The sequence below is a fragment of the Campylobacter sp. BCW_6873 genome (assembly GCF_001762365.1).
GTDB lineage: Bacteria > Campylobacterota > Campylobacteria > Campylobacterales > Campylobacteraceae > Campylobacter_D > Campylobacter_D jejuni.
On sequence record NZ_MJWS01000077.1, the window covers coordinates 57672 to 109556 of the forward strand.

The following is a 51885-nucleotide window of genomic DNA, read 5'->3' on the forward strand; positions in this document are numbered from 1 at the left end:
AGCTCTGCAGTTTTAATGGAAAATGTACAATTTAGAGATGGAAGTTATCACTTGCCTTTAAGTGTAGCTCAAACAGGCACTTTAGTAGATACTCTAAGGGCTGAAGTTGCCGCGGTAGCAAATGGTCGTATCAAGCCTTTTATACTTTGCGTTGAACCGCAGCTTAGAAAATTCATTGCTGATATTTGTTATAATTTTAGCATTAATATAGTAGTGTTAAGTTTTGCAGAAATTGCAGAAAATACAAATTTTAATACCGAGGGTATTATTAGGATAGAACTTTAAGGAATATAATGAAAATTTATCATCTTTCACATACAGATCTTGATGGTTATGCTTGTCAATTTGTAGTAAATTTTTATTTTAAAAATGTGAAATTTTATAATTCTAATTATGGTAAAGAAATTAATGAAAATTTTAACTCTATTATAGGCGATATAGAAAAAGATGAAAATTTCGGAAAAGCTATTATTCTAATAACAGATTTAAATTTAAATTTAAATCAATGCGAAGAATTTGAAAAAATTTGTAAAGAGAAAAATATTAAAATTTTTCTTCTTGATCATCATCAGAGTGGTGAAGAATGCGCTCAAAAATATTCTTGGTATTTACTTGATTCTAAAAGATGTGCAACTAAAATCGTTTATGATTTTTTCTCTAAAATCTGCACCCCAGTTTTAAAACTTTCAAAATTTGTTGATGTAGTTAATGCTGTTGATATTTGGCTAAGCGAGGATGAAAATTTTGAACTTGGAAAGGTTTTTTTAGGCTTGATTGCCAATGCAAAAGAAATAAATCGCGTGATGTTTAAAGAATCGCAAATTGATTATATGTTTTTCTTGCTTGATAAGGCTTGGAAATTTATAGGAAAAGAAAATGCGAATATTTTACTCGATAATGCTACTCATTTTATAAAAAAGGATTATTTTGCCAGAAAAAATGATGATACTCTTTCTAATTTAATTTCTTATTTTGTAGTTGAAAAACTAAGTGAGCTAAAAGAAAATTTCAGTATAGAATATGAAGGCCATAAAGGCATCTTAACTTCAAATATAGGCAATACTTCTGTTATTGGAAATGATTTTTTAGTAAAAAATCCTGATTATGACTTTTTTATTGATGTTAGTTCTAGAAAAACCTTAAGTTTTCGTGCAAATGGAAAAATAGATGTAAGTTTAATGGCTAAAAATTTAGTAGGTGGTGGTGGACATAAAAATGCTAGTGGTGGACTTTTTGCGACATTTAAAGATGGAGCAAATTATAATCATATTAAGGCTCAAATTATTGATTTAATTAAAAGCAAAGAACTTAAAAAGGAAAACAATGAATCAAAACAATAATAAAACCTTAAAAAATGAACTAGAAGATTTACAATATGAGCTTAGCATAGTTTTAGAAGCTATGCTTTTATACGCTGGAGTTAAAAGAGAAAAATTAGAAAATGCAATAGAAGCTTATATCGATAATATAGATAATGTGCTCGAAAATTCGAACAAAGAAGGGGTTGATGAAATTTTAGAAGTCGTGGAATTTCTAAAAAATAAATACAAAGATTTTTTTCAATGAAAAAGTGTATTTTATTTTTTTTTAGTTTATATTCTTTAAGTTTTGCTAATATTTACGAAAAATTAAATGATTTTGCTTATGAAAAAAAACCGAACAAAGATTTTAAGATTCAAGAAGTTAAATTAGTACAATTTTCACAAGAAAATAAAGATTGCCTTGAGCTTTTAATAGAAGCTGGTCAAGTTAGAATTTTAAATAGCTATAACTCTTGTCAAAAATTATCTAAAGATAAAAGTTTTCAAAAATTTCTTAATGAAGATTTTTTAAAACTTTATAAAAATAATGGATACTTGATTAATGAAAATTTACAAAATTTGAAAAATACCATGCAGGATATTATGATATATTATAAACTCCGATATTCTTTTAGTAAAGATGTAAAAGATATGAGTAAAGATAGGAATTTGGATGTTTTAAATATAGATGAAAAAGATGGTGGTACTTTGCTTTATAAAATCAACAATCAAGCTTGCGTTGGAATAGAACTTACAAGACATGACTCAAGAATGGCTATGAAAATATACGGAATAGAAAATTTGGATAAAGAGTGCAAACTATTTATCCAATCGCCTTCTTTTAAAGATCTTTCTTACACAAAAAAAGATTTTAAGTGGTATTATTTAGAATAAATAAATGCTTTAATTTTTAAATAAAAATTTTTAAAAATCGCACTTAAAGTAAAAGTATCTTGCCTTCCAAGATTTTGAAAAACGCAGTTATCTAAGTCTTTTTTTTCTTGAATGCTTAAATTTTTCATTAAACCAACCTTTAAAAATATTGCAAACTTCAATTTTATCAAAAAAAACTTTATTTTTATTTTAAAGTTTTAATTATAAGGCAAATAAATATTGTTTTAAGAATTTGAAGTTTTTTATTGAAATATTATTAACTTTTATTGACTTTTTTGAAGCAAAGTTATATACTGAATTCGAATTAGACAAATTTAAGGAGGAAAAATGATGAATAAATTTTCTATAGTTTTAACTTTGTTGTTATGTGGAAGTTGTGCTTTAGCCTTAGATCCAAATTTGGAAAAAACTAAGAGTGCAACAGGTATTGATCTACCTACTGCCAAATGGAATTTACCTAAGGCTTTAAATGAAGATGGTACCATAGATGAAACTAAAATGCCAAAAAATTCAGAATATAGCAAAATGGTTATTTTGGGAAATAAAATTCTTAATGAAACAAGTAAATATGTAGGTCCACAGGCCAAAGATCCTAAAAAAAGATTTGCGGGAAATAATCTTTCTTGTTCAAGTTGCCATGCTAATGGTGGAAGTGTACAAAATCAATCAGGTTTTGTAGGAATTTGGGCAAGATTTCCACAATATAATGCCAGAGGAGATAAAGTAATTACCTTAGCAGATAGGATCAATGGCTGTTTTGAACGCTCTATGAATGGCAAAAGAATGCCTAGTGATGCGCCTGAAATGAAAGCCATGCTAACTTATATGCAATGGTTATCTCAAGGAGTTCCAGTAGGAGCTAAGATAGAAGGGCAGGGGCTTAAGAAGATAGATTTCATCTCGAGAGCAGCTGATCCTAAAAAAGGTAAGGCAATTTATATGGATAAATGTGCCGTTTGTCATCAAGAAAATGGATTAGGACTTAAAAATGAGGATAGTGCAGGGGCGTATTATCTTTATCCACCACTTTGGGGCAATGATAGTTATAATACAGGAGCTGGAATGTATCGTCTTATCAAAGCTGCTTCTTATATTAAAGAAAATATGCCTCAAGGTGCGCCTGACTTAAGTCTTGAAGATGCTTATGATGTAGCAGCTTACATGAATTCACAAGCTCGTCCTATTAAAGCAAATAGAGATAAAGACTTTCCAGATAGAAAGGTTAAGCCTTTAGATATGGATGTAGGACCTTATGATGATAGCTTTTCTACAACCCAACATCGCTATGGACCTTATACAAATATGATCAAAAAATAATTTTAAGGCAATTTTTATTGCCTTAAAAAATTTATTATTTCATATTGCTTAATTTTTTAACTAGATCTTCTAAATCTTGCATCGAATTGATTGCACTTGGGTTAATTTGATATTTTCCATTAACAACAAAAGCAGGGGTGCCATAGGTTTTAGCTATATCATTAGCTCTTTGAAACTCGCTTAAAATTTCTTTAGCTTTTGGGGTATTTAAAAAATTTAATACTTCATTTTTATTTACATTCATAGCCTTTAAACCTATGTCGTAAAATTCATCTAAATTCGAAAAATTTCTTTGCTTGTTTAAAAAATAAGAAACAAAATAAACATCAGCAAGTTTATGAGATAAACTATCAGAATAACTCGCGTCTTTACCATTTTGCTCATCTTTGTATTGAGCAAAGGCAAAAAGCTCATTCATTTCTTTGGAAAAATCTCCATTCATTAAACTTACAGGATAGAGTTTAAAATGTAAATTTGGAAAAGCTTCTCTTAGTTTTTCAAGGGTTCCAAATTTATGATGATTATAACAATGTATACATTTATAAGAAAATGCTTCTATTACACTATTTTCGGAGTTGGGTAAATTTGGATTAAGAGTAATAAAACTATTATTTGCTAACGCAAAACTTGAGCAAAATACAAGCGCTAAAACAAATTTGCAAAAAAAATTACGCATACTATATCCTTGATTAAATAAAATTTTCAAAGATAATTTTATTTAAAAAAAATAAATAAGCCCAAATTTATTTTTGGGCTTATTTATTTTTTAGGATTGAATGCTTGATCAACACTAAAAGGCATTGCTTGATAACCCGTGCCTGAACCGCTAAATTGAATTTGAACCGAAGGCTCCTTAGCACCCCAGTTAAATTCATCAATTTCAGGTTTTGGTTCCCCAAGACTTACACCTTTGCTAAGATCAAAAGCCATTCCAGCTGTTGCGCTATAAACCATAATAGAATCTTTATCTGGTTCATATTGAGTTAGAGAAGTTACAGGAGAAAACCATTCATTTCCACGATTTTTACCATATTCCCAAATTTGTTCCACAGTTTTATTTTGCTGATCGATTTTATAAATTACAGCACGAGAATATTTTTGACTTGCAAACGCAGGTTGTTCAGCTCCTCTTGCATCACCATTATCAAAAACACTTATATAAATATAACGCTTGTTTGATTTACTATCAATTCTCCAGCCTGTATGTTGCGTCCAAGTGAAATCAAATCCACCATTGTCATTTTCATAACCTGGGCATTTGCTATAATCATCATCACAAACAATTTTTTTGCCATTTTTATCTACAGGTTGCAATAAATATTTTTGAAATTCTTTATTCCACCCTTTATGTGCCCCTAAAATCCATTTTATTTTTTTATCACGACCAATTTTAACAACAGCACTTTGATGGCGACTAGAAATAATAATACTATCATCACTTGGATCATAATCAACGCTATTTACATGAGCCCAATTCCTACCTATACCTGTACCTGCTATATCTCCAAATTTGTCGCTTTCATCCATTTTGGCAAGTTCTTCATCACTTAAAGTTTTACCCGCTTTGCTTGCATCTATATTTAAACACACTGCACCTTGATCTAAAGCTTTGATAATAGTACTTCTATAAGGATCTAAAATCTCATACAATCTCCAATCATCAACAACATTACCATTCTCATCTACTTCTATAATAGTATCACGCACTGTGCGTACATGCTTACCATCTGGACGCAAAGTATTTGCTGAAGCTACTCTTAATAAATAATGCCCATTTTGCATATTGTCCATAGCATGAGAAAAATCTATATAGGTAGCAGGTAATTTGCGATTGAAAATTTCTCTTCCTAAGATATCGTATTTTACATATCTTTGACCAAATCCCCAAGTTAAAGCTCCATCTTTGTTTTGATGAAAACCCATCATAATTCCACGATTGTAAATATTATCCCAGTTCATTAGTTTATCGTTATCAAAATACCATCTGATTTCACCCTTAGTATCTATGATAAAGACATTTGAATTTTCATCCCATTCCATAGCACCACCTACAGGATTATTCCATACAGATTGTGAGCCTTTGCCAGATTGTTTTCCAGGAGCATTATTTACTAAATATAGCCTATCTGAAAATTTTGGATCCATTTTTAATACTTTCACATTTTCAAAAGGAGTTCCTCTTTGATCAGTACTTCCACTTGGTTCTATGCTAACCCCTGGAGTTGTAATTTTATAAATCTCATCAATGACTTTTTGACTTTTACCATTTGCAGTTTTAGTATAACTTACCTTTACTGTATTTAAATAAGAAGGATAAAGTCCAAAAATAGGAATTCCACCATAAGTCTTAGCCATTTTAGAATTCACATTATAAGAAATAGTTTGACCATTTGGTTTAGGAACAATGGTTACTTTTATATCACTTAAGACATAACCATTATCCATAATAATAGCGGTCAAAGGAGACAATCCATAAGGATTCATTTTAATCACACCTATTTGTCCTTGAATTTGCCAATCTATTTTCGCTCCACTAGGACCACCCATGGCCATTAAAGCATTAGGTGCAAGTAGGGTAGAACCCGCCAAAAGTGCCATACAAAGAGTTTTGCTAAGTCTCATGATCAATCCTTTAAAATTATTTAAGCCATCCTAAGATAGCTTAATAAAATTTTAATAATACACAACAAAAATAATTTGTTGTGTATTTTAAGAGTATCTTTAAATGACTTGATTTAAATGATTTAAACTAGCTATATTTTGATTTGGATTTTTTGGTTCGCCTATAAATTTAAGCACCAAAACCAAAATAACAATCACCAATGCAAAAATTTTAGCATTAGGTTTATTTTTATCTAAAACATAGGCTATAAACATTGCAAAAAGCACAATAAAACAACATAAAAATGCTATAAGACAGCAAATTGCCATATTCATAAACTTTAAACTAGGAATCAAATACCAACCATTGCTATAAAGCCCATTTTCAAAATTAGGTGGAGTTCCTATAAAAAATTTTTGAAAAGCATTAAGATGATTATAAGCATTTTCTGGAACTACAGGGGTATCCATCCCACATTCTCCTGTTGGCAAAAACCAACTAGGAGCCCACTCATGCAAAGGTAAATTAAATGGATAAATAGGAATTTCACGACATCCATCTACACCTGCAAAAGGATTTTCAGAATGAACCACTTCATGAATATGATTTAAAGTTATACAATGCTCCAAGCCAAGCCAAATTCCATAAAAAGCTAAGCCATAAGAAAAAATTTTTATAATATTATTTTTAGGGTTGATTAATGCAATCATACCACCTATAGCCATAACAAGCATATCAAATCTTATATACACACATTGTTCGCAAGGTTCCATAAAAAGATATTCTTGAAATAAAAAATGCGCTATACAAGTAAGCCCTATAGTAACTATAATCAAAATTAACCAAGGTTTGCGCGTATCTTGCCATTTAGAAATTGAAAAATTTCTGCAATTATCTTTCATTTTTATACAACTCATTTTTGCTTGCTAAGTTCTTTAGTAATTTCAATCAAAGCCTCTGGAGAGTTGATTGCACTTGGAATGATTTGATATTTTCCATTAACAACAAAAGCAGGGGTGCCATAATTTTGCGAAATGGGATTGGCAATTTCATAACTTTTTAAAAACTCTGCAGCCTCTGGAGTTTTTAAGAAATTTTCCAAATCAGCTTTACTTACATTCATTGCCTTTAAACCGACACTATAAAAAGCTTCAGGATTTTTACCATTTTCCCATCTTTGTTTTTTCTTAAAATATGCATTAAAATAAGCTTCAGCAACTTTATGAGTTAAACTGTTTTTATCCGTAGGATCAATTTTATTTACACCATCCTTAAATGCCGCAAAAGCAAAAATTTCATTAGCTTGCTTTCCATAATCTCCCATAGAACTTACAGGATAAAATTTATAAGTTAAATTAGGTAATTTTTCTTTAATTTTACCCATGGTGTTAAATTTGTGATGATCATAGCAATGAGTACAGCGATAAGAAAAAATTTCAATCAATGAATTATCAGCGTTAGTAATAGGATTTTTAAGAATTACATATTCTTTACCTTCACTTAATGCACTAGCACTTATACCTGCTAAAAAAGCACATACGACAATAGATCTTGCTAATTTTACTGGAAATTTCATTACCTTCTCCTTGAAATTTGGTTTTGATAAAACTTTTTATTAAGTTTTTGTGTAATAAATATTATAAAACTATTAAAATAAAAATATTCTTAAAAATTTTATAACTAAGAATATTTACTTTAACTAAAAATCAAGAATAGGGGATTAAAAAATTGAATGCACAAGTTATCATTTTTATATATATTTTGATAATAATATAAAATAATTTAATTTTTAAATATTCTTTATAGTTTTCAAGAAAAGTAAAATATAATTTTAATTTACAAAATAAAATTATCAATTTTTTACATTATATTTTATGGATAAGTTTATTTCACTCAAAAGGTAAAATCATAAAAGTATGTAAAAATAGTAGCTTAATCTATATCAAAGTAGAATAATCTAGGTGTATATAAAAAAGTTTGAAAATTACAGTTTTCAATACAAAATTATAAATTTTACATATTTTTACCTTTTATCATATCTTTTTATGATTGATATAAGATTTATTTAAAAAAATATTTCAATCTTTTTGGCTTGCATATAAAAACAAACTTTTTCCTAAAAAAGCTTTTTTTTACTAAGTTAATACTAAAATACCTTTTCTAGTTAAAAAGCTAAAATTTTAGATTTAGGAAAAGTTTTTATGAAATACCCTTTAGATTGTGAAGAAAATTTTGAAAAATCATTCTTATTTTGGCTAGCAAAATATGTAAAATTTAAACTCAACTCGCTATCTAACAAAGAATTAAAAAATCCACAAGCTTTAGCAGAAGTTAATTTTGCTCTTGCAAAAGGTGTAAAAAACATTGAAGAACTTGACGCTCTAGCAAAAAAAGCAAGAAATGCTGGTTTAAGTGGAATTAATACTTATTTTAATCCTTTAAAAAAAGTATTTGAATATTTAAATTTTTACAAGCTTTACTCTTTAAAACAGATTGATGAAGAACTCATTGTAGAAGTTTTAGCAAGTATAACAGGTGCTTTATCAGATGCAAGTAAAAAAAATTACCGTATTGCTGTGATTAATTTTTTTGATTTTTTAGACAAGCAAAATGAAGAAGATGAAAAAGCGCATATTTTCAATATCAATCTTAAAAACTGGGCAGGTATAGCGGGTTCTAAAGGGGTAAAATTACCTGAATTTATGAGTGAAGAAGAACTTAAAAAATTTCTTGATGCTATTGAAAATGCAGATTTTAAAAACAATACCATACGCAATAAACTTATTATTAAAATCATCATTTTTACAGGCATACGGGTAAGCGAAGCTATCAATATCAAAATGGGTGATATTAGCGAAGAAAACGATCTTTATATCATAAGAATAAGAGCTAAAGGCAATAAATATCGTGTTGTAATGATAAAAAAAGAACTTATTTACGATTTGCTTAAAAATGTAAGTATTAATTATATGAGCAAAGACGCCCTGCTTTTTGTCAATAAAAAAGGCACTCCACTGACCCAATCTTATGTCAGTCGCATAGTAGAACAGCTTTTATTTCGTGCAGGAATTCGCAAACAAAAAAATGGTGCTCACATGTTGCGTCATACTTTTGCCACCCTACTTTATAAAAAGCAAAAAGATTTAATTTTAGTTCAAGAAGCTTTAGGACATGCGAGTTTAAATACTTCAAGAATTTATACTCATTTTGATAATGATAAATTAAAACTTGCCGCACAGGTTGCAAAGGAATTAAGTGACTCTTGAAAACTATGCTGTTTTTGGTGGATATTTTTACTATGATTTAAAACACACTTTAAAAGCCTTTAACCACAAAGAAAGTAAAAAGTGCTTTAAATTTATAGAAAAATATAAAAATGATTTTTATATTTTAATGCTTGCTGATTATGAGCTATATAGATATTTTCAAGATAAAAATTTCACAAGTAAAAAAGCTTATTTGTCTATATTTGCTTTTAAAAAAAGAAAAAAATTTCAAAAAGAAGATATTGATGAAGAAAAATTTATTCCTGAATTTATAAATTTTTTAGATCAAGATAATTACAAAGAAAATTTCATCAAGGTTAAAGAGGCAATCTCCAAAGGAAGAGTTTATCAAATCAACCTCACTCAAAATTTTAAATTTCATAGCAAAATGGATTCTTTTGAACTTTTTAAACTTTTGCTTTCTAGACAAAATACTGAATTTAAAGCTTTTATAAAAGATGAAACAAGAGAAATTTTGTCCTTCTCACCTGAACTTTTCTTCAAGACCAAAAAAAGAAAAATATTTACAAAACCTATGAAAGGCACAATTAAGCGTGATAAAGATCCTATAAAAGATGAAGAAAATAAAACCTTCTTGCAAAATGATACAAAAAATCTAAGTGAAAATGTTATGATTTGCGATCTTTTACGCAACGATCTTTCAAAAATCATCACAAAAAAAAGCTTAAAAACCAAACTTTTTGAAATTCAAAGTCATCCTACTTTACATCAAATGACTTCAAGCGTACAAGGAAAACTTAAAAAAAATATTTCTTTATATCAAATTTTTAAAGCTCTCTTTCCTTGCGGTTCTATTACAGGTGCTCCAAAGCTTGAAAGTATCAAATTTATTAAAGAATTAGAACAAAGAGAGCGTGGTATTTACTGCGGAACCATAGGTTTAATACACAAAAATAAAAATAAATTTAGCGTAGCCATACGCACCTTAGAAAAACAAGATGAAATTTATACTTATAGCACGGGTAGTGGCTTGGTTTGGGACTCAAATTTCAAAGATGAATTTGAAGAATTAAAACTTAAAAGCGCGATCTTAAATCCTTGTGATTTTCATCTTTTTGAAACCATGTATTTTAAAAATTCTCAAATTTTATTTTTAAAAGAACATTTATTAAGGCTTATAAATTCAGCTCTTAAATTTAATTTTAATACTCACAACATCTTTAAAGATTTTTATAATATTTTAAATCAAAAAAATTCTTATAAAGAATATCAAAATTTTACACTTTTTAAACTCGATGAAAAAATTTTCCATAAAAAACACTCTTTATTTTATAATTTTCCCCTACCCTTTAAAAATCCACACAAAGAAGGAATTTTAAAGCTTATTTTATACAAAGACGGAAGATACGAATTTCAACAAAGTGCCTTAAAACAAAATTCAAACGATATTTTGCTTTTAAGTGATGATAAAATTAACTCAAAAAGTGACAATCTCTATCACAAAAGCTCTTTGCGTACTTTTTATAATCAACACTCATACAAATGGCATCAAAACTTGTGTTATGACATAGCTTTTTTTAACGAAAAAGATGAACTTTGCGAAGGTTCAAGAACCAATCTCATCTTAGAAAAAAACTCTCAATTTTATACTCCACAAATTCAAAGCGGTATGTTAAATGGCGTATATAGAAATTTCTTAATCAATCTTGGTTTGATAAAAGAAAAAGCATTATTTAAACAAGATTTATTTGAAGCAGAAAATATTTATTGTATTAATTCCGTGCGTGGTTTAAAAAAGGTAAAATTACAATGAAGAAAATTTTATTTATAGATAATTATGATTCTTTTAGTTATACCATCATCTATTATCTTAAAGAACTTGGTTTTGAATGTAAAGTGATAAAAAATGATACCTTTAAAAAAGCTAAAGAATTAGAAAAATTTGATTTCACTCATCTTATCATCTCTCCTGGCCCTCATTCTCCCAAGGAATCTAAATTAAGCTTAAAAGCAATCAAATATTTTAAAAAAAATAAAAAAATTTTAGGTATATGTTTAGGACATCAGTGTATAGCTGAAGTTTTTGGCGGCAGGGTTTCTAAAATACAAAATCCCATGCATGGTAAAATTTCTAAACTTTATTTTAAAAAAGATCCTATTTTTAAGGGTATTAAAAAAGAAATTGAAATTTGCTTATATCATTCTTTGTATATTAGTTCTATGCCTAAAAAATGCAAAATTTTAGCTCATAATTCAGAAAATATTATTATGGCAATTAAACATAAAAAATATCCTATTTATGGATTGCAATTTCACCCCGAAGCGGTTTTAACTCAAAAAGGTAAAAAAATACTTAAAAACTTTATGAAGCTTTAGTCTTTTTTGCATTTAAAATATAAATATGAAAATCTAAAATAAAATATCCTTAAAATAATTATCATTAATATAAATTTATAAATAAAAAAACCGATAACAATATAAATTAATTTAAAAAGATTTAAGATGAAAATAGATACTTTGACAAAAAATTTTAGCAATTATCAAACACAAATAAACAAAGACAATGATTTGGTAAGTAATGTTCATAGTGACAATGTGGTTAAAATTCAAATTTCAGATGAAGCAAGAAGTTTAAGTCAAACAAATTCAAAAAATGAAAAAGAATATGAAATCAAAGTAAGTCAAGAAAAAATAGAAAACCACAAAGACCAAAATTCCATCCAAAGTAGCAAAGGTGGCGTAAATCCCGCATTAGAGGCTTTAATAGCAAAATTAGCTGAAATTTTAGCTAAAATTGCAGAACTTACTCAAAAAATGACAAACGCTAACGAACAAATGAAAACGACATTTCAAAAACAAATTGATGTGCTAAAATCTCAAGCAGATGTAATTCAAGCTCAAATTCAAGAACTCCAAAGCCAACAAGCTTGATTATATTTTTTCAAAAGTTTAAGAATGCTATAATGATGCATTTTTAAACTTTTTCAAGGAAAAATATGACTTATCTAGAAATCGAAGGCACAAATCATCTAAGCGGAAATGTTACAATAAGCGGAGCAAAAAATGCCGCCCTACCCTTGATCGTTTCAAGCATACTTGCCAAAAACGAAGTAAAAATCAACAATGTTCCTAATGTTGCTGATATAAAAACTCTTATATCTTTACTAGAAAATTTAGGAGCTAAGGTCAATTTTGAAAACAATAGTGCTTTATTAAACACAATCACTCTTAATCAAACTATAGCCAAATATGACATTGTGCGTAAAATGCGTGCTTCCATACTTACTCTAGGGCCTTTACTTGCTCGTTTTGGACATTGTGAAGTATCTTTACCTGGAGGATGCGCTATAGGACAAAGACCTATTGATTTACATCTTTTAGCCTTGGAAAAAATGGGGGCAAATATACAAATCAAACAAGGTTATGTCGTAGCTAGTGGAAATTTAAAAGGCAATGAAATTCTTTTTGATAAAATCACGGTTACAGGTAGCGAAAACATCATCATGGCAGCAGCTTTAGCTAAAGGTAAAACTAAACTCTTAAATGTTGCAAAAGAACCCGAAGTAGTTCAACTTTGCGAAGTTTTAAAAGACGCAGGACTTGAAATCAAAGGCATAGGTGCAGATGAGCTTGAAATTTATGGTAGTGATGGGGAACTTTTAGAATTTAAAGAATTTAGCGTTATACCTGATAGAATTGAAGCAGGAACTTATCTTTGTGCAGGGGCTATTACAAATTCTAAAATTACTTTAGATAAAGTTAACGCCACTCATCTTAGTGCAGTTTTAGCAAAACTTCATCAAATGGGTTTTGAAACTCTGATTGCAGAAGATGGTATCACCCTACTTCCTGCTAAAGAAATTAAACCTGTAGAAATCATGACAAGTGAATATCCAGGCTTTCCAACCGATATGCAAGCGCAGTTTATGGCATTAGCCTTAAAAGCTAATGGAACTAGTATTATCGATGAAAGACTATTTGAAAATCGTTTCATGCATGTAAGTGAACTTTTAAGAATGGGTGCGGATATTAAACTCAATGGTCATATTGCTACTATAGTAGGCGGAAAAGAACTTAACGCTGCTGATGTCATGGCTACAGATTTGCGTGCTTCCTCAGCCCTTATCTTAGCAGCTCTTGCAGCTAAAGGTACAAGCAAAGTCCATAGAATTTACCATCTTGATAGGGGGTATGAAAATTTAGAAGAAAAATTTAAAGGTTTAGGTGTAAAAATCACAAGGCTTGAAGAATGAAAAATATCTTTGAAACCTTAAAAGACTTAGAAAATCAAATTTCATGCTTAGATGAAAGTGAACTTATTAGCCTTGAAAAAGCAAAAGATAGAATTTTAGCTAAAGATTTATATGCTAGAAAAAATCTACCCAGTTTTGACAATGCTGCTCTTGATGGCTATGCTTTTAATTATGCTGATATCAATGAGGCTTTGGAAATTAAAGGAACTATTTTTGCAGGAGATAAAAATTTTTATACAGTTGCTAAAAATGAATGCTATAAAATCATGACAGGGGCTAAAATGCCCAAAAATGCTGATACTATCTTAATGCTAGAAGATGAGTATATAGAAGAAAATAAACTCATCATTAAAAAAGCTCCTAAACAATACAATGCCTATCGTTATAAAGGCGAAGAATTAAAAAAAGGTGAACTTTTACTTCAAAAAGGCACTAAACTTAATGATAAACATATCGCCCTACTTGCTTCTCAAGGGCTTTATAAAATAGAAGTCATAAGAAAAATTCGCATAGGTATTTTTTCAAGTGGAAATGAGCTAAAAGAACCTTGGCAAGAATGTGATGAAGAAAGTATTTATAATGCCAATGCTTTGCCTTTACTAACCATGCTTCAAAATGCTTCTTATTTAGGTATTATCAAAGATAATTTTAAAAGCACTAAAGAGGCTTTAAAAAATACAAATTTTGATCTTTTAATCACTTCAGGAGGTGCAAGCGTTGGCGAGGCTGATTTTATGGAAAAAGCTTTAGATGAATTAGGCTTTACTCCGCTTTTTAAAGGTTTAAAAGCACGCCCTGCAAGGCCTACTAAGCTTTATCAAAAGGGTAAAAATTTCGTATTGATTTTACCAGGAAATCCTATGGCAGCTTATCTTTCTTGTTTTATTTTTACTAAAAAAATCATTGATTTATTAAGTGGAAACCTAGATAATCCTTTAACATTTTACGCCAAAATGGGTATGGATTTAAAGCTTAAAAGTGGAAGAAATAATCTCATCTTAGGAAATTTAGAAAAAGATATTTTTACACCATTTAATGAAAATAAATTTGGATCTGGTATGATACTTCCACTTATTAAAAGTGAGTTTTTACTTATAAGCGAAGAAAATACAAGTGAATTAAAAAAAGGTGATGAAATCACGCTTTTAAAAATATAATGTTTGTGTTTTTCACAAACATTAGCTTAATTTATCCTCATCATCATGATCATGGATATATTGTTCATCATTTTCCAAGGTGTCAACAAAACGCCCTATCCTTTCCCAGCGAACATTTTTATCTTTATCCCAAGAGAAATATACAAACCAAGGTTTACCTACTATCAACTTATAAGGAACAGAACCCCAAAAACGACTATCATAAGAATAATCGCGATTATCACCCATCATGAAATACTCATTTTCAGGTACATCAAAAACATAAGCATTTCCGCCGCTAAAACCTATATGATTTCCAAGTTCTTTAATATAAGTTGGAGACATAGCAAAATCACCTATGCTAAGAAAGCGCAAGATATCACTTTCTATATCTTTTTTTGGATCATAATGAATGCCTTTTTGTTTATAAGGTTCTTTTACATAAATTTGCCCTCCAAGAGTAACAAGATCATTTGGATAATGTTCTTTCATAAAATCATCACCTTCATGCATTCTTACATAAAGTGTTTTATTTGCATAAACTATCCTATCTCCTCCTGTACCTACACAACGCTTTACAAAGTGTTCTTTTTCATTTCTAGGGTTTCTAAAAACAACTATATCTCCTCTTTGTGGCCCTTGTGCTTTTATCAAATGTCCATTTTTATTAAAATCTGGCAAAACAGGAATTTCCAACCAAGGAATATGAGGAGTTGGGATACCATAGCTAAATTTTTTAACAAATAAAAAATCCCCCACTAATAAGGTGTTTTTCATAGAACCAGAAGGAATAACAAAAGCTTGTATAAAGAAAAAAATCACCAAAAGAACAATAACTACAGTTCCAGTCCAAGACTGCGAAAATTTATATAATCTCTTTAAAAATTCCATAGATTTTTCCTAATTAAGTCTATTTTTAGCAGATTTAACTGTATTTTCTAAAAGCATGGCTATAGTCATAGGACCTACTCCACCTGGAACAGGAGTTATATAACTAGATTTTTTAGATACTTCTTCAAAATCTACATCTCCAACTATCTTTCCACTTTCAAGACGATTGATTCCAACATCAATAACAATCACTCCTTCTTTTACCATATCTGATCGAAGTAAATTCACACAACCTGCTGCTACTATAATCAAATCAGCCTGTCTAGTATAAAAGCTCAAATCTTTGGTTTTGATATGACAAACGCTTACTGTAGCTCCAGCATTTAAAAGCATAGTAGCCATAGGACGACCTACTATATTTGAAGCACCTATAATAACAGCGTCTTTTCCTTCTAAATCAATTTCATAAGCCCGTAAAAGCTTCATAACTCCAAGTGGAGTACAAGGCAAAAACCCAGTTTCTAAGCCTAAATTTAAATATCCTACATTAATAGGATGAAAACCATCAACATCTTTACTGCTTATAATGCTTTCAAGTATTAAATCTTTACAAATATGATCAGGCAAAGGAAGCTGAACCAAAATTCCATGAACACTATCATCGTGATTTAAGGTATTAATCAATGCCAAAAGTTCATTTTGCGTAGTATTTTCATTAAGATGATAAACTAAAGATTTAATTCCACATTCTTCGCAGGCTTTAGCCTTAGATTTTACATAAGTTTGACTTGCAGGATTATCTCCAACCAAGATAACAGCTAAACAGCTTTCAATCCCTTTGCTTTTTAAAAATTGATTTTTTTCTTTTAATTCTTCTTTAATTTTTGCGCTCAAAGCTTTACCATCAAGCAAAGTCATTATTTTCCTTCTATAAATTTAATCACTTTTTTAAAGTAAAAATTGTATCATATTAAAACTTCATTAACAAGGTGAAACTTTGAAAATTGTTTTAATGTTTTTTTTATTTAATATTAGTCTTTTTGGTGCTGATTTTATCACTCTTAAAGAATACTCTAAAATGCTTTATGAAAATCCAAGGGGTATTAGTTGTAAAGAATGTCATGGAGCAGATGGAAGCGAACAAATTTTAGGATATTATATGAAAAATGGTATTAAAACAGCTTATAAAGTTCCAAGTATACAAAATCTTAGTTTTGAGAATTTTAAAAATTCTCTTAATCAGAGTAAAGACGCAAAATCAATCATGCCAAATTACTCTTTAACAAATGATGAAATTGTAACTTTATATAATTACATCAAGCAATTTAGCAAGGAAGAAAAATGACAAACAAAAAAGCTTTTAAAGAAGCGTGTAAATTCATCGCAGGTGGTGTAAATTCTCCAGTTCGTGCTTTTGCAAATGTTCAAAGTGAGCCAAAATTTATTTCCCATGGAAAAGGTGCTTATATTTTCGATATAGATGGAAATTCTTATATAGACTATGTTCAAAGCTGGGGGCCTTTACTTTTTGGACATTGCGATAAAGATATACAAAAAGCTTGTCAAAAAGCACTTCATAAAGGTTCAAGTTTTGGAGCTCCGACTTTATTAGAAACTGAACTTGCCAAACTTGTTTTATCTGATTTTCCTCATTTAGAAAAAATCCGCTTTGTAAGTAGTGGAACAGAAGCAACCATGAGTGCTATTCGTCTTGCCCGTGGCTTTACTAAAAAAGATAAAATTTTAAAATTTGAAGGATGTTATCACGGGCATTCTGATTCATTATTGGTGAGTGCAGGAAGTGGTGCTGCTACTTTTAACTCTCCTAGCTCCTTGGGTGTTTTAGAAGATGTAGCTAAACACACTTTAGTAGCAAAATATAATGATATAAATAGCGTTAAAGAGCTTTTTGAAAAAAATAAAGATATTGCATGTGTTATCATTGAGCCTATTGCTGGAAATATGGGGTTAGTTCCAGCTAAACAAGATTTTTTAGAAGAACTTGCTAAGATCTGTAAAAACAATCAAACTCTGCTGATTTTTGATGAAGTAATGAGTGGATATAGAGCATCTTACCTTGGTTCCTATGGAATCAATCATATCCAAGCAGATATAATTACTTTTGGCAAAGTAATAGGAGGCGGTCTACCTGCAGCAGCATTTGCTTCTAGAGCTCAAATTATGGATATTTTAAGTCCTTTGGGTGGAGTCTATCAAGCAGGAACTTTAAGTGGAAATCCTTTGGCAATGGCTGCAGGTATAGCAAGTCTTACAAAAGCCAAAAAGAAAATCAAGCTTTATGACAAGCTTGGAAAATTAGCAAAAAAACTTACCCAAGGAATGAAAAAATTAGCAGATGAAAAAGGACTTCCGCTACAAGTTTGTCATGTAGGTTCTATGTTTGGATACTTTTTCACCAAAAATCCTGTATCAAACTACCAAGATGCATTAAAATCTGATCTAGCATTATTTTCAAAATTTCACAAAAATATGCTTGAAAATGGAGTTTATTTAGCGCCTTCTCAATTTGAAACAGGCTTTATATGTTCAAAAATGGATGATAAAATTATAGATACAACATTAGAGGCTGTTAGGGAAAGCTTTAAAAGAATATGAGCAATATTTTAAAAGAAGAAAAAAATCACTTAGAAAATTCCAACAGCAAAAGACAAAAAATCATTCGCAAAACTCTTGAAGCTGCGGATGGTTTAAGTCTTGGTATCTCTATGGTTATTGCTGTATTTATAGGTGTGGGAATAGGATATTTGCTTAAAAAATTTACTCCTTATCCTTGGCTTTTTTGGCTTGGAGTTTTTTGGGGGATCAGTGCTGCTATACTTAATGTTTATAAAGCTTATAAAGTTCAAGTAAAAAGCTATGAAGAATTTAAAGAAAGAGATGAGTTGATCAAAGAAAAAATTCAAAAAGAAAAGAACAAATAATGGAACATAAAAAAGCTCTATTTTGTATTTTTGCCATTATTCATTTATTTTTTTGGATCATATTTTTATCGTTAAATCATTTTAAATTAGACACATTTTTAAGCTATGAAATAGCTTTTTTTAGTGTTTTATTGATTATTTTTGCTTCTTATTTAAATTATAAAAAAGTCATTATAAAAAAATCAAAAAATTATGAAAAAGATTTTAATTTCATTTCATCGCTTTTTATCAAAAAAAAACAAAATTTATCAAAAATTATTCATTTTAAAGTTCTAAAAGACGATTTAAAGCCAAATATTAAAGAGAAAATCCATTTTTTTACTATGTTTTTTACTCTCTTTAAATTGATGGCTTATGTAATATTGGTTGCTGGATTTTTATTTTTACATCGCCAAGATAAATTAGATATCTTTGCTTATATTTGTGGAATTTCATCCTTGCTAGTTTGTGTGTTTATTTTTATTTTATATATAAAAAAGTATGAGTCCAAAAAAAATTATTAAATCAATGACAGCACTTTTTGCTGGTATGGCATTTTTATTTGCAGGTAATGCCTTGATAGTAAGCTCTATAGGTGTTATATTAAAAGAAAACGGAGAAAGTTCTTTAGCTGTTGGAGTAGTAAGTTCTTGTTTTTTTATAGGCGCTCTTGTTGGAACCATCAGTGCTCATAAAATTATTTCTCGTATAGGTCATATACGCTCTTTTGGGCTATTTGGGGCTATTTTTGGAATTTCAGCTATGCTTCATACAGTAAGCGAAAATCTTATTTTTTGGGCTGTTTTAAGATTTTTCATAGGAATTTGCTACTATGGTCTTTTAATGGTCATAGAATCATGGCTTAATGAAAAAAGCAAAAATGCCATTCGATCTAGAATTTTAGGTTTTTATGAAATTGTTTTTTATCTTGCATTTGGTATTGGAGTTTTAATCATAGCGTTAAATTTAAGCAAACATAGTGTATTTATCCTCAGTGCAACTTTAATTTTACTTTCATCTTTACCTTTAAATCTAATTAAAATCAAAGAACCTGTTTTGCCCGCATCAAGTCCTATTTCTATACCTAAAATTTTTGATATAGCTCCTTTAGCTATCGTCACAAGCTTTATAGCCGGAATGCTTATAAATGGCTTTTTTTCTATGGCATCTTTATTTATACTTTTGCAAGGTTTTGATACAAAAGCGGTTTCTTATTTTATATTTTGTGGGGTTTTAGGTGGTTTTATTGCACAAACCATCATAGGAACTATTTCAGATAAACTTGGTCGCAAATTTGCCATTATCACTTGCGCAAGCATAGGATTTATCACTATGCTTATATTTATCTTTTTTAAACTTCATTTGTATATGCAATATTTTTTAGGAATTACTCTTGGTATAGGAATATTTTGTTTATATGCTTTAGCACTTGCTAGAGCAAATGATGTTTTAGTAAGCAAAAATAAAGGCGTAGAGTTAGGTCGTGGAGTTCTTTTTTGCTATTCTTTGGGCTCTTTGTTTGGCCCTTTAATTTTAGGTTTTTTAATGCAATACTTTGAAATCAAAGGTTTTATATGGTTTTATATAGTTTCTTTAGCATTTTTAATTCTTTTTGCTATCAATAAACCAAATATTTTAAATAAAAAATTTAAGAAAAAGCCTGGAAATATGGTGATATTTGATGATTAATACTCAACTAGCAAGTCAAATTGCCAATACGCAAAAAAATGATTTAAAAGTAGATAACTCTACTTCAAAAGATAAAACAAATTTAAAGGACAATCCAAAAGAAGCACTTGCGCAAGCTTTAAAGCAAAATTTAGGTTTAAGCAAGGACGCTAGCAGTGAAGAAATACTAGCAAAATTTGTTCAAAATGAAACAGGCACCAAATTAAAAGAACTTGTTAATAAACTTTTAGATCAAATCAATGCTCAAAAAAACCCCGATTCCCCTGTGCTTAAACAAGGAAAAAATTTAAATTTAGCTCCTAATTTTGCTAATGAATTAAAAACTTTAAGCACAGAACTTGCAAAAAGCGATACTTTTACACAAGTTTTAGACAGATTAAATCAAATTTTAAAACCTGCCAGTGAAATAAAAAACAACAACTTAGCTCCTTTGTTTAAAAATTCAGGCGTATTTTTAGAAGCTAAATTAAAAGATGCCCTAAACGAAGAATTGCTGCCCAAAAGTTTTCACTCTCTTTTAAGTACAATCAAAGGTCTTAGTAGTGAAAAACTAAGTATTCAGATAGCCCAACTTGCAAATGCAAATTTAAACCCAAAAGAAACTTTAAAAGAATTAAAAAATATTATTAATTCTAGCAAAAATGAAAATAAGCAAATTTTAAATCAAAGTTCTTTTAAAGCACTTTTAAATTTAAGTTCTAAATTGGAAAATTTTAAAAATTATATAAGTAAAAATCCCAGTCATGCTCAAGAAAAAATCACCCCTATGGCTAATAAAATTTTAAAAGAATTAAATTCCATCAAAAATGATTTTTTCAAAGCTCTTAATAAGCCAGAAAATTTAATGATAAAAGATCCAAACATCCTTAAGCAAACTGCTACCGCCTTTGAAAAACTTGAAAATACTTTAAAAAATATACTAGGCAATCAAGCTTCTAAAATACAAGATAAAGAAAATATTTTAGAAAATCTTTTAAGTAACAAAGAAAATATCAAAGAAGAAAAACTTAATCATAACACAAAAAACCAAGATGAAGAAAAACATATAAAAGCATCAAAAGAAGAAAATCTCACAGATGATACCAAGCAAGATTCAAAATTAGATTCTGATATAAAAACCCACGAAGAAGATACCCAAGATACAAAAAATGATATTCAAAACAATGAAACAGAAAATAATCCAGACAATGATATAAAAAATTCTACTCCAAACCAAGAAAAAATTAAAGATGAAAAACAAGAAAAATCAAAAGAAAATATCAAAGAAAATCCAAAATTTTATGAAACAAAAACAGAAAACAAAACTTCAATCAATACAAATAATCCTAACACAAACAATATGCAAAATTTAAATAATTCTCAAAATATTCAATCTAACAATAACCAAACTATGCAAAATATTTTTAAAAATCAGGAATTTATAAAACAAAATATTGTAAAAAATTTAGCATTTAATGTAGAAAATTTAGATCTAGAACAAGTGCAAGATTTAAGTAAAAATTTAAGCAATCTTTCTCGTAGACTTAATGAAAGCTTAAAAGAACTTGAACCCTATACTCAAAATGCCAAGCTTAATCAAGCAGAACTTAAAAATCTCGAACACAAACTCAATCTTTCTATCAAAGATCTAGCGCAAATTAAACCAAAAACAGAACAAGATATAGCTGAATCTTTACATCATGATGTAAAATCAACACTTTTGCAAATTTCAAATTTAGCTAAAAATGAAGGCAATGAAGCTGTATACAATCAAGCTAATCGTCTTTTAGCGCAAATTGAAATCAATCAGCTTATGTCTTTAGCTAATGATTCTATCAATACTTATCTGCCTTTTTCTTGGGATGATTTAAATGATTCTAAAATTATGTTTAGACGCGGAAAAAAGGACAAATTTTTTGCTCAGATTAAACTCGAATTTGCAAAACTTGGGGATTTGGAAATTCTTATTTCTTTAAATAATGAAAAATATATAGATATTAATATTATGGCAGAAAATATTGAATTTAGAAAAACCATCTATGAAAATGCCCATGAGCTTAAAAGAAATATCAATAAAGCAGGACTTTTAAGTGCAAATTTCTTTGTAGGTGATATCATAAGAAGTAAATTTGATACTAGAAATATGAAAAATTTAGATCTTGAAATGGGTATGGATAAAAAAGTATGAGCAAAATCAAAAGATCGATTAAAAAAGCTGTAGCTCTAGGCTATCAAAAAGAAAAAAACTCTGCACCAAAAGTGCTTGCAAGTGGCAAAGGCGAAAGTGCTGCTAAAATTATTTCTTTAGCCAAGGAACACGGAGTTCCTATTAAAGAAGATGAAGATTTAATAGAAATTTTAAGCAAGCTTGACTTAGGTGATGAAATTCCACCTAATATGTATAAAGCTGTAGCTGAAGTTTTTGCCTTTATCTATCAAATGGCAAATAAAACTCCTAAAAACTAATCCGCTATTTTTTCTCCAAATTTAATACCCTGCCCTACTTTTAAATTAAAAGTTAAAAGTCCTTTTTGAGAGATTAAAACTATAGTAGAACCTAGCTCAAAATTTCCTAGTTCTCCGCCTTTTTTGAAATTTAAATTTTCATATTTTCTAGTAAAATTATGAGAAATTTTAGCATTGGTTTGTATGCTTGCATCAAAATTAAAACGCATTTTTCCTACATTTTGCGCTCCTACAAAAACAAGCCAAAAAATACCTTTTTCATTTTGACATTTTAAACTCACTCTTTCATTTTTTACATATAAATTACTAATGCGTTCTAAATGTTTTTCATTTACGCTATAAAGCACTCCACTTGTGTAAGTTGCACTTAAAATTTGCATATCACAAGGGCTGTGATAACGATGATAATCTTTTGGAGAAAGATAAATATTGACATAATCAAGCCCATTTTTAAGTTCATCTTTTTCAAAGCTATCTTTTAAAAGCTCCTCAACGCTATAAGCATGTCCTTTTATAGAAAAAGCAAAATGTTCTTCATTTGCTAAAAAAGTACTTCCACACTCTAAAATTTTACCATCACTTGGACTGATAAAACCTTCTTCAAGTTTCCTTGGAATTTGCAAAGTTCTTGTAAAAAGAGCATTTAAACTCTCGTATTCACAAGGAGCTTTAAATTCACTCATATCGATATTAAAATACTTAACATAATTTTCATTAATAACTTTTTGTATCATTTTGGGAAATTTAATCCCCGCTACAAAACCAAAAAGCCTCGAACTTTCTTTTGAAAAACTCATTTTTTTCCTTTTAAATTTAAAATCACTATTTCACTCGGAGCAAAAACTCTAAGACTTGGCCCCCAAAATCCTGCTCCACTACTCACATAAAGCTTAGTTTTTTCTCCTAAATCATAAAGCCCATGAACAAAACCTTGCTGAAGTTTAACTAAAAACATAAAAGGGAAAATTTGCCCTCCATGCGTATGCCCACTTAAAACAAGGTCAAAATCACTTAAATCATAAAGCAAAGCTGTTTTGGGTTGATGTGTGAGTAAAATACTAGCTTTACTTGTATTTAAATCCACTTTTATTCTTGCTAAATCAGGAGCATATAAACCCTTATCAAGTCCGGCTAAATCTCCAAGTCCAGCAATATTTATAAAACCTAAATCTAAATTTTGATTGACTAAAATTTTCATATTAGTATGTTTTCTAAGTAAATCCAAAACTTTATTGATACCATGATAATACTCATGATTTCCCAAGGCATAAAAAGTTCCATAAGTGGAATTAAAATCATTAAGTTTTGAGATGTAATTTTTTAAATCTTTAGGATTAGTATCAATCAGATCTCCTACTATTACAACCATATCAGGACTTTGCAAATTCACTTTAGTGATGAGCTTATCTAAAAAATTTTCATGCAAATTTTTACCCAAATGTATATCAGTAAGCATGACAATTTTTAAATCTTGTTTAAGATTTGGTATTTCAACATCAACACTCTTTACTTCAGGTGTTTTTAGAGCATTATTTATACTTATATAAATTAAAAACACACTTAAAACTATAAGAGAAAGCTCAAAAATCAAACGCAAAATAAGATTATATTTTTTATCTCTTTTACCCATAAGAGCTAAAATCAATTTAATAAAATCCCAAGCTAAAGTCATAAAAAACAAACAATAAGTCGGCGCATAAAGCATGGCTAAAATTTCATACCAAGTATCACTTAAATATTCATCTCTACGAAATATTAAAAACACAGCTTGGGCTAAAAAAAGCACAATAAAAATAAAAGCAAAAATTTTATAAAAATACTTGAAAAGAGTAATTTTCTTGATTAATCTTTTATAAATATAAACATTTGCTAAGCCAAAAATCAATAATACAATGAAAGAAAAAATTAAAAATATCATAAAAGTATTATAACCAAGTAAAATTAAATATCCGTATAAATTTTTCTGTTATAATAAACTTTTAAATAATTTTAAAGGCTATAAAATGTACCGTTTTGCACCTTCTCCCACAGGTGATATGCACATAGGAAATTTACGCGCAGCAATTTTTAACTATATCTGTGCAAGACAAAAAAATATGGATTTTATCTTACGTATTGAAGATACTGATAAGGCTAGAAATATAGCAGGAAAAGAAGAAGAAATCAAAGAAATTTTAAATCTTTTTGGTATTTCATGGCAGCATTACTATATACAAAGTGAAAATTTAAAATTCCATCGCCAAATGGCTTTAAAACTTGTAAGTGAAAAAAAAGCTTTTGCTTGTTTTTGTACTGAAGAAGAACTTGAAGCAAAAAAAGAGCTAGCTAAAAAACAAGGTAAAGCTTATCGCTACGATGGCACTTGTGAAAAACTAGCCGATATCGATGTTTTAGAATGTGAAAAACCCTTTGTTATCCGTCTTAAAAAACCTACTCACACTATGAAATTTACAGATTTTATCAAAGGTGAATTAAGTTTTAAACCTGAAAACATAGACTCTTTTGTGATTATGAGAACGGATAAAACTCCAACTTATAATTTTGCTTGTGCGGTTGATGATATGCTTGAAAATGTTACTTGTATTATACGCGGAGAAGATCATGTTTCAAACACTCCAAAACAAGAACATATCCGCGCAAGTTTAGACTATAATAAAGCCATAACTTATGCGCACTTGCCTATCATTTTAAACGAAGAAGGTGTTAAAATGAGCAAAAGAGAAGCACATTCTTCTGTAAAATGGCTACTTGAAAGTGGAATTTTACCTAGTGCAATCGCAAATTATCTGATCATGCTAGGCAATAAAACTCCTTGTGAAATTTTTACCTTAGAAGAAGCTATAAAATGGTTTGATATTTCTAAAGTTTCAAAAGCTCCCGCAAGATTTGATCTTAAAAAACTCTTACAAATCAATCGTGAACATATCAAAATGATCAAAGATGATGAGCTTAATAAAATTTTAGATTTAAACAAAGATCTTGCACAACTTACTAAATTTTACACTCAAGAAGCAAGCACCATAAAAGAACTTAAAGAAAAAATGCGAGCTATTTTTAGCACAAAAGACTTTGGCGAGTTTGAAGTAGAATGTAAAATTTTAAAAGAACTCTTAAAAGATATTGAACTTTTTGAAAACTATGAAGATTTTAAAAATGAACTTTTAAGCAAAAGCGACTTAAAAGGTAAAAAATTTTTCATGCCTTTAAGGATAATTTTAACAGGAAATATTCACGGACCTGAGCTTAGCGATCTTTATCCTTATATTAAAAATTTTATTCACGAATTAGCAAGGATTTAACTATGGTTATAGACTCTTTTATTATTTCTATTTTTCAAGTACTACAAATTGTCATTAACATTTATACTTGGATTATTATCATCACAGCACTTTTAAGCTGGGTAAACCCTGATCCTTATAATCCCATAGTGCAAATTTTATATAAATTAAGTTATCCTGCTTACGCCTTAGTTAGAAAAATTCCAACACGCATTGGTAATATTGATCTTGCACCTTTGATTATAGTCTTAGCATTGCAGTTTCTTGGTATTTTTCTTGGGAATATCTTAAGGAGTATATTGTGATAAAAAAAATACTCATTTTTTTATTTATTTTTTCAAGTTTAAATGCTACACAATATAGCATAGAAAAACTCAAAAAAGAAGAAAATTCACTTGCTAAGGATTATTATATTTATAGGCTTTTAGAAAAAAATAAAATCAGTAAAAAAGATGCACAGGATTTAAATTCTCATATTTTTCGCTATATAGGAAAAATTAAATCCGAACTTGAAAAAATCATTCCTTTAAAGCCTTATATCAACCCAAAATATGCTAAATGCTATACCTATACAGCAAATACTATCTTAGATGCAAATTTAACTTGTCAAAGTGTGCGCTTAAATTCATTAGTTTTTATAGCAAGTTTAAATTCCAAAGACCGAACTACTTTAGCTCAAACCTTTAAAAATCAAAGACCTGATTTGACAAATTTATTGCTAGCTTTTAATACTTCTGATCCTATGAGCTATATAGCACAAAAAGAAGATATTAATGGTTTTTTTAAACTTTATAATTATTCTAAAAAATACGACTTAGATTTAAATACAAGTTTAGTCAATAAACTACCAAACCACATTGGTTTTAAAGATTTTGCACAAAATATTATTATTAAAAAAGAAAATCCAAAATTTAGACATTCTATGCTAGAAATAAATCCTGAAAATGTAAGTGAAGATTCTGCTTTCTATTTAGGAGTCAATGCCTTAACTTATGATAAAACAGAGCTTGCTTATGACTTTTTTAAAAAGGCGGCTCAAAGTTTTAAATCGCAAAGCAATAAAGACAATGCTATATTTTGGATATGGTTGATTAAAAACAATGAAGAAGATTTAAAAACTTTATCGCAAAGTTCTTCTTTAAATATTTATAGTCTTTACGCAAAAGAACTTACTAACACACCTTTTCCAAAGATAGAAAGCCTTAATCCAAGCAAGAAAAAAAATAATTTTAATATGCAAGATCCTTTTGCTTGGCAAAAAATAAACAAACAAATTCGCGATGCTAATGCAAGTCAACTAGATGTCTTGGCAAAAGAATTTGACACACAAGAAACCTTGCCTATTTATGCTTACATATTAGAACGCAAAAATAATTTTAAAAAACATTATTTTATAATGCCTTATTATGACAATATAAAAGACTATAATAAAACAAGACAAGCTTTAATTTTGGCTATTGCCAGACAAGAAAGTCGTTTTATTCCAACTGCTATTTCAGTTTCTTATGCTTTAGGCATGATGCAATTTATGCCATTTTTAGCCAATCACATAGGGGAAAAAGAATTAAAAATTCCAAATTTCGATCAAGATTTTATGTTTAAACCTGAAATAGCATATTACTTTGGAAACTATCATCTAAATTACCTTGAATCACGTTTAAAATCTCCACTTTTTGTCGCTTATGCTTATAATGGTGGTATAGGATTTACTAACCGTATGCTTGCAAGAAATGATATGTTTAAGACGGGCAAATTTGAGCCTTTCTTGTCTATGGAGCTAGTTCCTTATCAAGAAAGCCGAATTTACGGAAAAAAAGTTCTAGCTAATTATATTGTGTATCGACATCTTCTGAACGATAGTATAAAGATTTCGGATATTTTTGAAAATTTAATTCAAAACAAGGCAAATGATCTAAACAAATCTTAGCTACAAGCCTAGTCTCTTCCTTGACACTAGGAAGAGATACTTTAAAATAATCAGTATAGTTATTTTGTATTATATATTTTAAATACTCATCATCCAGTTTTTCAATATTGGCTTTTTTATTATTGATAAAAACTTCTAAATTTTGAATTTTTAATGTATTTGGAGTAAAAGACAAGGCCAATACATCATCTTTACTTATCTTGTCTAGAATTGGGTTTAAATAAGACATGGTTATAATGGCATTAATCTTATCTTGTGTGATTTTGTATTTTTGAGTAAACATTAAAGTTTGAGATTTTAAATTTGTATCCACAATCGCCTGATCTTTTAAAGAACAAGCTCCAAGCAAAAAAGTACCTAAAATTACACTATAAATTTTCATTCTTTTTCCATATTTTTTAGTATTATTGTAGCCTTTTAACCCTATTTTTTGGTTTAAAAAGATATAATTTTACAAAAAAAATTAAGAGTATATTTTATGAAACAACTTATCATAGCTTTTAGCGGGCCTTCAAATTCAGGAAAAACTACACTCATCACCAAAATAGCTGATAATTTTTTGCAACAAAATTTAAAAGTTTTAATCATTAAACATGATCCTGCCGATAAATCTCAATTTGATTTTAACGGTAAAGATAGTTTTAAATTTTTTCAAAGCGGAGCTGAAGTCATGGTTTTAAGCCCTACAAGAACAACTTTTTTTTCTCATGAAAATAGAGATATTTTAAAAGCTTTAAAATTAAGCCCTGATTTTGACATTTGTTTGGTTGAAGGATTGAAAACTCTTGATTTACCACGCATTAGCGTATTTTGCAAAGAAATTGATGAAAGTTATTTTACTTTTTCAAACGCCATTGCAAGCTATGAAAAAATTTCTCACCCTTATCTTACTTGGCTTGATTTAAACGATATACAAGCTATTTGTCAATATATACTTAAAAATGCTAAAAATTTACAAGGAGAATTATAAAATGCAAGAAGTGATTTCTTATATACAAAAAGCTGTTTTAGAAATTTCTAACGCTTTAAAATTTCCCGATACAAGCTACAGTCAAAATCAAAATTTTACAGGCGATACCCAACTCAAATTTGATGTTTTAAGCGATGAAATCATCACAAAAACCCTAAGTCAATGTTCAAGCATTAAAGCCATCATAAGTGAAGAAAAAGACGAAATTTTAACGCTTAATAAAAAAGCAAATTTTATCGTAGCTTATGATCCTTTAGATGGTTCTAGCTTAATGGATGTTAATTTTGCTATAGGTTCTATTTTTGCCATCTATGAAGAAAAAGCAAATGCCAAAAATTTAAGAGCTGCACTTTATAGTATGTATGGAGCGCGCTTAGAACTTGTGATTTGCAAAGATCAACCAAAACTTTATCGCCTAAATGCAAATAATGAATTTATTTTTATAAAAGATCTTAAAATGAATGAAAAAGGCAAAATTAATGCTACAGGCGGAACGCAAAAATTTTGGGAAGAAAAACACGCTAAATTTGTCAAAAGTCTTTTTGATGAAGGATATCGCTTAAGATATTCTGGGGCTATGGTAAGCGATATCAATCAAATTTTATTAAAAGGGGGTGGGATTTTTAGTTATCCTGCAACACAAGATGCGCCTAATGGCAAACTTCGTGCTTTTTTTGAAGTCTTTCCTTTAGCCTTTATTATAGAAAAAGCAGGCGGAAAAACCACAAATGGAAAAAATCACTCCTTACTTGAACTTGAATTTGATAAAATCCATGCTACAACTCCTTGTTTTTTTGGCTCAGAATATGAAATTTCAAAACTTTTAAAGGCTTACAATGAGTGAGATTAGAGATGAATTTGAACTTGATATGGATAAAAAGAAAGAAATTTTACTTTCATGTCAAAACTCAAAAAACCTAAACTCTTGTTATAATTGCAATGAAATTTTTAACTGCCAAACTAGAAAAAATTATGTTGATGCAGTCTATAATAGTATGTCTAAGGGTAAAACCGAAGGCGGATTTGACTTTTAAAGGAAAAAAATGCGTTATATTACAACACCAATTTATTATGTAAATGATGTACCTCATTTAGGTCATGCTTATACTACCATCATAGCCGATACTTTAGCAAGATTTTATCGTTTGCAAGGACATGAAACAAGATTTCTAACAGGAACAGATGAGCATGGACAAAAAATCGAAGAAGCTGCCAAACTAAGAAATTCCACTCCTCAAGAATATGCTGATAAAATCAGTTTTGAATTTAAAAAATTATGGGATGAATTTGAAATCACCTATGATATTTACGCAAGAACAACTGATACAAGACATATTGAATTTGTTAAAGCTATGTTTTTAAAAATGTGGCAAAAAGGTGATATTTATAAAGATGAATACGAAGGACACTATTGTATTTCTTGTGAAAGCTTTTTTACTCAAAGTCAGCTTATCAATGATTGTTCTTGTCCGGATTGTGGCAAACAAACTAGAATTTTAAAAGAGGAAAGCTATTTTTTCAAACTTTCAAAATATCAAGATAAAATTTTACAATGGTATGAAGAAAAAGATCCCATCCTACCAAAAAACAAAAAAAACGAACTTATAAATTTTGTCCAAAGCGGCCTTAAAGATCTTTCTATTACAAGAACAAGTTTTGATTGGGGGATTAAACTGCCTCAAGAAATTAATGATGATAAACATATTATTTATGTATGGCTTGATGCACTTTTTATCTATATAAGTTCGCTTGATTTTCAAAGCAAGGGAGAAAATGCTAAATTTTGGCCTGCGCATGTGCATTTAGTAGGAAAAGATATCTTGCGTTTTCATGCCATTTATTGGCCAGCTTTTTTAATGAGCGTGGATTTGCCTTTGCCAAAATTTATAGGTGCACATGGCTGGTGGACTAAAGAAGGTGAAAAAATGAGCAAATCTAAAGGCAATGTTGTAAAACCTAAAGAAATAGTTGATGCTTATGGAAGCGAAGCTTTTAGGTATTTCTTGCTTAGAGAAGTACCTTTTGGTAATGATGGGGATTTTAGCGAAAATATGCTGATAAATCGTATCAATGCTGAACTAAGCAATGAATTTGGAAATTTACTTAATCGCATTATAGGTATGAGTACAAAATATTCTCAAGGAAATATTTCAAAAGAAAGTGTTTTAAAATTTTACAATGCTGAATTAAATCAAGTAAAAGAACACTTAAATTTAGCGGTAGAATTTTTAGAAAACTTACAGTGTAATCGTTATTTAGAAGAACTTTTTAAAGCCTTAAGTGTGGCAAATTTAGCCATTAGCAAATACGAACCTTGGAATTTAATCAAAGAAAACAAACACGAACAAGCTAATGCTTTAGTAGCACTTTGTGCAAATATTTTAGCTAAAACAAGTCTTTTGCTAAGCCCTGCTCTACCAAAATCTTGTCAAAAAGTAGCTTTGGCTTTAAATTTTGAAATTTCGTCTGCAAATTACGCAAAAATGATACTTGATAATAAACTTTTAGATTTTAAAGCAAATCCTTGTGAAGCTTTATTTCCAAAAGTAGAAAAAGCTCTTTTAAAACAAGAAATTAAAGAAGAACCTAAAAAAGAAGAAAGTCCTAAAATAAAAATCGATGATTTTGCAAAAATTGAAATCAAAGTTGCTAAGGTACTTGATTGTCAAAATATAGAAGGGAGTGAAAAACTTTTAAAATTTCAACTCGAACTTGACAATAAAGAGATCCGTCAAGTACTCTCAGGCATAGCAAAATACTATAAAGCCAGTGATTTAATCGGTAAACAAGTATGTGTTATAAGTAATCTTAAAAAAGCTAAAATTTTTGGACATGAAAGCGATGGTATGATACTTTCTGCAAAAAGCGGAGATAAACTTGTTTTAATCACCCCTGAACAACTTGTGCAAAACGGTTCTTTAGTAGGCTAAAATATGCAAATTAGCAATTTAGGTGAACTTTTAAACGCGACACTCGTTCATGAAGGTAGCGTTTTAAGCGTGGAAGGTTTTGCCATAAATTTAAACGAACTTAAAGCAGGCTTTGCCTTCTTTAATAACGATAAAAAAGAAATTACCCAAGCTGTAAAAAAAGGCGCTTATGCTATAATTACAGAAAATGACATTACTATTGAAGATAAAGACATTTTTTACTTTAGAGTAGAAAATCTAGAACAAGCTCTTGTAAGATTTTTACGCTTTTTTTGTGAAGATAAAGAATGTGAATTTTTACTTTTTAAATCTTACGAACTAAGTCTTTGCAAGGCTTTTTATTTTAACATTTTAAAAGGAAATATTTTTGCTGATTTTGAAAAACTAATCAAAGCAAAAAAGGGTGAAATTTTTTGCTACTGTGAAGAAAATTACTTAAATAAACTTTGTGCCTATTCTCATAGTCTAAAAGATGCTAATTTTACTTTATTATCGCGATCTAGCTTTTTTTTTACAACTTTGATTTGTGAAAATTTATATTTTAAAAATCTTAATTTACCTTTTTTTTACGCAAATAGTTTTGCAAAAATTATTTCTTTTTTAAAAGAAAAAAATCAAAAAATAATATTTGACTTTAATAAGATTGATGATTTTAAAATTTATTTTATTGATGATAAATTTGAAATCACTCCTTTTGGTTCAAGCTCTCAAGCGTTTATTGTAAGCAACAACCAAAATACCTTTGAATTCTGGAAAGAAAAATTTAAAAACATAAAAGACTTTAAAATTGCTTCTAAAAATTCTTTATTTTGTGATTTTTCCTATAATCAGCTTTCAGATTTAAGAAAATTAAAAAATTTTAAATATTGTTTAATTCTTGAAAATTATGATATTTTTGAACAAGAATTTGAAAACAAAGAAAATCAAACCCCAAGCTTATTTTAAATTCACTCCTTCATTTTCAAGCAAAAATCTTTTTATTTCAAGCCCTCCATTATATCCTCCTATGCCATTGCTTGCAATAACTCTATGACAAGGTATAAAAATAGGAATTTGATTTTTAGAATTTGCATTTCCGACAGCTCTAAAAGCTTTTGGATGATTAATTTTTTCTGCTATATCTTTATAAGTAGCTATTTTACCATAAGGAATTTTCATTAAAGCCTTATAAACCTTTGATTCAAAATCTGTACCTTGTATCAAAACAGGAATGCTAAATTTTCTAAGCTTATGAGTAAAATATAAATCAAGTTCATATTTTGCTAAGTCAAGCAAACTACAATTTTTTTCTGATCTTTTATTATCACAAAAATCGACTCTAGTTAAAAATTTTCCATCACTATGTAAAGATAGGTAACATAAAGGCATTTTATAATAAACTTTAAACATTTTTTATCCTTCAAAGAGCTACAATTATAATAAAAAATATTTAAGGAGTAGAAAATGTCTTTTATGCAAGAATACAATAAACTTGTTGAAGAAAGAGCCGCTTTGGGTATACCACCCCTTCCTTTAAATGCAAATCAAACTAAAGAACTTTGTAAACTACTTGAAAATGAAAATAATGAAGAGCTTGCAAATCTTTTAGAAAATAGAGTAAATCCTGGTGTTGATGATGCAGCTTTAGTAAAATGTGAATTTTTAGATTCTATACTTAAAGGCAAAATCAGCGCTCCAAATATAGACAAAAAAAGAGCCTTAAGAATGCTTGGAACTATGCTAGGCGGATATAATGTTAAAGTTTTAATTGATGCCTTAAAAGATGAAAACATAGCCAAAGATTCTGCAGAAGTGTTGAAAAATATTATTTTTGTTCATGATAATTTTCATACCATAGCTGAACTTAGCAAAAACAATCCACACGCTAAGGAAGTTTTACAAAGCTGGGCAAATGCGGACTGGTTTAACAAAAAAGAAAAATTACCTCAAGTGATTAAATGTATAGTTTTCAAAGTAGCAGGTGAAACAAATACCGACGATCTAAGCCCTGCAGGAGATGCTTTTACAAGAAGCGATATTCCTTTGCATGCAAATGCCATGCTAAAGGTAAGACAAGCAGGATCCTTAGAAAAAATCAAAGAGCTTAAAAAAAGCGGTCGCGAAGTAGTTTATGTAGGTGATGTTGTAGGAACAGGTTCAAGTAGAAAATCAGCAATAAATTCTATACAATGGCATTTAGGAAAAGAAATAGAAGGTGTGCCAAACAAGCATAGCGGTGGTATAGTAATGGGTTCAACTATAGCACCGATTTTCTTTAACACTGCTCAAGATAGCGGGGCTTTACCTATTATCTGTGATGTAACAAACTTAGAAATGGGCGATGAGTTTGAAATTCATCCTTATGAGGGAAAAATCATAAAAAATGGCTCTACAATTGCAGAATTTACACTCAGTCCAAACACTCTCTTAGATGAAGTTAGAGCAGGAGGAAGAATCCCACTTATCATAGGTCGCGGGCTTTGTACTAAGGCTAGAGAATTTTTAGGAATGGAAAGTGAAAATATCTTTACCAAACCTGAACAACCTAAATCTTCAAGCGGTGGTTATACCTTGGCTCAAAAAATGCTAGGTCGTGCCTGTGGAGTTGAAGGCGTGCGTCCAGGTATGTATATAGAACCTATAACTTTAACTGTAGGCTCTCAAGATACCACAGGTCCTATGACTAGAGATGAAATTAAAGAACTTGCAAGCCTAGGTTTTAATGCAGACTTTGTGATGCAAAGCTTTTGCCATACAGCTGCTTATCCAAAAGTAAGCGATTCAAATTTACATAAAACCTTGCCCAATTTCATGACAAGTCGTGGTGGGGTAAGTTTAAAACCAGGTGATGGGGTTATTCACTCTTGGCTTAATCGTTTTGTATTGCCAGATACCGTAGGAACGGGTGGGGATTCTCACACACGCTTTCCTATAGGAATTTCTTTCCCTGCGGGAAGTGGACTTGTGGCTTTTGCTGCAGTTACTGGTTCTATGCCTTTAAATGTCCCTGAAAGTGTTTTAGTGCGTTTTAGCGGGGAATTACAAGCTGGAGTTACCTTAAGAGATTTGGTTAATGCTATACCTTATTACGCAATCAAACAAGGACAACTTACCGTTGAAAAGAAAAATAAGAAAAATATTTTTGCAGGAAAAATTTTAGAAATAGAAGGCTTGCCAAACTTAAAAGTCGAACAAGCTTTTGAACTTAGTGATGCAAGTGCTGAAAGATCTGCAGCTGCTTGTAGTGTGGATTTAAGCATAGAAAGTGTAAGCGAATATATCAAATCCAATATTTCTTTAATTGAAGCTATGATAGAAGCAGGATATGAGAATAAAGCTACCCTTGCTAGAAGGGCTGAAAAAATGAGAGAATGGCTTAAAAACCCTACTCTTTTAAGAGCAGATAAAGATGCAAAATACGCTTATATTATAGATATTAACCTTAATGACATTAAAGAGCCAATCCTAGCTTGTCCAAATGACCCTGATGATGTAGCAACCTTAAGTGAAATTTTAGCCGATGATAAGCGTCCAAAAAATATAGATGAAGTTTTTGTAGGTTCTTGTATGACAAATATAGGACATTATAGAGCTTTGGGAGAAATTTTAAAAGATAAAGGCATACTTAAAACCAGACTTTGGGTAGTGCCTCCAACAAAAATGGATAAAGCACAACTTACCAATGAAGGTTATTACAGCATCTTTGGTGCAGCAGGTGCTAGAATAGAAGTTCCTGGTTGTTCTTTATGTATGGGTAATCAAGCTAGAGTAAATGATGGAGCTGTAGTTTTCTCAACTTCTACAAGAAATTTTGACAACCGTATGGGAATGGGTGCTAAAGTATATTTAGGCAGTGCAGAACTTGCGGCAGTTTGTGCGATTTTGGGTAAAATTCCAAGCAAGGAAGAATACTTACAAATTGTCAGCGAAAAACTAAGTGATGAGCATAAGGCAAATATCTATAGATATTTAAATTTTAATGAGATTGAAAATTTCAAACTTGAAAATTAATTCAAATTTAATACTTATTTGGATTAAATAACAAAATTAAAATTTTCAAAGGAAAAATATTGAAGTTATTATTCACTTCCTTTTGTTGTTTTGCAAGTTTAATGGCTAGCGATGCCATTAACTGCGACAACATTAAAAATAATAAAACATTGCTAAATAAAAGTTCAAATTTAGATTATTTAAATATAGCTTCAAGCTGTAAAGAATCTTTAAAAAATCAAGATTTTACAAAAAAACTCTATGCGATTTCCAATGAAATTCGCGGAAGCAATAGCTCTTGTAATGGTGTGGCTTATTTGCCCAAATTACAACAATTTGATTTTTTATTATTAAAAATAGCTATCGATCCCATCGCTTATCAAAAAACTTTAGATACACCCGAAAATTTAGAAAAAAAATATGATATTTTAAAATCTTATTTTAGATATTGGGCATATCAAAGTATAGGAAATTTTAGACTTTACAAAGCTTTTTGGAAAGAATATAACAATGCTATAGAACCTTTAGAAAAGTATTTTGAAAGTAATTTTAATTTTGACAAAGGTAGTAATATTTACTATACTAGCAATGCTTTAAACGAATTTTTAAATTGGGCTGTTGGTGAAACAAAAATTTACAAAGACATTAGTCCTTTAGCAAAAATCATGTCAAATAAAAATTATTCGGTATCTTATATACAAGATTTTATTTTTTCAAATAATCCAAGCCAAGATGATCTTACGATAGCCTTGCAAGCAGCGCTTCTAAATCAAAGAGAAAAAGAAATTTTAGAACTTTTGATTCGTTTTGGTGCTAGGATTGACGAAGGTTATGAAAGTGCTATTTTTTACGCATTGGAAAATTATGAAAATACAAATTTTTTAATCCAAAATGGAGCGAATGTTAATCAAGCCAATGCCTTTGGTAAAACCCCACTTTTTTATGCCATAGAGTTTAATCGCCTTGATATCATAAAACTACTTCTTGATAATGGAGCAAATTTTAATCAAAAATATATTAATAACAATGAAAAATTAGCATTAAGTGCGAACATAGGTTCAAATACGCCTTATTTTATTACATTTTGTGCTCTAGAGCACACTTCAAAAAATGTTTTAATGCATGCTGCAGCCTATGGAAATGTTGAAATTTTAAAACTTCTTATTTCAAAAGGAGCAAATTTTAATGCTGTTGATGATCTTGGTTTTAATGCGCTTGACTTTGCGCTAGCAGCAGGTAAAAAAGAAAATGCTGATTATCTAAAAAGCTTGGGTTTAAAAGCAAACGAAAATCTATTTTACGGAGGTAGTTTAGAATGAAAACCGCATTTATTACAGGAGCTAGTTCAGGTTTTGGTAGAGCTTGCGTTGAAGCTTTTATACAAAAAGGCTACAAAGTAATCGCCCTTGCTAGACGCAAAGAGCGTCTAGAAGAGTTAAAAAATGCTCACAAAGATAAGATTTATACGCTTTGCATAGATGTAAGAAATCAAAAAGAAATCTTTGAGGCTATTGAAAATTTACCCAAAGAATTTCAAGAAATTGATGTGCTTTTTAATAATGCAGGTTTAGCTTTAGGGGTAGATGAATTTGATAAATTAAACCTTGAAGATATTAACACTATGGTAGATACAAACATCAAAGGATTTTTATATGTTGCAAAAGCTGTTATTCCTATACTTCGTAAACAAAAAAATGCTTATATTTTTAACTTAGGTTCGGTTGCAGGACGCAATCCTTATTTTGGAGGCAATGTGTATTGTGGAACCAAAGCCTTTGTAGGACAATTTTCATTGGCCTTAAGAAATGATCTTAGAGGAAGCAATATCAAAGTAACAAACATTGCTCCAGGACTTTGCAAAACTGAATTTAGTGAAGTGCGTTTTAAAGGAGATATCCAAAAAGCTGATGCAGTGTATGAAAATACGCAATTTATCAGTGCTAATGATATTGCCAAAGTGGTAATGTCTATTATTAACCTACCAAGCCATATTAATGTTAATGAAATCGAGCTTATGCCGGTAACACAAACTTGGAATGGATTTTATATAGAAAGAGATGAATGAATAAATTTTTAGTTTTATTGTTTTTACCTTTAGTTGCATTTGCAAACTCCTCAGAAGCAGCTGCAAATGCTAATTTATTTGGAGTTTTTACGCTTATACCACCTTTAGTTGCTATTGCTTTAGCCTTTATCACAAAAGATGTTATTTTGTCACTCTTTGCTGGAGTTTTAAGTGGAACTTTTCTACTTAGCCTTTCTGCAAATATTTTCAAAGCACAACATTTAGCTTTTGTAAATTTTTATAATACTGCAGTAGAATCTTTTTCAAAGATTATTTCTTATATCTTAGGTTCAACTTCTGATCCAGTAAATGCGGGAATCATTTTACAAATTCTTTGTATAGGTGGTCTTGTGGCGCTTATCACAAAAATGGGTGGTGCAAAAGCTGTAGCATTAAAATTTGCCAAAAGAGCCAAATCAGCTGTATCAGCTCAAGTTAATACTTGGTTTTTAGGGCTTTTAATATTTTTTGATGATTATGCTAATTTACTGATCGTAGGTCCAATTATGCGTCCTTTGGCGGATAAATTTAAAATTTCTCGTGAAAAATTTGCCTTTATTATCGACTCTACCGCAGCTCCTGTGGCAGGAATAGCTGTAATTTCCACTTGGATAGGCTTAGAAGTTTCCTTAATTAAAACCGCTTATGAACACATAGGCATTAGCGATATTAGTGCTTTTGGAATTTTTGTCGAAACCATACCTTATCGTTTTTATAATATCTTCATGCTTTTTTTTGTAGTCATGACTGCAATCATGGGACGTGAGTTTGGCTCTATGTACAAGGCTGAAGTGCGTGCAAGAACCACAGGACAAATTGCACCTCTACCTAAATCAGGCACGCTAGATACTGCTGAATTAGAAGATCAGTTTTTAGCGCCAAAAGAAGGTATTAAAATTCGTGCTTTTGATGCTATTGTTCCTATTTTTACTTTAATCATTTTAGCTATATTAGGATTTTATTTTAATGGACTTAGCACTTTAGAAGGCGAAGAACTTGCAAAAGCAAGTGCCAATCCTTTGTCTTTTGAAACTTTTAGGGCTGCTTTTGGAAATGCTGATTCTTCTGTGGTGTTATTCCAAGCTGCTTTGTTTGCTGCTATTGCAGCGATTTTTATCGGGGTGCGTCGTAAAATTTTCAATCTTAAAGAAGCGGTAGAAACTTGGATATATGGCTGGAAAACCATGATTTTTACCATAGTATTGCTTTTATTTGCTTGGTCGCTTTCAAGTATAGTAAAAGATCTAGGAACTTCTTTATTTATCACCAGTCTACTTGCAGATAAATTGCCTGAGTTTATTTTACCTGCTACTATTTTTGCTTTTGCTTCAGCCATTTCTTTTGCCATAGGAACAAGCTATGGAACTATGGGGATTTTAATGCCTTTGGCTGTGCCTTTAGCTCATGAAATCGCCAAAATCAATGGTATGGATGCAAATGCTATGCATCATTATATGGTCATTAATATAAGCTGCGTTTTAACAGGTGCGATTTTTGGAAACCATTGCTCACCAATTTCAGATAATGTAATCCTTTCATCTATGAGTGCAAAATGCGATCATATGGAGCATGTAAGAACACAAATTCCTTATGCTCTATTTATCTGTGGTATTTCTTTAATCGCTGGATATATTCCTGTATCTTTAGGACTTAGCGTTTGGTTTGTCTTGCCTTTAAATTTTATACTTATTGCGCTTTTACTAAGACTCATCGGAAAGAAAGTTCCATGAGTCTTGAAAATTTTGGAAATTTTCTTACTTTAGATGAAAAACACTCTTTCATAAAAAAATATTTTAAAGAATTTTATACAAAGGAATTTAAACTTTTTGCCTCAAAAGATAAACATTATCGTACAAGAGTTGAACTTTCATTTTATCATGAAAATGATACTCTTTTTTATGCAATGTTTGATCCAAAAAGCAAAAAAAAGTACATTATAGAATATTTAGATTTTGCTGATGAAAAAATTTGCGCTTTTATGCCAAAACTTCTAGAATGCTTGCGTCAAGATAGCAAATTAAAAGAAAAACTTTTTGGCGTGGAGTTTTTAACCACAAAGCAAGAACTTAGCATAACTTTACTTTATCATAAAAATATAGAAGATATAAAGTCAAATTTAGAAAATTTAAGCAATATTCTTCATATCAACCTTATAGCAAGAAGTAAAGGCAAAAAACTTATTTTTAAAACAGAAAATCTAAGACAAACTTTAAATATTCAAGATAGAAAAATATTTTATGAATTTAACAACGATTGTTTTATTCAGCCTAATACTGCTATAAATGAAAAAATGATTACTTGGGTATGTGAAATTTTAAGCACTCAAAAAAGAATGGATTTACTTGAGCTTTACTGTGGATATGGAAATTTTACTTTAGCTTTAGCACCATTCTTTTTTAAAATTTTAGCCACTGAAATTTCAAAAAGCAATATTAATTTTGCTTTAAAAAATTGCGAGCTTAACAATACAACAAATATCCACTTTGCAAGACTTTCAAGCGAAGAATTAAGTCTTGCTATCAAAAAAGAAAGAGAATTTTTTCGTTTAAAAGATATTCGATTAGATGATTTTAATTTCTCTCATGTTTTAGTTGATCCACCCCGTGCAGGACTTGATAAAAGCGTAATTGACTTAATAAAAAAATATGAAAATATTATTTATATTTCTTGCAATCCTATCACTTTAAAAGAAAATTTAAAAGAATTAAGTCTAACACATAGAGTGGAAGAGTTTGCTCTTTTTGATCAATTTGCCAATACTCCACATCTTGAATGTGGAGTATTTCTTAGCAAGGTATAAAAAAATAATTCATTAATTTAGCCAGTATTACTATCGCGATACAAAGCACAAATACAAAAGGATGGATAAAAGCACCAAGCGGGTTTTTCTTCTTTAATATAAAATGACAAAATAAAGAAAAAACAACTAAAGATAAAATTCCAAAAGCCAAAATAATTTTTATAGCAAAAAGTAAATTTAAAGGTTTAAAATGAAAACCTGCCAAAGCACCTCCGCTTAAAAAAAGCAAAAGAACCACAAAAGGCATTATTTTAACCCCAGTAGCACTAAAAAGACTTTTGTCAAAATTAGGATTTTTCTTTTTAACTACGCCCAAAACAAATACATCAACAAACAAATAACCTATAAACAAAATAGCACAAAGAAGATGGATTGTTAAAGTATATGGATAAAATTCTTCCATTTTTCCCTCCTTATTAAACTTCGGAATTTGCTATATTATAACACTTTTTTCATTTTTTGAATTCACTTTAGTTAATTTTTTAATCATTTAAGATAAAATACCAAAACAAAGGTTAATAATGAATGAAAAAGAAACTATCTCTTATATTATAAATACAAGTAAAAATATTGCCATATTTGCTTTAAGTCCAGATAAGACAAAAGCTTCTTATAGGGTAGCAGAATTTTTACAAAGAAAAAATTATAAAATTTTTCCTATTTATCCTAAAGAAGAGTTTATTTTAAATGAAAAAGTTTATAGAAATTTAGATCAAATAGAAGAAAAAATCGATACACTTATACTTTTTAGAAAAGGCGAAGCGGCACTAGAAATTCTTCCTAAGCTTGTTGAAAAAAATATTAAAAACCTATGGCTTCAACTTGGTATTAGTAATGAAACAGCCAAAGAAGAATGTAAAAAATTAGATATAAATTTTATACAAAATCGTTGCATTATGCTAGAATATCCGTATTTTAAAACAAAGGAAAAATAGTGTTAGAGCTTAATAAAATTTACAAAGCAAAACAACAAATTTCAGGGTTTGTAAACAAAACTCCTTTCATATACTCTTCTTTTTTAAGTGATATTTGTCAAAGTGAGATTTATCTTAAAAATGAAAATTTACAAATTACAGGTGCTTATAAAATTCGTGGAGCTTATAATAAAATAGCCAATCTTAGCGCTGAACAAAAACAACATGGAGTCATTGCCGCAAGTGCGGGAAACCATGCTCAAGGCGTGGCCATTAGTGCAAAAAAATTTGGCATTAAAGCGGTTATTGTAATGCCAGAATCCACTCCGCTCTTAAAAGTTTCTGCTACAAAAGCCTTAGGAGCAGAGGTGATACTCAAAGGGGATAATTTTGATGAATCCTATACTTTTGCAACCTCTTATGCTAAAGAAAATAATCTTAGTTTTATCCATCCTTTTGAAGATGAATTTGTAATGGCAGGACAAGGAACTTTGATGCTTGAAATGCTTGATGAAATAAGTGATCTTGATATGATTATCGCACCTGTTGGAGGTGGAGGACTTATAAGTGGTATCGCAAGTGCAGCTAAACAAATCAATCCAAACATTAAAATCATCGGCGTTGGAGCCAAAGGAGCTCCTGCAATGTATGAAAGTTTTCATGCTAAAAAAATCAAAAATGCAAAAAGCGTACGCACTATAGCCGATGGTATTGCTGTGCGTGATGCAAATCCTATTAATTTTAATATTATTTTAGAATGCGTAGATGATTTTATCCAAGTTGATGATGAAGAAATCGCTAATGCGGTATTGTTTTTACTTGAAAAACATAAAATCATAGTTGAAGGCGCAGGAGCTGCGAGTGTAGCCACCCTACTTCATCAAAAAATAAATACACAAAATCATAAAAAAATTGGCGTAGTTTTAAGCGGAGGCAATATCGATGCACAAATGCTAAATATCATCATAGAAAAAGGTTTATTTAAATCTTACAGAAAAATGCAAATTCATGTTACTTTAGTAGATAAACCTGGGGCATTATTACACCTTACAGACAGCTTAAAAATAGCCAATGCAAATATAGTAAAAATCGACTATGATAGATTTTCCACCAAGCTTGATTATGGCGATGCGATGATTTCAATTACCCTAGAAACCAAAGGCAAAGAACATCAAGAAGAAATAAGAAAAATTTTAACCCAAAAGGCGTTTAATTTCTATGAAAGTTTTTAATAACATATACGGCTTAAATAAAGCCCATTTGGCGGTGCTAAAAAGTGATTGTATTGCTTTTTAGCCTCAATCTGTTCTTTGAGTTCTTTTTCACTCATTTTTCCTTCTAAAACCTTTAAAACGCTTGCTACGCTTAATCTAATTTGCCCTCTTAAAAAACCATTAGCTTTAAAATGAAAAATGCTAAAATCTTTATAAGCATAAGCTCTAGCAATAAAAATTTCTCTTAAAGTCGTTTTATTATCCCCTCCACTTTTACAAAAAAACTTTAAATCCTTTTTTCCTACAAAAAAACCCAAAAGCTCATTAGCTTTACCTAGGTCAAATTTAGGATAAAAATGTACATAAGAAGCCATAAAAGGACTATAAGAAGAGTGAGAAAATATATAGCGGTATTCTCTACTTTTTACATCAAATCTTACCTCAAAATCATCTTTTACTTTTTCAATTTTTTTGATATGGATAAAAGGATGGGAAAATTTATTAAGTTGTTTTTGAAGATATTCTAAATTTACAAAATGATCTCCACATTCTACACTAGCTACAGCATAGCTTGCATGTACTCCTTTATCCGTACGAGAAGCCATCAAAAGAGGTGAAAAAATACCCAAATGCGATAAGACCCCACTTAAAGCATCTTGAACACCTTTTTTATGAGGCTGAGTAGCAGAACCTAAAAAAGCAGAGCCATCATAAGAAAATATAATTTTTATTTTCATCAATAACGACTCAAAATCATTTTCTTAAAACAATAAGCCGAAACAAATAAACTTAAAGAAAAAATTCCAAGGCAAGCCAAAATTGGAGGTTGAGAAAAAGAACTTAAAAGTCCAAAATATATAGCAATCACTCCAAACATACCTAAATACACATAGCCTTTTTCATAACGATAAGTAACCAAACCAAAACAAAGTGCAAAAAGCGTACTAGCAAGTGGAAACAAGGCTATAGTTGTATAAATCACAAATTCTCTTGCTCTTTGTGGATTTTCGTTTAAATCATTCCAGTATTCATAAAATTTCTTTGTTTGAAGATTGTCTGTATTAAACTGAGTATTTACTACTAAAGTGTCAAATTCTCCACTAAAAATACTTTGACCTTGCTCAAAATTATACATTTTGCCTTGATTTAAGCTAAAAGCAAAGCTATCGTCTTTTCTTTGCACATGCGCTTCTTTGGCTATGATAAGCTGTTCTTTATCATCAGCTTTATGTTTAGGGCGATACATAATTATGTTTTCATACTTATCACTATCTTGTTTTTCTATAAAAATCATCCAGTCTAAAAATTTTTGTCCAAATTCTCCTGTTTTGTAGTTAAATTTCACTTGAGTGCTTTTATAGTTTACAAAGTTATCCTGAAGCTCAAATACTATAGGTATCATTACCAAAGCCACAACAAGCATAAAAGCACTAATCAAGCTTGCAATTTTAAGGAAAAATTTTGCCAAAATCATTGGTGAAAATCCCAAAGTAAAAAGTACTATGCTTTCATTTTCCTTAGAAAGTCTAAACAAAGCCAAAGTTAAAGAAATGAAAAAAGATATAGGCAAGGTAAAAATTAAAATTCTAGGCAACATAAATCCATAAAGCTTTAAAAGATCCAAAAAACTAATCTCTATGCTTGAAGTAAGTTTTGCAAGTTGAATAAAAAACACCATAGATACAATAGCAAAAAGTACGAAAAATATAGACAAATTCGTACTTAAAAATTGATTTAAAACATATCTTAAACTAAGCTTCATTAGAATAATCCTAAGTTTTTATAAAATAAAACTGCCACAAAAGCGATATTTAAAAAGGGTATCATAGCAAGTTCTCGCTCTTTTATTGCTTTAATTTTAAAAAAAATAAAAAAAGGCAAAGTTAAAATAGAAGCTATAAATAATACTAAAAATCCATACTCAAAACCTAAAATTCCACCTATACAAGACATAATGATAATATCAGCATCACCCAAATTTTCTAAAATTTCATCTTTTTTTTGGAAATTCATTAGAAAAAAAACTAAACTTTTTAATAAAAAAACAAATCCTCCAAAACTAAAAGCATTTAGTAAAAAACCTCTGCTAAACTCTTTAAAAATCAAAAAATGTAAAATTTCACTTTCCCTAAAGGCGTAAAAAAAAGCAAATAAAAAAGCACTCCAAAGTAAGATTTGTGGTACGGCTTTGAGTTTAATATCAATTAAAGAAAGCAAGAAAAGATTAAATAAAAATAGAGATAAAAATAAAAAATCATAAAAATTTTGACTTAAAAAATAAACCAAAATAAGCAAAATTATGCCTAAAATTTCATTGATTAATAAAGAAATAGGCAAATGACATTTGCAAGTTTGACATTTTGCCTTTAAAAAAATATAAGAAAAAATAGGAATAATTTCATAGTATTTTAATTTTGCATCACAAGAAAAACAAAAAGAGCGCGAGATAAAAAAAGGCTTTTTTTCAATTATCCTACTTGCCAAACTTGTGCAAAAAGAACCCAAACAAGCCCCTAGAATTATTATGAAAAGTATCATTTTCCAAAAGTTCTTTCTCTATTTCTAAATTCTTTAATAATCCTTTTAAATTCTCTCTTGGTAAGAGATGGAAATAAAGTTTCACTAAAATAAATTTCAGCATATGAACACTGCCAAAGTAAGAAATTTGAAAGTCTTTTAGCATTTCCAACGCGAAGCATCAAATCCACATCTAAAGGTAAATCTAAATTTTGCGTTAAATTTTCTTCATTTAGCTCAAGTTTTTTTTCGATCACACGCTTAGCAGCTCTTATAATTTCATCTCTTGCACCATAACTTATAGCCAAATTAACACAAAGTGCGTCACAATGCTTTGTTTTTTCTTCAACTAAGGTAATTTTTTCTCTTACTTTATCTTCCAAACGCGATAAATCACCTATAGCTCTTAAACGCACATTATTTTTTTCAAATTTTTCTAAAGCTTCATCCAAACAACGATCTAAAAGTTCAAAAATAAAATCAATTTCATCTTTAGGGCGCTTCCAATTTTCCGTACTAAAAGCAAAAAGGCTTAAATTTGAAATATTTTCTTCCATGCAAACTTCCATCAATTTTTGCATAGTTTTGACTCCTTGGGAATATCCAAGTTTTGCCAAAAAACCCTTAGCCCTAGCCCAGCGCCTATTACCATCCATAACAACAGCAAGGTGTTTTAATTCATTCATTTTTCATCCTTTAAAATCAAAAAGCCTTTTGAAAACAAACAAAGGTTCAATCTTGTTTTCTTGCGATACATTAAAATCTAAATGTTCGTTTAAAAATTTTTGTACCTTGGCAAAAGGTGTAAAAACGCTAACACCTTGTAAATCTATTAAAATTTTCAAAGCTCCAAAAACACTAAAATATAAGTAAATTTCTAAATATTTTGCTCTTTTACGCATTTGAAACAAGCAAGATTTATTTTCAAAGATAAAAGGAATATGATAAATATTTTCAAAACTTGCAAAAAGCATTTCTTTTAATATCTGATAACGCTCTATATCTTTACAATCTAAAAGATTTTGTATGATGAATTTTTTATAAGAAATTTTATCCTCTAAAATAGCGATTATTAAAGCCAATCCCTCTTCAAAAGGTTTGAAATTAGGACGCTTTGAAAGATGTTTAAATTGTATAACTCCACCATTTTGCATATAAAGTTCGGCTAAATATTCAGCGCCAATTTCAAGCTCTATCATGCTTTTGGTTTGAATCTTTTTGTGATTTAACAAAAGCGTATAGTGTCCATAGCCTGATTTAGCCAAAACTTTCATTTGTATAGGCAAGGTAGAATTAATCATACTCATAATTTTTCACACCATTTTACTAATTCAAATGCCAATTTTTCTTTGCTTTGCAAGGTGCTTTTATTTTCATTGTTGAAAGTGATAAAATAAAGTTCATTTTGATAGCTTCCAAAATAATTTTTTTGACCAATGATATTAAGGCAAACCATATCAAGTTGCTTATCTTTTAAAGATTTTTTCGCATTTTCTAAGGCATTTTGAGAATCAAATTCCATCTTAAAACCTATCTTTTTGCCTTGAAATTTGCAAGTTTTAAGCAAATCTTCATTTAAAGATAGATGCAAGTTTAAACCCTGTAAATGCTCATTTTTTTTAATTTTTCCTTTTACACTTTGAGGGATAAAATCACTCACTGCAGCCGTCATAATCAAAAAGTCATGACTTAAATTTTTATCCAAAAGCTCTTTTAGTTCCTTAGAACTTTCAAATTTGCAAAGCTCATAAGGCGTATCAAATTCCACAGAGCTTAAAAGTTTTACCCTAGCTCCTAAAAAATAAAAAGCATCAGCTATGGCTTTTGCCATTTTTCCACTTGAAAAATTACTCACACAACGCACATCATCGATCTTTTCTTTTGTGCCACCACCTGTGATAACTACACTTTTATCACACCAAAACTTTTCTTTTAAAAGCTCTCTTTTGGTGATATTAAAAATATCCTTAACTTCAGCTAAGGCTCCTACGCCTTCATCTTTACAAGCTAAAACTTTACAAATAGGCTCTATAATCGAAGCTTTATTTTCTTTAAGTATCTTTAAAGAATTTTGCGTGCTAAAATGATGAAACATATTTGTATTTGCCGCAGGAGCTATGATAAGAGGTTTATTTGCTGCGATTAAGGTTTGGATAAAAAGATTATCCGCTATACCAAAAGCAAGTTTATTGATAGAATTAACACTTGCAGGGGCAAACAAAACAAGGTCTACATCCTTGCTAAAAACTATGTGATTGTTTGAGTTTTGCCAACTTTCATTTTCCTCGCATAAAATCTCATCAGCCAAGGCTTCAAAACTCATTTTGCTAGCAAATTTTAACAAACCATTAGAAAGCAAAACTTTTACCCTAAAGCCTTCTTTTTTAAACAAAGAAATAAGCTCGTAAGATTTATAAAAAGCTATACTGCCACTAATAGCCAAAAGTATGGTTTTCATTTTTGAAATTTTTTGTAATAATAATCTTTTATCATCTTATGCTCTGCTCTATTGATAAACAAAGCACCTTTTTCTACATTGATACCTACCGTGCTTCCTGCTGCTATGATCACTTCATCTTCGATTTTTACAGGCGCGATAAATTGCGTATCAGAACCTACAAAAACATTTTTTCCTATGATGGTTTTATGCTTTTTTACCCCATCATAATTGCATGTAATAGTCCCACAGCCTATATTAGTTCCACTATCTATCTCACAATCTCCTAAATAGCTCAAATGTCCTGCTTTTACGGTATTTAACTTTGCATTTTTACATTCTACAAAATTTCCTATATGAGTGTTTTTTAACTCACAATTTGGACGCAAATGTGCCAAAGGCCCTACATCGCTATTTTCTACGATGGAATTTTCTATCACACTTGAGCTTTTAATGATAGAGTTTATAATCTTACTTTTACCCTCTATCCTTACATTTTCATATACTTCGCATTCACCTACAAATTCAACATCTGCACCTATAAAAGTGCTTTGCGGTAAATGAAAAATCACACCCTGTTGCATCCAGTATTTTTTAATTTTTTCTTGCATGAAATTTTCAGCTATACTGAGTTCAAATTTATCATTAATCCCCATAAATTCATCTTCATCTACAAAAACCGCTTTAATCATCACATCTTTTTCTTTTGCTAGTTTTACAATGTCGGTTAAATAATACTCTTTTGCCGCATTATTGTTATCAATCAAAGGTAAAAGCTCTTTTAAAAGTCTCGATTCAATCACATAAACCCCAGCATTGCAAGTATTTATCTCTTTTTCTTGTGTATTTGCATCTTTAAATTCAACAATTTTTTCAACGCTATCGTTTTTTATCACCACCCTACCATAACTTTTAGGATCTCTTGCTTTAAAAACTGCTAGATTTAATTTTGCATTATTACCTAACAAAGCTTCCAAACTTGTTTGCTCAACTAAAGGCATATCGCCACAAAGAATCAACACTCTTTCATTTTTAGGCTCAAACCCCCTTAAAGCTCCTGCAGTTCCTGGATAATTTTGCAAGTCTTGCTCTAAAATTTGTGTTTTTGGAAAATGTTCTAAAATTTCTTTTTCAACGCGTTCTTTTTGATGCGATAAAACTACACTTACATCATCACTTAAAGCAAAAGCCTTTTTTAAAATGTGTAAAATCACACTTTTTTGACAAAGCTCTTGCAAAACCTTTGGCTTTTGTGATTTCATTCTAGTGCCCAATCCTGCCGCTAAAATCAAAATAGAAGTTTTCATTTTTTACCTTTGTTATTAAGAAGTCTAAAAGACTATTTTAGCAGTTTAAAGTTAAAATCCTAATACCCTTAAACTAGTTTTTAGTCATCAAAAGATAAAATTTAAATTTCTTTAATAAAAAACAAAAAAGGTTTTTAAATTTTGAAAAAAATATTATTATTTTTACTTTTAAGCATGAGCTTATTTGCTGCTGAAGCAACTATCCCTACAGTAAATTTAAGCTTAAGTGCACCCAATACGCCTAATCAGCTTGTTACTACTTTAAATATAGTGATTGTTTTAACCATACTTGCGCTCGCTCCAAGTATAGTTTTTGTTATGACTTCTTTCTTGCGTCTTATTGTGGTATTTTCATTTTTGCGACAAGCTATGGGGACGCAAAGTATGCCACCTAACACTATTTTAGTAACCTTGGCTTTAATTTTAACTTTTTTTATCATGGAACCTGTAGCTACAAAATCCTATAATGAAGGTATAAAACCTTATTTAGCAGAAAAAATAGGCTATGAAGAGGCTTTTATAAAAGGAGCAAAGCCTTTTAAAGATTTTATGCTTAAAAATACTCGCGAAAAAGATTTAGCCCTTTTTTATCGCATACGCAATCTACCCAATCCCAAAACCATAGATGATGTTCCCCTTACGGTTTTAGTTCCTGCTTTTATGATTTCAGAGCTTAAAACCGCTTTTGAAATAGGATTTTTAATCTACCTACCCTTTTTAGTCATAGATATGGTTGTAAGCTCAGTTTTAATGGCTATGGGTATGATGATGCTACCTCCTACTATGATCTCTTTACCTTTTAAACTCTTGATTTTTGTATTAGTGGATGGATGGAATTTGCTAGTGCAAAGGCTTGTGGAAAGCTTTGTAACCTAAGAAGGAAAATCCTTCTTAGAAAAAGAATTCTAAATTATTCTTTTTAAAAGTATCTTTAACATCTTTAAGATATTTTTCTCCTAAAGAATCAAAAAGCCCATCTTTTTTGCTTTCTGCAATAAATTCATCAAGCTCTTTTTTAAGTTCTGCATTACCTTTTTGCACTGCTATACCCCAAAACTCAGGATTTTCTTGAAAAGGTGCCAAAATGGCTCTAGTTGTATCTTGATGTTTTTGCCAAGTGCGATAAATCGTAAGTTGATCATAAAAAAATCCATCAGCCTTGCCTTGAATCACTTCCAAAATAGCAGCATTTTCTTTATCAAATAAATTAATAGTTGCATTTTTTAAATTTTTAACCGCATATAAATGCCCTGTAGAACCACGCTTTAAAGCCAAAACTTTGCCCTTTTTATCTAAATCTTTGATATTTGTAATATCAGAGTTCAAAGGAGTTAAAATAGCCAAATTTGCCTTAGCATAAGGAATGCTAAAATCCACCACTTTCTTTCTCTCATCGGTAATTGTCATAGAAGACATTATAAGATCTATCTTGGCTGTTTTTAAAGCAGGTATTAAACCATCCCAAGCGATATTTTTTACTACAAGTTTATAGCCGTTTTTCTTTGCAAAAGCTTCTAAAAAATCCACGCTAATTCCACTTGCTTTGCCTGTTTTATCGCTCATTTCAAAAGGCGGATATCCAAGCTCCATTCCTACAACCAAATCTTTTGCACTCAAATTTAAAGCAAAAAAAGAGATAAAAATCAAAATAATTTTTTTCATAATTTCCTTTCAAATTTTTTGTAAAAAATTATACTAATTTTATCTTATTTTGTTATTAGCAATTTGTTTTAAACTTAAAAAATTAAAACCTTTAAACCCTAGTCTGCCCTATAAGATTATTTAATCTATCCATTATAGAATTAACATAAGAGTCTATACTTTGGTTACTTGCTTTCCAGCCATTAGCTTTTGCTTGATGAAATTCTCTATCAAAAGAGATTCCACTGCCTACGTATACATTTTGCCATTTAACTCCTTTTTCCATTGCATAAATACCTGCATCAAGCCAACCATCTTGTGCATAACCTTTTAATAAACTTGCAAAATCAACTTTTCCTGTCATAATGTCATCTAAGGAAACATCGAAAGAAGGATTTGCTTTCATTTCTAGCTCAAATTTTGCTTCTAAAACTTTTGCTTCAGGACTAAAAACAACTTGATTTGGAGATGGAAAAGGCGGATAGGATTTTAAAAAACTCATAAACAAAGCTTCTTTAGAATAACTTCCATCTTCATTTTGTGGATAAACTGACATATCAGGATTAAATTCACCTTCAATTGAAGGATCTTGCTCCATACTTTGTGGAGAAAAGTCAAGTTTCATAAGGTTCATACCCAAATTCATAGTAGAATACTTAATCGCTTGTGCTTCGTGAAATTGTTCCGCATTAAATATATTTTTTACAATTTTTTCTTTGTTTTCATTACGACCATAATTTAGTCCTTTTGGCAATTGCTCTAAATCAGCTTCGCTAAAACTTGTTTTATCATTTGGAAATGCACTTATTACTTGATTAAAGCTATTATAATAGGATTTAACAATAGAAGCCATATCAAAACTATTATAATAATTACCACTAGTTTCATCAGCCATACCATGTTGATTAAATCTCTCTATCTCATCCAAAGTAGATTTATGTATCTTAAAATCTTCAGGTAATCCTGCAGCATTGTTAAAATCACTTCCCATATAACCATCTTTATCTACACTATAACCATAGGCTGTATCAGTGCTTAAATCTACTTGTTTATATTTTAGAGTATAAATAGAGTTTTTAAATTCACTTGATATATCATAATTAGGAGAACTTGTCTTACTACTTATACTAAAATTAGTATTATTGCTAGTATTTGTTGTATTAGTAGAATTTAATATTTCACTTCTTGCTAGAGTTTGTGAATTTTTACTTTCTATATCACTTAACTTGCTGGCATTTTGTTTTAAAAAAGCATTAGCAAAACTTATTTTAGAATTTTCTTTACTTTCTTTATTAGCTTT

At 29.7% G+C, this 51885-nt stretch carries 55 protein-coding genes (1 of these 55 cut by a window edge); 34 read left to right on the plus strand and 21 right to left on the minus strand.

Features of this window, described 5'->3' with window-relative positions; translation table 11 throughout:
- The 4 genes in view from flhA to AJ932_RS06830 are tightly spaced (at most 8 nt apart) and all read left to right on the plus strand, a layout consistent with a single transcriptional unit that may run on beyond the window.
- Positions 1-285: the final stretch of a flagellar biosynthesis protein FlhA gene (flhA, locus tag AJ932_RS06815; RefSeq protein ID WP_002852599.1), read on the plus strand. 1890 nt of this gene lie to the left of the window's left edge; the window shows 285 of its 2175 coding nt (coding positions 1891-2175); the start codon falls outside the window, past its left edge; its stop codon occupies positions 283-285.
- Between the two features lie 8 nt (positions 286-293).
- Positions 294-1340, plus strand: a complete 1047-nt coding sequence (locus tag AJ932_RS06820; protein WP_002861508.1) for a DHH family phosphoesterase — start codon at positions 294-296, stop codon at positions 1338-1340.
- On the plus strand, positions 1324-1566 hold the full coding sequence (locus AJ932_RS06825) for a hypothetical protein (protein ID WP_002852415.1): 243 nt from the start codon (positions 1324-1326) through the stop codon (positions 1564-1566). Before AJ932_RS06820 ends, AJ932_RS06825 begins: the two co-directional genes overlap by 17 nt.
- Complete coding sequence (locus AJ932_RS06830) at positions 1563-2195, plus strand: hypothetical protein (protein ID WP_070278574.1); 633 nt, start codon at positions 1563-1565, stop codon at positions 2193-2195. The genes AJ932_RS06825 and AJ932_RS06830 overlap by 4 nt, the downstream gene beginning before the upstream one ends.
- Here AJ932_RS06830 and AJ932_RS10560 read toward each other — a convergent pair.
- Positions 2183-2323: a hypothetical protein gene (locus tag AJ932_RS10560; protein ID WP_002861506.1), complete on the minus strand. Its 141-nt coding sequence runs from the start codon at positions 2321-2323 to the stop codon at positions 2183-2185. The genes AJ932_RS06830 and AJ932_RS10560 overlap by 13 nt on opposite strands.
- Before the next feature lie 202 nt (positions 2324-2525).
- Here AJ932_RS10560 and AJ932_RS06840 point away from each other — a divergent pair, with 202 nt between their 5' ends.
- Entirely contained in the window at positions 2526-3512 is a 987-nt protein-coding gene (locus AJ932_RS06840; protein WP_044779283.1) for a c-type cytochrome, read from the plus strand.
- Between the two features lie 34 nt (positions 3513-3546).
- Here the strand turns inward: AJ932_RS06840 and AJ932_RS06845 are convergent, their stop codons facing one another.
- The 4 genes from AJ932_RS06845 to AJ932_RS06860 all read right to left on the minus strand — a co-directional run bounded on the left by AJ932_RS06845 (position 3547) and on the right by AJ932_RS06860 (position 7690).
- The gene (locus tag AJ932_RS06845) at positions 3547-4188 is read right to left on the minus strand and encodes a thiol:disulfide interchange protein DsbA/DsbL (protein ID WP_002861504.1); all 642 of its coding nucleotides are present in this window, start codon (positions 4186-4188) and stop codon (positions 3547-3549) included.
- An 83-nt stretch (positions 4189-4271) separates the two neighbouring features.
- On the minus strand, positions 4272-6134 hold the full coding sequence (locus tag AJ932_RS06850) for an aryl-sulfate sulfotransferase (RefSeq protein WP_044780497.1): 1863 nt from the start codon (positions 6132-6134) through the stop codon (positions 4272-4274).
- Between the two features lie 99 nt (positions 6135-6233).
- Positions 6234-7031 (minus strand): protein-disulfide oxidoreductase DsbI, encoded by a 798-nt coding sequence (gene dsbI / locus AJ932_RS06855; protein WP_044780496.1) that lies wholly within the window; start codon positions 7029-7031, stop codon positions 6234-6236.
- Positions 7028-7690 (minus strand): thiol:disulfide interchange protein DsbA/DsbL, encoded by a 663-nt coding sequence (locus tag AJ932_RS06860; protein ID WP_070278576.1) that lies wholly within the window; start codon positions 7688-7690, stop codon positions 7028-7030. Before AJ932_RS06860 ends, dsbI begins: the two co-directional genes overlap by 4 nt.
- 625 nt (positions 7691-8315) lie before the next feature.
- Between AJ932_RS06860 and AJ932_RS06865 the strand changes: the two genes are divergently transcribed.
- From AJ932_RS06865 to AJ932_RS06890, 6 genes are all read left to right on the plus strand, one after another.
- Positions 8316-9380 (plus strand): tyrosine-type recombinase/integrase, encoded by a 1065-nt coding sequence (locus AJ932_RS06865; protein ID WP_002861500.1) that lies wholly within the window; start codon positions 8316-8318, stop codon positions 9378-9380.
- Entirely contained in the window at positions 9370-11154 is a 1785-nt protein-coding gene (locus tag AJ932_RS06870) for a bifunctional chorismate-binding protein/class IV aminotransferase (RefSeq protein WP_044794263.1), read from the plus strand. Before AJ932_RS06865 ends, AJ932_RS06870 begins: the two co-directional genes overlap by 11 nt.
- On the plus strand, positions 11151-11717 hold the full coding sequence (locus AJ932_RS06875; protein ID WP_070233344.1) for an anthranilate synthase component II: 567 nt from the start codon (positions 11151-11153) through the stop codon (positions 11715-11717). Before AJ932_RS06870 ends, AJ932_RS06875 begins: the two co-directional genes overlap by 4 nt.
- A gap of 126 nt (positions 11718-11843) precedes the next feature.
- Positions 11844-12272: a flagellum-secreted nonflagellar protein FspA2 gene (gene fspA2, locus AJ932_RS06880; RefSeq protein WP_070233343.1), complete on the plus strand. Its 429-nt coding sequence runs from the start codon at positions 11844-11846 to the stop codon at positions 12270-12272.
- Positions 12273-12337: 65 nt separating this feature from the next.
- A complete protein-coding gene (murA, locus tag AJ932_RS06885) occupies positions 12338-13594 on the plus strand; it encodes a UDP-N-acetylglucosamine 1-carboxyvinyltransferase (protein ID WP_070233342.1) in 1257 nt (418 codons plus the stop codon).
- The gene (locus AJ932_RS06890) at positions 13591-14751 is read left to right on the plus strand and encodes a molybdopterin molybdotransferase MoeA (RefSeq protein WP_070233341.1); all 1161 of its coding nucleotides are present in this window, start codon (positions 13591-13593) and stop codon (positions 14749-14751) included. Before murA ends, AJ932_RS06890 begins: the two co-directional genes overlap by 4 nt.
- A gap of 21 nt (positions 14752-14772) precedes the next feature.
- Here the strand turns inward: AJ932_RS06890 and lepB are convergent, their stop codons facing one another.
- Positions 14773-15621, minus strand: a complete 849-nt coding sequence (gene lepB, locus AJ932_RS06895) for a signal peptidase I (protein ID WP_070233340.1) — start codon at positions 15619-15621, stop codon at positions 14773-14775.
- Positions 15622-15630: 9 nt separating this feature from the next.
- Positions 15631-16479 carry a bifunctional methylenetetrahydrofolate dehydrogenase/methenyltetrahydrofolate cyclohydrolase FolD gene (folD, locus tag AJ932_RS06900; RefSeq protein ID WP_052950044.1) on the minus strand — a complete coding sequence of 283 codons (849 nt, stop codon included), beginning with the start codon at positions 16477-16479 and terminating at the stop codon, positions 15631-15633.
- 79 nt (positions 16480-16558) lie between these two features.
- On the opposite strand from folD, the gene AJ932_RS06905 reads away from it, so the two are divergent.
- From AJ932_RS06905 to AJ932_RS06935, 7 genes are read left to right on the plus strand one after another with little or no spacing between them, the layout of a single operon-like run.
- A complete protein-coding gene (locus AJ932_RS06905) occupies positions 16559-16906 on the plus strand; it encodes a c-type cytochrome (RefSeq protein WP_070210085.1) in 348 nt (115 codons plus the stop codon).
- Entirely contained in the window at positions 16903-18177 is a 1275-nt protein-coding gene (gene hemL / locus AJ932_RS06910; RefSeq protein WP_070233339.1) for a glutamate-1-semialdehyde 2,1-aminomutase, read from the plus strand. The genes AJ932_RS06905 and hemL overlap by 4 nt, the downstream gene beginning before the upstream one ends.
- Positions 18174-18503 (plus strand): AtpZ/AtpI family protein, encoded by a 330-nt coding sequence (locus AJ932_RS06915; protein ID WP_044780763.1) that lies wholly within the window; start codon positions 18174-18176, stop codon positions 18501-18503. Before hemL ends, AJ932_RS06915 begins: the two co-directional genes overlap by 4 nt.
- Entirely contained in the window at positions 18503-19006 is a 504-nt protein-coding gene (locus AJ932_RS06920) for a hypothetical protein (protein WP_070233338.1), read from the plus strand. The genes AJ932_RS06915 and AJ932_RS06920 overlap by 1 nt, the downstream gene beginning before the upstream one ends.
- Positions 18984-20171 (plus strand): MFS transporter, encoded by a 1188-nt coding sequence (locus AJ932_RS06925; protein ID WP_070233337.1) that lies wholly within the window; start codon positions 18984-18986, stop codon positions 20169-20171. Before AJ932_RS06920 ends, AJ932_RS06925 begins: the two co-directional genes overlap by 23 nt.
- Positions 20164-22338 (plus strand): flagellar hook-length control protein FliK, encoded by a 2175-nt coding sequence (locus tag AJ932_RS06930; RefSeq protein WP_070278579.1) that lies wholly within the window; start codon positions 20164-20166, stop codon positions 22336-22338. Before AJ932_RS06925 ends, AJ932_RS06930 begins: the two co-directional genes overlap by 8 nt.
- Entirely contained in the window at positions 22335-22616 is a 282-nt protein-coding gene (locus AJ932_RS06935) for a FlhB-like flagellar biosynthesis protein (protein ID WP_002852641.1), read from the plus strand. The genes AJ932_RS06930 and AJ932_RS06935 overlap by 4 nt, the downstream gene beginning before the upstream one ends.
- On the opposite strand, the gene AJ932_RS06940 is transcribed toward AJ932_RS06935, so the two are convergent.
- Together AJ932_RS06940 and AJ932_RS06945 are read right to left on the minus strand one after the other, a co-directional pair.
- Positions 22613-23413, minus strand: coding sequence for a phosphatidylserine decarboxylase (locus AJ932_RS06940; protein ID WP_070233335.1), 801 nt, complete (start codon positions 23411-23413; stop codon positions 22613-22615). The genes AJ932_RS06935 and AJ932_RS06940 overlap by 4 nt on opposite strands.
- Positions 23410-24534, minus strand: a complete 1125-nt coding sequence (locus tag AJ932_RS06945; protein WP_070233334.1) for a metallophosphoesterase — start codon at positions 24532-24534, stop codon at positions 23410-23412. The genes AJ932_RS06940 and AJ932_RS06945 overlap by 4 nt, the downstream gene beginning before the upstream one ends.
- Positions 24535-24619: 85 nt before the next feature.
- On the opposite strand from AJ932_RS06945, the gene gltX reads away from it, so the two are divergent.
- Genes gltX through AJ932_RS06960 form a run of 3 tightly spaced genes read left to right on the plus strand, consistent with a single transcriptional unit; the run spans position 24620 to position 27821 of the window.
- On the plus strand, positions 24620-25915 hold the full coding sequence (gene gltX / locus AJ932_RS06950) for a glutamate--tRNA ligase (protein ID WP_070239618.1): 1296 nt from the start codon (positions 24620-24622) through the stop codon (positions 25913-25915).
- Positions 25916-25917: 2 nt separating this feature from the next.
- Complete coding sequence (locus AJ932_RS06955; RefSeq protein WP_002852501.1) at positions 25918-26199, plus strand: YggT family protein; 282 nt, start codon at positions 25918-25920, stop codon at positions 26197-26199.
- Positions 26196-27821: a lytic transglycosylase domain-containing protein gene (locus tag AJ932_RS06960; protein WP_079860123.1), complete on the plus strand. Its 1626-nt coding sequence runs from the start codon at positions 26196-26198 to the stop codon at positions 27819-27821. Before AJ932_RS06955 ends, AJ932_RS06960 begins: the two co-directional genes overlap by 4 nt.
- Here AJ932_RS06960 and AJ932_RS06965 read toward each other — a convergent pair.
- Complete coding sequence (locus AJ932_RS06965; RefSeq protein WP_070276264.1) at positions 27718-28203, minus strand: hypothetical protein; 486 nt, start codon at positions 28201-28203, stop codon at positions 27718-27720. The two genes, AJ932_RS06960 and AJ932_RS06965, sit on opposite strands and share 104 nt — an antisense overlap.
- 96 nt (positions 28204-28299) lie before the next feature.
- On the opposite strand from AJ932_RS06965, the gene mobB reads away from it, so the two are divergent.
- Genes mobB through AJ932_RS06990 form a run of 5 tightly spaced genes read left to right on the plus strand, consistent with a single transcriptional unit; the run spans position 28300 to position 32666 of the window.
- The gene (gene mobB, locus AJ932_RS06970) at positions 28300-28791 is read left to right on the plus strand and encodes a molybdopterin-guanine dinucleotide biosynthesis protein B (RefSeq protein WP_070233331.1); all 492 of its coding nucleotides are present in this window, start codon (positions 28300-28302) and stop codon (positions 28789-28791) included.
- Between the two features lies 1 nt (position 28792).
- Complete coding sequence (locus AJ932_RS06975; RefSeq protein WP_002861480.1) at positions 28793-29635, plus strand: class 1 fructose-bisphosphatase; 843 nt, start codon at positions 28793-28795, stop codon at positions 29633-29635.
- Positions 29628-29825, plus strand: coding sequence for a hypothetical protein (locus AJ932_RS06980; RefSeq protein ID WP_070248169.1), 198 nt, complete (start codon positions 29628-29630; stop codon positions 29823-29825). The genes AJ932_RS06975 and AJ932_RS06980 overlap by 8 nt, the downstream gene beginning before the upstream one ends.
- A 9-nt stretch (positions 29826-29834) precedes the next feature.
- A complete protein-coding gene (metG, locus tag AJ932_RS06985; protein ID WP_070233330.1) occupies positions 29835-31721 on the plus strand; it encodes a methionine--tRNA ligase in 1887 nt (628 codons plus the stop codon).
- Between the two features lie 3 nt (positions 31722-31724).
- Entirely contained in the window at positions 31725-32666 is a 942-nt protein-coding gene (locus AJ932_RS06990; protein WP_002861477.1) for a hypothetical protein, read from the plus strand.
- Here AJ932_RS06990 and AJ932_RS06995 read toward each other — a convergent pair.
- Positions 32658-33110, minus strand: coding sequence for a methylated-DNA--[protein]-cysteine S-methyltransferase (locus tag AJ932_RS06995; RefSeq protein ID WP_002856786.1), 453 nt, complete (start codon positions 33108-33110; stop codon positions 32658-32660). The two genes, AJ932_RS06990 and AJ932_RS06995, sit on opposite strands and share 9 nt — an antisense overlap.
- Before the next feature lie 54 nt (positions 33111-33164).
- Between AJ932_RS06995 and AJ932_RS07000 the strand changes: the two genes are divergently transcribed.
- Genes AJ932_RS07000 through trmA form a run of 5 tightly spaced genes read left to right on the plus strand, consistent with a single transcriptional unit; the run spans position 33165 to position 40555 of the window.
- Positions 33165-35711 (plus strand): bifunctional aconitate hydratase 2/2-methylisocitrate dehydratase, encoded by a 2547-nt coding sequence (locus tag AJ932_RS07000; protein ID WP_070278581.1) that lies wholly within the window; start codon positions 33165-33167, stop codon positions 35709-35711.
- Positions 35712-35770: 59 nt separating this feature from the next.
- A complete protein-coding gene (locus AJ932_RS07005; RefSeq protein WP_032603315.1) occupies positions 35771-37009 on the plus strand; it encodes an ankyrin repeat domain-containing protein in 1239 nt (412 codons plus the stop codon).
- On the plus strand, positions 37006-37755 hold the full coding sequence (locus AJ932_RS07010; RefSeq protein WP_002861474.1) for an SDR family NAD(P)-dependent oxidoreductase: 750 nt from the start codon (positions 37006-37008) through the stop codon (positions 37753-37755). The genes AJ932_RS07005 and AJ932_RS07010 overlap by 4 nt, the downstream gene beginning before the upstream one ends.
- Complete coding sequence (locus AJ932_RS07015) at positions 37752-39485, plus strand: Na+/H+ antiporter NhaC family protein (protein ID WP_002861473.1); 1734 nt, start codon at positions 37752-37754, stop codon at positions 39483-39485. The genes AJ932_RS07010 and AJ932_RS07015 overlap by 4 nt, the downstream gene beginning before the upstream one ends.
- On the plus strand, positions 39482-40555 hold the full coding sequence (gene trmA, locus AJ932_RS07020) for a tRNA (uridine(54)-C5)-methyltransferase TrmA (protein WP_002861472.1): 1074 nt from the start codon (positions 39482-39484) through the stop codon (positions 40553-40555). Before AJ932_RS07015 ends, trmA begins: the two co-directional genes overlap by 4 nt.
- On the opposite strand, the gene AJ932_RS07025 is transcribed toward trmA, so the two are convergent.
- The gene (locus AJ932_RS07025; protein ID WP_002861471.1) at positions 40542-40958 is read right to left on the minus strand and encodes a membrane protein; all 417 of its coding nucleotides are present in this window, start codon (positions 40956-40958) and stop codon (positions 40542-40544) included. The genes trmA and AJ932_RS07025 overlap by 14 nt on opposite strands.
- 118 nt (positions 40959-41076) lie before the next feature.
- On the opposite strand from AJ932_RS07025, the gene AJ932_RS07030 reads away from it, so the two are divergent.
- Positions 41077-41490 (plus strand): CoA-binding protein, encoded by a 414-nt coding sequence (locus AJ932_RS07030; protein WP_002861470.1) that lies wholly within the window; start codon positions 41077-41079, stop codon positions 41488-41490.
- Complete coding sequence (gene ilvA / locus AJ932_RS07035; protein WP_002861469.1) at positions 41490-42701, plus strand: threonine ammonia-lyase; 1212 nt, start codon at positions 41490-41492, stop codon at positions 42699-42701. The genes AJ932_RS07030 and ilvA overlap by 1 nt, the downstream gene beginning before the upstream one ends.
- Here ilvA and truA read toward each other — a convergent pair.
- The 7 genes from truA to glmU are packed head-to-tail and all read right to left on the minus strand — an operon-like array spanning position 42698 to position 48944.
- Entirely contained in the window at positions 42698-43423 is a 726-nt protein-coding gene (gene truA, locus AJ932_RS07040) for a tRNA pseudouridine(38-40) synthase TruA (RefSeq protein ID WP_079264422.1), read from the minus strand. The two genes, ilvA and truA, sit on opposite strands and share 4 nt — an antisense overlap.
- Positions 43420-44445 carry an LptF/LptG family permease gene (locus AJ932_RS07045; RefSeq protein ID WP_002856798.1) on the minus strand — a complete coding sequence of 342 codons (1026 nt, stop codon included), beginning with the start codon at positions 44443-44445 and terminating at the stop codon, positions 43420-43422. Before AJ932_RS07045 ends, truA begins: the two co-directional genes overlap by 4 nt.
- A complete protein-coding gene (locus tag AJ932_RS07050; protein WP_070278583.1) occupies positions 44445-45221 on the minus strand; it encodes an A24 family peptidase in 777 nt (258 codons plus the stop codon). The genes AJ932_RS07045 and AJ932_RS07050 overlap by 1 nt, the downstream gene beginning before the upstream one ends.
- Complete coding sequence (gene uppS, locus AJ932_RS07055) at positions 45218-45886, minus strand: polyprenyl diphosphate synthase (protein ID WP_002852565.1); 669 nt, start codon at positions 45884-45886, stop codon at positions 45218-45220. Before uppS ends, AJ932_RS07050 begins: the two co-directional genes overlap by 4 nt.
- Before the next feature lie 3 nt (positions 45887-45889).
- Positions 45890-46507 carry a hypothetical protein gene (locus AJ932_RS07060; protein ID WP_070278584.1) on the minus strand — a complete coding sequence of 206 codons (618 nt, stop codon included), beginning with the start codon at positions 46505-46507 and terminating at the stop codon, positions 45890-45892.
- Positions 46504-47658: a bifunctional phosphopantothenoylcysteine decarboxylase/phosphopantothenate--cysteine ligase CoaBC gene (gene coaBC, locus AJ932_RS07065; RefSeq protein WP_070278586.1), complete on the minus strand. Its 1155-nt coding sequence runs from the start codon at positions 47656-47658 to the stop codon at positions 46504-46506. Before coaBC ends, AJ932_RS07060 begins: the two co-directional genes overlap by 4 nt.
- A complete protein-coding gene (gene glmU, locus AJ932_RS07070; protein ID WP_070278588.1) occupies positions 47655-48944 on the minus strand; it encodes a bifunctional UDP-N-acetylglucosamine diphosphorylase/glucosamine-1-phosphate N-acetyltransferase GlmU in 1290 nt (429 codons plus the stop codon). The genes coaBC and glmU overlap by 4 nt, the downstream gene beginning before the upstream one ends.
- 141 nt (positions 48945-49085) lie before the next feature.
- Between glmU and fliP the strand changes: the two genes are divergently transcribed.
- Positions 49086-49820 carry a flagellar type III secretion system pore protein FliP gene (fliP, locus tag AJ932_RS07075; protein ID WP_002852529.1) on the plus strand — a complete coding sequence of 245 codons (735 nt, stop codon included), beginning with the start codon at positions 49086-49088 and terminating at the stop codon, positions 49818-49820.
- Positions 49821-49835: 15 nt separating this feature from the next.
- Here fliP and AJ932_RS07080 read toward each other — a convergent pair whose 3' ends face one another.
- Together AJ932_RS07080 and AJ932_RS07085 are read right to left on the minus strand one after the other, a co-directional pair.
- Complete coding sequence (locus AJ932_RS07080; RefSeq protein ID WP_002859503.1) at positions 49836-50606, minus strand: transporter substrate-binding domain-containing protein; 771 nt, start codon at positions 50604-50606, stop codon at positions 49836-49838.
- A 91-nt stretch (positions 50607-50697) separates the two neighbouring features.
- The coding region (locus AJ932_RS07085; RefSeq protein WP_070278590.1) for a Cj0814 family flagellar-dependent secreted protein at positions 50698-51885 on the minus strand (1188 nt) is incomplete at its 5' end.

Bases quoted from the DNA above. Each gene is read 5' to 3' on its own strand.
- AJ932_RS06820 (WP_002861508.1), top strand. From the start codon at position 294: ATGAAAATTTATCATCTTTCACATACAGATCTTGATGGTTATGCTTGT.
- AJ932_RS06825 (WP_002852415.1), top strand. From the start codon at position 1,324: ATGAATCAAAACAATAATAAAACCTTAAAAAATGAACTAGAAGATTTA.
- AJ932_RS06830 (WP_070278574.1), top strand. From the start codon at position 1,563: ATGAAAAAGTGTATTTTATTTTTTTTTAGTTTATATTCTTTAAGTTTT.
- AJ932_RS10560 (WP_002861506.1), bottom strand. From the start codon at position 2,323: ATGAAAAATTTAAGCATTCAAGAAAAAAAAGACTTAGATAACTGCGTT.
- AJ932_RS06840 (WP_044779283.1), top strand. From the start codon at position 2,526: ATGAATAAATTTTCTATAGTTTTAACTTTGTTGTTATGTGGAAGTTGT.
- AJ932_RS06845 (WP_002861504.1), bottom strand. From the start codon at position 4,188: ATGCGTAATTTTTTTTGCAAATTTGTTTTAGCGCTTGTATTTTGCTCA.
- AJ932_RS06850 (WP_044780497.1), bottom strand. From the start codon at position 6,134: ATGAGACTTAGCAAAACTCTTTGTATGGCACTTTTGGCGGGTTCTACC.
- dsbI (WP_044780496.1), bottom strand. From the start codon at position 7,031: ATGAGTTGTATAAAAATGAAAGATAATTGCAGAAATTTTTCAATTTCT.
- AJ932_RS06860 (WP_070278576.1), bottom strand. From the start codon at position 7,690: ATGAAATTTCCAGTAAAATTAGCAAGATCTATTGTCGTATGTGCTTTT.
- AJ932_RS06865 (WP_002861500.1), top strand. From the start codon at position 8,316: ATGAAATACCCTTTAGATTGTGAAGAAAATTTTGAAAAATCATTCTTA.
- AJ932_RS06875 (WP_070233344.1), top strand. From the start codon at position 11,151: ATGAAGAAAATTTTATTTATAGATAATTATGATTCTTTTAGTTATACC.
- fspA2 (WP_070233343.1), top strand. From the start codon at position 11,844: ATGAAAATAGATACTTTGACAAAAAATTTTAGCAATTATCAAACACAA.
- murA (WP_070233342.1), top strand. From the start codon at position 12,338: ATGACTTATCTAGAAATCGAAGGCACAAATCATCTAAGCGGAAATGTT.
- AJ932_RS06890 (WP_070233341.1), top strand. From the start codon at position 13,591: ATGAAAAATATCTTTGAAACCTTAAAAGACTTAGAAAATCAAATTTCA.
- lepB (WP_070233340.1), bottom strand. From the start codon at position 15,621: ATGGAATTTTTAAAGAGATTATATAAATTTTCGCAGTCTTGGACTGGA.
- folD (WP_052950044.1), bottom strand. From the start codon at position 16,479: ATGACTTTGCTTGATGGTAAAGCTTTGAGCGCAAAAATTAAAGAAGAA.
- hemL (WP_070233339.1), top strand. From the start codon at position 16,903: ATGACAAACAAAAAAGCTTTTAAAGAAGCGTGTAAATTCATCGCAGGT.
- AJ932_RS06915 (WP_044780763.1), top strand. From the start codon at position 18,174: ATGAGCAATATTTTAAAAGAAGAAAAAAATCACTTAGAAAATTCCAAC.
- AJ932_RS06920 (WP_070233338.1), top strand. From the start codon at position 18,503: ATGGAACATAAAAAAGCTCTATTTTGTATTTTTGCCATTATTCATTTA.
- AJ932_RS06925 (WP_070233337.1), top strand. From the start codon at position 18,984: ATGAGTCCAAAAAAAATTATTAAATCAATGACAGCACTTTTTGCTGGT.
- AJ932_RS06930 (WP_070278579.1), top strand. From the start codon at position 20,164: ATGATTAATACTCAACTAGCAAGTCAAATTGCCAATACGCAAAAAAAT.
- AJ932_RS06935 (WP_002852641.1), top strand. From the start codon at position 22,335: ATGAGCAAAATCAAAAGATCGATTAAAAAAGCTGTAGCTCTAGGCTAT.
- AJ932_RS06940 (WP_070233335.1), bottom strand. From the start codon at position 23,413: ATGAGTTTTTCAAAAGAAAGTTCGAGGCTTTTTGGTTTTGTAGCGGGG.
- AJ932_RS06945 (WP_070233334.1), bottom strand. From the start codon at position 24,534: ATGATATTTTTAATTTTTTCTTTCATTGTATTATTGATTTTTGGCTTA.
- gltX (WP_070239618.1), top strand. From the start codon at position 24,620: ATGTACCGTTTTGCACCTTCTCCCACAGGTGATATGCACATAGGAAAT.
- AJ932_RS06955 (WP_002852501.1), top strand. From the start codon at position 25,918: ATGGTTATAGACTCTTTTATTATTTCTATTTTTCAAGTACTACAAATT.
- AJ932_RS06965 (WP_070276264.1), bottom strand. From the start codon at position 28,203: ATGAAAATTTATAGTGTAATTTTAGGTACTTTTTTGCTTGGAGCTTGT.
- mobB (WP_070233331.1), top strand. From the start codon at position 28,300: ATGAAACAACTTATCATAGCTTTTAGCGGGCCTTCAAATTCAGGAAAA.
- AJ932_RS06975 (WP_002861480.1), top strand. From the start codon at position 28,793: ATGCAAGAAGTGATTTCTTATATACAAAAAGCTGTTTTAGAAATTTCT.
- AJ932_RS06980 (WP_070248169.1), top strand. From the start codon at position 29,628: ATGAGTGAGATTAGAGATGAATTTGAACTTGATATGGATAAAAAGAAA.
- metG (WP_070233330.1), top strand. From the start codon at position 29,835: ATGCGTTATATTACAACACCAATTTATTATGTAAATGATGTACCTCAT.
- AJ932_RS06990 (WP_002861477.1), top strand. From the start codon at position 31,725: ATGCAAATTAGCAATTTAGGTGAACTTTTAAACGCGACACTCGTTCAT.
- AJ932_RS06995 (WP_002856786.1), bottom strand. From the start codon at position 33,110: ATGTTTAAAGTTTATTATAAAATGCCTTTATGTTACCTATCTTTACAT.
- AJ932_RS07000 (WP_070278581.1), top strand. From the start codon at position 33,165: ATGTCTTTTATGCAAGAATACAATAAACTTGTTGAAGAAAGAGCCGCT.
- AJ932_RS07010 (WP_002861474.1), top strand. From the start codon at position 37,006: ATGAAAACCGCATTTATTACAGGAGCTAGTTCAGGTTTTGGTAGAGCT.
- AJ932_RS07015 (WP_002861473.1), top strand. From the start codon at position 37,752: ATGAATAAATTTTTAGTTTTATTGTTTTTACCTTTAGTTGCATTTGCA.
- trmA (WP_002861472.1), top strand. From the start codon at position 39,482: ATGAGTCTTGAAAATTTTGGAAATTTTCTTACTTTAGATGAAAAACAC.
- AJ932_RS07025 (WP_002861471.1), bottom strand. From the start codon at position 40,958: ATGGAAGAATTTTATCCATATACTTTAACAATCCATCTTCTTTGTGCT.
- AJ932_RS07030 (WP_002861470.1), top strand. From the start codon at position 41,077: ATGAATGAAAAAGAAACTATCTCTTATATTATAAATACAAGTAAAAAT.
- AJ932_RS07045 (WP_002856798.1), bottom strand. From the start codon at position 44,445: ATGAAGCTTAGTTTAAGATATGTTTTAAATCAATTTTTAAGTACGAAT.
- AJ932_RS07050 (WP_070278583.1), bottom strand. From the start codon at position 45,221: ATGATACTTTTCATAATAATTCTAGGGGCTTGTTTGGGTTCTTTTTGC.
- uppS (WP_002852565.1), bottom strand. From the start codon at position 45,886: ATGAATGAATTAAAACACCTTGCTGTTGTTATGGATGGTAATAGGCGC.
- AJ932_RS07060 (WP_070278584.1), bottom strand. From the start codon at position 46,507: ATGAGTATGATTAATTCTACCTTGCCTATACAAATGAAAGTTTTGGCT.
- coaBC (WP_070278586.1), bottom strand. From the start codon at position 47,658: ATGAAAACCATACTTTTGGCTATTAGTGGCAGTATAGCTTTTTATAAA.
- glmU (WP_070278588.1), bottom strand. From the start codon at position 48,944: ATGAAAACTTCTATTTTGATTTTAGCGGCAGGATTGGGCACTAGAATG.
- AJ932_RS07080 (WP_002859503.1), bottom strand. From the start codon at position 50,606: ATGAAAAAAATTATTTTGATTTTTATCTCTTTTTTTGCTTTAAATTTG.